Below are 55595 nucleotides of genomic sequence, written 5' to 3' on the forward strand. Positions count from 1 at the left end.
TGCGCGGGTCGGCCTGTTGACAACCGGTGGAATGTCGGTGGATAAGTACATAATTGTAATTCCCCCATGTAGTGGCTGTTCCTATCTGCAATCACTAGATGTAGTATTGAAGTTCAAGCACAGACACAAAGCACCACCCAGAACTTCGCACTTTTCGAGTGCATTTCACACATGTTTCCATCACGTCTTCACCAGGATTTCTGTACAGCTCCGCCGCACAGCTTTGCCCACGGTCATGAACGACGAGAACGACACGAGAGGCCTCATCAGATGGCAATCACCGTTTACACCAAGCCGTCCTGCGTGCAGTGCACCGCGACCTACCGCGCCCTGGACAACAAGGGCATCGAGTACAACATCCTCGACCTGTCGGCCGACGAGAACGCACTCGAGGCCGTCAAGGCGCTCGGCTACCTGCAGGCCCCCGTCGTCATCACCGACGAGGACCACTGGTCGGGCTTCCGTCCCGACAAGATCAACGAGCTCGCCGCCCGTCTGGCGTAACCCCCACAGCGCCTGGGGGGCGCCGACCGCTCGACCGCACAACTCGCACGAAAAGGGGACCCATGCTGCTTCAGGCTGATTCCACTCGCGAGTCGTCCGGAAGTGCGATCGCCACTGCGCCGACCGAGACCGACGCCGGCACGGTCGACATCATCTACTTCTCGAGCATCTCGGGCAACACCAAGAGGTTCGTCGAGAAGCTCGGCCGCCCGGCCGCGCGCATCCCGCTCTACCCCAAGGATGCGCCGCTCGTCGCCCGGCATCCGTTCGTACTCGTCCTGCCCACCTACGGCGGCGGCAACCTGGGGCCGGCCGTGCCGCGCCAGGTCATCCGCTTTCTGAACGACGAGCGCAACCGCTCGCTAATCCGCGGCGTCATCGGCGCCGGCAACACGAATTTCGGTGAGGCATTCTGCCTGGCCGGGGACATCATCGCGCAAAAATGCGGTGTGCCCCATCTGTATCGCTTTGAAGTATTCGGCACACCGGACGACGTAGCCACCGTTCACGAAGGATTGGAAGAATTTTGGAAGCAACAGCCGTGAAGGTCACCCCGATCAGCCCGCCCTCCGGGCTGGACATGGACTATCACTCCCTCAACGCCATGCTCAACCTGTATGGCCCGAGCGGGGAGATCCAGTTCGACAAGGACCGCGAAGCTGCCCGGGAGTTCTTCCTGCAGCACGTGAACCAGAACACGGTGTTCTTCCACTCGCTGCGTGAGCGCCTCGACTACCTGGTGGAGAAGGAGTACTACGAGCAGGCCGTTCTCGACCTGTACAGCTTCGAGTTCATCACCAAGCTGAACGACCTGGCGTACTCGAAGAAGTTCCGCTTCCAGACCTTCCTCGGCGCGTTCAAGTACTACACCTCCTACACGCTGAAGACGTTCGACGGCAAGCGCTACCTCGAGCGCTTCGAAGACCGTGTCGTGATGACCTCCCTCGGCCTCGCCCAGGGTGACGAAGAGCTCGCGATCGCGCTCGTCGAGGAGATCATCGCCGGCCGCTTCCAGCCCGCGACCCCCACCTTCCTCAACTCCGGCAAGGCCCAGCGCGGCGAGCTCGTCTCCTGCTTCCTGCTCCGCATCGAAGACAACATGGAGTCCATCTCCCGCGGCATCAACTCCTCGCTGCAGCTGTCCAAGCGCGGCGGCGGCGTGGCCCTGCTGCTCTCCAACATCCGTGAGTCCGGCGCTCCGATCAAGCAGATCGAGAACCAGTCCAGCGGCATCATCCCCGTGATGAAGCTTCTCGAAGACTCCTTCAGCTACGCCAACCAGCTCGGTGCCCGTCAGGGTGCCGGTGCGGTGTACCTGCAGGCGCACCACCCCGACATCATGCGCTTCCTCGACACCAAGCGTGAGAACGCCGACGAGAAGATCCGCATCAAGACCCTCTCCCTCGGCGTGGTCATCCCGGACATCACCTTCGAGCTGGCCAAGAACAACGAAGACATGTACCTGTTCTCCCCGTACGACGTGGAGCGCGTCTACGGCGTGCCGTTCGCCGACATCTCGGTCTCCGAGAAGTACCACGAGATGGTCGACGACCCGCGCATCAAGAAGTCCAAGATGAAGGCCCGCGACTTCTTCCAGACCCTCGCCGAGATCCAGTTCGAGTCCGGCTACCCGTACATCATGTTCGAAGACACCGTGAACAAGGCGAACCCGATCCAGGGCCGCATCAACATGTCGAACCTGTGCTCGGAGATCCTCCAGGTCAACACCCCGACCACGTACAACGAGGACCTCTCCTACGACACCATCGGCAAGGACATCTCCTGCAACCTCGGTTCGATGAACATCGCGCTGGCGATGGATGCGCCCGACTTCGGCCGGGTCGTCGACACCGCCATCCGCGGCCTCAGCGCCGTCTCCGACCAGAGCCACATCGCGTCGGTGCGTTCGATCGAGAGCGGCAACGACAAGTCGCACGCCATCGGCCTGGGCCAGATGAACCTGCACGGCTACCTCGCTCGTGAGCGGGTGTACTACGGCAGCGAAGAGGGCATCGACTTCACCAACATCTACTTCTACACGGTGCTGTTCCACGCCCTGCGCGCCTCGAACAAGATCGCCATCGAACGCGGCACCACCTTCGAGGGCTTCGAGAACTCCACCTACGCCTCCGGCGCCTTCTTCGACAAGTACACCGACCAGGTCTGGGCACCCAGCACCGTGCGCGGCGCTGAGCTGTTCGCGAACTCCAACGTCGAAATCCCCACGCAGGCCGACTGGGCCGAGCTCAAGGCATCCGTCATGGCGCACGGCATCTACAACCAGAACCTGCAGGCCGTGCCGCCGACCGGGTCGATCTCGTACATCAACAACTCGACCGCGTCGATCCACCCGATCGCCTCGAAGATCGAGATCCGCAAGGAAGGCAAGCTCGGCCGCGTGTACTACCCGGCGCCGTTCATGACGAACGACAACACCGAGTTCTACCAGGATGCCTACGAAATCGGCTACGAGAAGGTCATCGACACCTACGCCGCGGCGACGCAGCACGTGGACCAGGGTCTCTCGCTGACGCTGTTCTTCAAGGACACCGCCACCACCCGCGACATCAACCGCGCGCAGATCTACGCGTGGAAGAAGGGCATCAAGACGATCTACTACATTCGTCTGCGCCAGATGGCCCTCGAGGGCACCGAGGTTGAGGGCTGCGTCAGCTGCGCGCTCTGATGTAACAGCGGCATAATCGGTGGTCGAGCTTGTCGAGACCACGCAAGCAACTCTCGAGATCTCGACAAGCTCGACCAACGGTGCATCACCACAAAGGACTAAGAAATGATTGACAAGCTCAAGCTCGTCTCCCACGTTGACGCGATCAACTGGAACAAGATCGAAGACGAGAAAGACGTTGAGGTCTGGAACCGTCTCGTCAACAACTTCTGGCTGCCGGAGAAGATCCCGCTGTCCAACGACGTGCAGTCGTGGAACCAGCTCACGCCGGTGGAGCAGCAGCTCACCATGCGCGTGTTCACCGGCCTTACCCTGCTCGACACCATCCAGGGCACCGTCGGCGCCGTTTCGCTGATCCCCGACGCGATCACCCCGCACGAGGAAGCCGTCTACACGAACATCGCGTTCATGGAGTCTGTGCACGCGAAGAGCTACTCCTCGATCTTCTCGACCCTCGCGTCGACGAAGGAGATCGACGAGGCGTTCCGCTGGTCGACGGAGAACGAGAACCTGCAGAAGAAGGCGTCCATCGTGATGGACTACTACCAGGGCGACGACCCGCTCAAGCGCAAGGTCGCCTCGGTGCTGCTCGAGTCGTTCCTGTTCTACTCGGGCTTCTACCTGCCGATGTACTTCTCCAGCCGCGCCCGCCTCACCAACACGGCCGACCTCATCCGCCTGATCATCCGGGATGAAGCCGTGCACGGTTACTACATCGGCTACAAGTTCCAGAAGGGTCTCGAGGGCGCCACGCAGGAGCGCAAGGATGAGATCAAGGACTACACCTTCAACCTCATGTTCGAGCTGTACGAGAACGAGGTGCAGTACACGCAGGATCTCTACGACCAGGTCGGCCTGACCGAAGACGTGAAGAAGTTTCTGCACTACAACGCCAACAAGGCGCTGATGAACCTCGGCTACGAGGCCATGTTCCCCAAGGCCGTCACCGACGTGAACCCGGCGATCCTGTCGGCCCTGTCGCCGAACGCCGACGAGAACCACGACTTCTTCTCCGGGTCGGGCTCCTCGTACGTCATCGGCAAGGCCGTCAATACCGAAGACGACGACTGGGACTTCTAACCCTCGAATCACTGGTGACAGGGCGGATGCTTCGGCATCCGCCCTTTTGCAGCCGTCGCCTCGAGAGCGGTTGCGGGCTACCGTGGGGGCGTGTCCGTCGCTCCAGCTGATACCCGGGTCGCTCACGCCGAGGGCGTGCAGCGGCTTCTCGCGAGCTACCGGGCCGTGCCGGCGACGGACTCGGTCCGGCTGGCCAAACCGACATCCAATCTGTTTCGAACGCGCACGAAGGCCCACGTCAGAGGCCTCGATACCTCCGGGTTGACGGGGGTCATCAGCGTCGACGCCGAGGCGCGGACGGCGGAGGTCGCTGGCATGTGCACCTACGACGACCTCGTCGCCGCGACCCTTCCCGCCGGCCTGGCGCCGCTGGTCGTGCCGCAGCTGAAGACCATTACGCTCGGCGGCGCCGTCACCGGTCTCGGTATCGAGTCGACCTCGTTCCGCAACGGACTGCCGCACGAGTCGGTGCTCGAGATGGACATCCTCACCGGCACGGGGGAGGTGCTCACCGTGTCGCCCACCGAGCATGCGGATCTGTACCGGGCCTTCCCCAACTCCTACGGCACGTTGGGGTACGCGGTGCGCCTGCGCATCGACCTGGAGCCGGTCAAGCCATTCGTCGCCCTCCGGCACCTGCGCTTCCACTCCCTCAGCGACCTGGTCACGGTGATGGGCCGCATCGTTCAGACCGGCCGGCTCGACGGGGTGGCGATCGACTACCTGGACGCAGTGGTGTTCAGCGCCGAGGAGAGCTACCTCTGCGTCGGCGTGCAGACCGATTCCCACGGTGCCGTCAGCGACTACACCGGCCAGCAGATCTATTACCGCTCGATCCAGCACGACAACGGCGTGACGGATGACCGCCTCACCATTCACGACTACCTGTGGCGGTGGGACGCCGACTGGTTCTGGTGCTCCAAGCCGTTCGGCGCCCAGGATCCACGCATCCGCCGCATCTGGCCGAAGGCCTATCGGAGCAGCCGCTTCTACTCGACGCTGATGAAGTACGAACAACGGTTTCGGATCGGCGACCGGATCGAAAAGCTGGGCGGCCGGCCGCCGCGCGAACGCGTCGTGCAGGATGTCGAAGTTCCCCTCGCGCGGTGTGCAGAGTACCTTGACTGGTTCCTGGCGACTGTGCCGATCGTGCCGATCTGGCTGTGCCCACTGCGGCTGCGTCGGGTCAGCAGCGACACGGCCGACAGCGCCGGCGACGGCTGGCCTCTGTACCCGATCAAGACGAACCAGACCTACGTCAACGTGGGCTTCTGGGGGACTGTGCCCATCGGGCCACAGGAGGGCGAGACGAACCGGCTGATCGAGCGTCGGGTCACCGAACTCCACGGGCACAAGTCGCTGTACTCCGACTCCTATTACTCCCGGGCGGAGTTCGACGAACTCTACGGCGGCGACAGCTACCGGGCAGTGAAAACACGATACGACCCTGACTCACGTCTCCTCGACCTCTATGCCAAGGCGGTGCAGCGACGATGACCACGTTCAAAGAGCGCTCGACGAAGCCAGCGTCGCCGGCGGATGCGAGGGGGAAACCGGGGACGGCGGCGAAATTCACCCTCGCCGAGGTGCTGGAGATTCTGGCCGGCGGCCGGCTGCCGCTCCGGTTCACCGCCTACGACGGCAGTTCGGCCGGACCGCCCGACGCGCCGTTCGGGCTGGACCTGCGGACCCCGCGTGGCACGAGCTACCTCGCCACCGGCCGCGGCGACCTCGGTTTTGCCCGCGCCTACATCGCCGGTGACCTCGACATCCGCGGTGTGCACCCTGGCGACCCCTACGAACTGCTCAAGGCGCTCGCCGACAGCCTCGTCTTCACGCGCCCACCGGCACGGATGCTGGCCGACATCATCCGCTCCATCGGCATCGAACACCTGCGCCCGATAGCGCCGCCGCCCCAGGAGGCGCAGCCCCGGTGGCGCAGGATCGCCGGGGGAATCCGGCATAGCAAGTCCCGGGACGCCGATGCGATCCACCTCCACTACGACGTCTCGAACACCTTTTACGAGTGGGTGCTCGGTCCGTCGATGACGTACACCTGCGCCTGCTACCCGCGCGACAGCGCCTCGCTCGAGGAGGCGCAGGAGAACAAGTACCGGCTCGTGTTCGACAAGCTGCGGCTGAGACCGGGCGACCGGTTGCTCGACGTCGGCTGTGGCTGGGGCGGCATGGTGCGCTACGCCGCTCGCCGCGGCGTGCGGGCCACCGGTGTGACGCTGTCGACCGAACAGACCAGGTGGGCGCAGCGAGCCATCGCAGACGAGGGCCTGAGCGATCTGGCCGAGGTGCGTCACGCCGACTATCGCGATGTCACGGAAACCGGTTACGACGCGGTGTCGTCGATCGGGCTGCTCGAGCACATCGGCAGGCGCAACTATCCGTCCTACTTCGCCTTTCTGCAGTCCCGGCTGCGCCCCGGCGGGCTGTTGCTCAATCACTGCATCACCCGGCCCGAGAACCACCACCAACCCCAGGCGCGCGGATTCATCGATCGCTACGTCTTCCCCGACGGGGAGCTCACCGGCGCGGGCCGGATCATCAGTGATGCTCAGGACACCGGCCTGGAGGTGCTGCACGAAGAGAACTTGAGGCAGCACTACGCGATGACCCTGCGCGACTGGTGCGCCAACCTCGTCGAACACTGGGACGAGGCCGTCGCCGAGGTGGGGCTCCCCACCGCGAAAGTGTGGGGTCTGTACATGGCGGGATCGCGGCTCGGATTCGAGAGCAACGGTATTCAGTTGCACCAGGTACTGCTGAGTAGGCCCCACCAGGGCGATGTCGGAGAGCTGCCGTTGCGGCCGTGGTGGACGCCCTAGGTCGACGTGCCCTTACGCTGGGGGAATGTCCCGCACAATGCGCCTCAAGCCCAATGAGCTGGTCGCGGCGTGGCCGGATGGGCCCGCGAGCGATGCGATCGGAGAGGTCGCCCGGGTGTTTGCCGCGAACCTGCGCGCAGCCATCGGGGCCAGGAGCATCCGCAGCGCCGCCGAGGCCTGCGGGATGAACCACGCGACGCTGATCGGCATCCTGGAGGGGCGGGCGTGGCCGGACATGGAGACCATCGCCAAGCTCGAACGCGGGCTGGATGCGGCGCTGTGGCCGGGGCACGGAACGGGCCACATCCGCTGATCGGGTTTGTCGAGATCCCGTGGCGGGCCTGCACAGGTCGGGATGCGGGGTCTACTTCGACAGGCTCAGCACGGCGTCGACAGGCTCGACCAGCGGGAGGGGTTAGCGGGCTCCGCCGTCCATGACGACGACGGCGCCGCTCATCATGTCGGCGCCGGGGCCGGCGAGGAAGACCGCGAGCGGGCCGAAGTCCTCAGGCTCCGCCAAGCGGCCTGCCGGGGTGCCGGCGGCGATTGCCGCCGCGGCCTCGTCGTTCATCACGTGGGCGTTGATGTTGGTGCGCACGGCGCCGGGGGCGATCGCGTTCACCGTGAGGGTGGGGCCCCACTCCGAGGCGAGCGACTGGGTGATGCTGATGGCGGCGGCCTTGCTGGCGCAGTAGGCGGTCCACTCCGCGGCGCCGCTGGTGCCGGCCTGCGACGCCGTGATGATGATCTTGCCGTGGCCCTGAGCGAGCATGCGCACGCCGAACTCCCTGGCGGTGGCGAAGGTGCCGAGCACGTTGATGTCGAACACCCGCTGCAGGTCGGCGTTTCGCAGTTCGGCCGAGGGGCGCACAAGCACGATTCCGGCGTTGGCGAACACGGCGTCCACGCCGCCGTGCTCCGTGAACAGGCTCTCCGCGAAGGCGGCCACGGCATCCTCGTCGGTGATGTCGAGCACCTTCGGGTGCAACAGCGCGCGCTCGTTGGGGTGCCGGTCGAGCATCCCGGCCAGGGCGGTGGGGTCGATGTCGGCGACGATGACGAAGGCGCCGGCCTGCGCGAGCGCCACGGCCATGGCCTCGCCGAGGCCCCTCGCGCCGCCGGTCACGACGATTCGTTGTCTTGCGAGTGCGTTCATGACGGGGTGTCCGCACGGCGGGAACCGGGCAGGGCGGCCACGGCGGCGACGCCGGCGAGGGCGATCACCGCACAGATCTGGAAGACCGCCTGCGTGCCGGCGAGGTACCCGTCGGCTCCGGCCTGTCCGGCCAGCGCCGTCGCGATGACGATGCCGAAAACCGACAGGGCGAGCACAGTGGACAGGCTGCGCACGAACAGGATCAGCGAGGAACCCACGCCGAGGTCGGCCGGCCGCAGGAACCGCTGGCCGGTGGCGACGAGCTGCTGCGAGAGCATCCCGACACCGCCGCCGATCACGAGGCCCGCGGCCGCGGCCACGACGGGATTGGCGAGGTCGGGGACGAGTGCGAGCGGGGCGAGCCCGACCGCCACCGTGATGGCGCCGGCCAGGAGCATCGGCTTGTCCCGGCCGGTGCGGGAGATGGTGCGGCCCGCCAGCAGCGAGCCGATCAGGGTCGCGGCCGACATCGGCACGAGCAGCAGACCGGATGCGCCGGCGCTGAGACCGAGCCCGTTCTGGAAGAACATCGCCAGATAGACCGAGGCGGCGAAGGTCGCGACGCCCACGGTGACCGAGGCCACGAGCACGCCGAGCAGGGGCCCTGGCGCGAGCAGCGCCGGCGGCACCAGCGGACGAACGGCCCGGCGTTCCACCCTGAGCCCCACCAGGAGCAGGGCGACGAGCACGCCAACGATGACCAGCGAGGTGGCCGACAGCCAACCGGTTGCGGGCGCGATCACGGTGATCCAGACCATGGCCAGCAGCACGGTGCCGAGGGTGAGCAGCGCGCCGGCCAGGTCGAACGGGGCAGCGGTCTGCGGGGTGGGCGGGGGCAGCCGCACGAGCACCGTGATGAGGGTGAACGCGATCACGGCCAGCGGGAAGGTGGCGAAGAAGATCCAGCGCCATCCGCCCACGTCGACGATGAGCCCGCCGAGCGCGGGCGCGGCGACCGCGGCGGCGGCCATCACCGCGCCGAGGTAGCCGAAGTAGCGCGGCCGTTCCTCTGGCGTGGTGAGGTCGGTGACGATCAGCTGCACCACGGTGACGATGCCGCCGGCGCCGATGCCGATGATCGCGCGGCAGGCGATGATCATCCACGGTGCGACCGATAGCCCGGCGGCGATGGTGCCGACGCAGTAGATCACGATGGCGACCTGCACGAGCCGTTTGCGCGACACCCGGTCGGCCAGGCGGCCCCACACCGGGGTGGTCACGGTCAGCAACAACAGCGAGGTGGTGACGATCCAGGTGTACTCGGTCTGGGTTCCACCGAGATCGCCGATGAGTTGCGGCATGCCCGTGAGCACCATGGTGTTCGAGGCCATGGCGAAGAACAGCGAGAGCACCAGGGCACCGAAGGCGAGGTTGCGCGTGCTGTTGGTCATGGCCCCGGCGGGGCCGGTGGCGGGATCTCTCAGGCGTTCAGACGCGCTCACTGGTCTTGGAAGTTCTCGCGCATAGTGGCGTGCTTGTACTCCTTGCGGAACAGACCACGGTGCTGCAGAACCGGGATGACCTCGTCGACGAAACGGGCGATGCCCGCCGGGGCGCCGGAGCGCGGCGCGATCATGAACCCGCCGACGCCGCCGCCGGCGTGGAAGGCCTCTTCCATGTAGTCGGCGAGGAATTCGGGGGTGCCGACATACTCGGCGCCCTCCACGAGCCACTGCAGCGCATACTCCTTGATGGTGGTCGTGGGGGTGCACGCCTCCATCGCAATGTCGAGGTAGCCCCAGTTGGGCGCGGCTCCCGCGGCGCGCACGGCGTTGATGGTCTCGTGCACGTAGGCGTCGGGCTCGAGCGGCCAGCCGTCCAGACCCCACCACTGGCTGAGGAACACGTGCGGCATCCGGTCGGGGAAAGACTCGCGGTACCGACGGGCGTTCTCGTTCGCCTCGGACGGACCAGACACCACGTCGAACGCGCCGGCCCAGACGATGCCGACGCTCTTGGGGTCGCGACCGGCCGCGATGGCGGCCGTTTCGAGCTTGGCCCGGTGGGCTGCCTTGCCCTTGGCGCTGTTCGCCTGGGCGAACTGCAGGTCGGCGTAAGTGGCGGCCAGCTTCATGCCGCTACCGGACTGCCCGGCCATCACCTGCATCGGCCGGCCCTGGGGGGACGGAGCGGTGGGCAGCGGGCCCATCACCTTGAAATGCTCGCCGACGTGGTCGATGCGGTGCACCTTGGCGGGGTCGGCGACCTGGCCGGTCTCGCGGTTCCAGAGCATCGCATCCGGTTCGACCGAGTTGAACAGTTTGGTCAGCACCTCCTGGAACTCGGTGGCGCGCTCGTAGCGCCACTCGTGGTCAGGTGTGGTGTCGTAGCCGTAGTTCTGCGCCTCCTGGGGGAAGCCGCTCACCACGGCGTTGAACGCGACCCGGCCGCGGGTGACGTGGTCGAGGCTCGCCATCATGCGGGCGGTGTGGAAGGGGTGGTTGTAGGTCATCGACATCGTCGTGACGAAGCCCAGCCGCTGGGTGACCGTGGACATGGCCGCGACCATGGGGATCGGGTCGTGCCGGGGCCACGCCACACCGAGCTCAACGGTCTCGTCCATCGAGCCGTTCACCATCGGGGTGCCGGCCACGTCGGCGAAGAAGGCGCCGTCGAACTTGCCGCGCTCGAGGATGCGGGCGATGTCGAGGTACATCGCCGGGTCGCCGTAGGGGGCGTAGCCGCTCCACGAACCGGGGTAGCGCCACTTGGCGTTGGTGTGGATGAGCGACAGGTCGCAGATGAGCTTGAACTCGGATGAGGGCATGACGGAGGTCCGTTCGTGAAGTGGTGCGAAGGAAAATGCGGGAACGCGCGGGCGTCAGCGGACGGGGCGGTCCCAGCGGAGGTAGTAGCGGGCGGCGAGTTTCACGACCACATCGAGCAGCACCCCGAAGAGCGCGAGCAGGGTGATGATGCCGAACATCCCGGCCACGTCGAGCCGCGCGGTGTACATCTGCAGCATCGTGCCGAGGCCGACGCTCGTGCCGGAGCCGAGCAGTTCGGCGAAGACCGCGCCGGTGAGGCAGAGCACGAAGCTCGCCTCGAAGGCCGCGAAGAGGAACGGCAGCGACTTGTACAGCCGCAGGTGCTTCAGGCGCTGCCAGCGGGTGGCGTGGGACACCCGCATCAGCTCCTCCTCTTCATCGGTGGTGCTGCGGAGGCCCGCGTACATGTTCACCATCACCGGGAAGAACACGAAGGCCGCGATGAGCACGACCTTCGACCAGATGCCGAAGCCGAACCAGACAATGAACAGCGGCGTGAGGGCCACCTTCGGCACGGCCTGGAAGGCCACGATGTAGGGGTTCGCCAGCCGGTACAGGGTGTCGGACTCCGCGAGGGCGATGGCCAGGACGATGCCGGCCGCCGCTCCGACGGCGAAACCGACCATCGCCTCCTGGAAGGTGACCCAGGTGGCCGACCAGATCACGGGCGATTGCACCTGGCTCCAGAGCGCGTCGAGGACGGGAATCGGGCCGGGCAGCACGAGCGGTTCGATCTGGAAGATCGAGACGACGGCCTGCCAGGCCAGGAGGGCCACGAGGACGTAGATGACGAAGACGACGACGCGGCGCACGGCCCAACGGGCGGATCTGGCGGCGCGCGCGCCGCGCGCCACGGTGGGTGCGGCGACGGGGGTTGAGGTGGAAATGGGGCTGGTGAGCACGGTCATGATCGATCCTCGGGGCGTCAGTGGGTGATGTGTTCGCGCAGCTCGGCGGCCAGCCGGGCGAACTCGGGCATCTGGCGGGTCGCCTCGCCGCGGGGGCGCGGCAGGTCGACGGTGAGGTCGGCCACGATGCGCCCCGGCCGGGGCGACATCACGATGACGCGGTCGGAGAGGTAGACCGCCTCGCTGATGTCATGGGTGATGAAGAAGACCGTTGCACCGGATGCCTGCCAGATCGAGAGCAGCTCGTCGTGCATGTGCTCGCGGGTGATGGCGTCGAGCGCCCCGAACGGCTCATCCATGAGGATGACCGCCGGGTCGCTCACCAGGCAGCGGGCGATGGCCACCCGCTGCCGCATGCCGCCGGAGAGTTCCCGGGGGTACTTGCCGCCCAGGCCGCTCAGCTTGACCATGTCGAGCAGCTCCTCGACCCTGGCCTCGACCGCGGCCTTGTTGTTGCGCTTGTCCAGCTTGGCCGGCAGGCCGATGTTCTCGGCCACGGTGTACCACTGCAGCAGCGAGGGCGTCTGGAAGGCGATGCCCACCTGCCGGCTCGGCCCCGTGACGTGCTCGGTGCCGATGTGCACCGCGCCGGCCGTGGGGGTGGCGAGCCCGGCGATGATCCGCAGCAGCGTTGACTTGCCGCAGCCGCTGGGCCCGAGCACCGACACGAACTGGCCGGACGGGATCTGCAGGTTCGACTCGGTCAGCGCGTGGATGGTGCCGCCATCCCGGGTGTTGAACTCCATCGAGACATCCTGCACATCGATGGAGCCGTCACGCCGGAGGACGCTGTTGCTGCTTCGGCTGTCGAGGAGGCTCATCCCTACTGCTCCGTGATCGCGTCGTGGTCGAAGTCGTTGGCGGCCTCGATGTGGTCGGCGGAGAAGAACAGGGTCGGGTCGACCTCGGCCGTGGGGGTGATGGTGCCGGCCTCTTCCATGTAGGCGATCTGGTTGGTCCAGCGCTCGAGGGTCTGGATGCCCCAGGTGTAGTCCGCGTCGTGATCCTTGGCGCCCATGGTGGTGAGGGTGGAGTCGAGCACCGCGAGGTCGCGGGCGAGGGCTTCGTCTTCGTCGGCGCCGGGCAGCGGGGCGCGCTCCGGGTAGGCCGCCCAGAAGATCTTGATGGCGCTCTCCGGGAACTTCTGCAGGTAGACCATCGACTTGGCGATGGCGCGGGAGACGCCCTCGACCAGTTCCGGCTTGTCCGCGATGGTCTCGTCGGTGGCCGAGAGGCCGATGCCGTCGAACCCGCCGCTCCACTCGGTGCCCTCGAGGATGCGCGTGTCGTAACCTGCAGCCTCCCACGAGGTGAACATGCCGGGCCAGTAGAGCACGGCGTCGACATCGCCGGACTTGAGCGCCTCGGCCGGCGTCGCGCCGTAGCCGGTGACGATGGTGCTGATGTCGGCCAGGCCGAGGCCGGCCGGTTCGAGCGACTTGGTGAGGAACGCGTCGTACATGGGGCTGGTGCCCTCGAGACCGATGGTGGCGCCGGCGAGATCTGCGGTGGACTCGATGTCGGAGTCGGCGAGCACGCCGAGGTAGATGTTGAGGTTGGGGATGTAGTTGTAGATCGTCTTGGCGCCGAAGGCCGCGCCGTTGTTCGCGGCGACGAGCTGCTCCGGACCGGTCATGGCGAAGTCGGTCTGCCCGGCGAGCAGCGACTGCGGTCCGCCGGTGGCCGTGACGTCGATGGTCATGTCGATGCACTCGTCGTCGAAGTAGCCGAGTTCGTCGGCGAGGATGCCGTAGGGGATGTACGAGATGTCGAGGTCGGCCGTGGAGAGCAGCAGGCTCGACTCGGTCGTGGTCTCGCACTCGACCGCGGCGGGGTCGCTGGCGGCGGTGGTCTCGGTGGCGCAGCCAGAGAGCAGCAGGGCGCCGGTCGCGAGCGCGGCGGTGCCGGCCCAGCGAGCCTTGGAGGGGTGGAGCCGTCGGAATTCGCGCATGGGGGGGCCTCTCGCAATCATCGGGTCGGTGCTGGAAACTCCAGCAATCGTCTGTGTGCGTGCCACGTTACGGAGCGCAGGTACGCGGTTTGATTGCGCGAGGGTGTCGGCCGAGTTACGCCGTCTCGCCGGGGTGAGAAAACCCCGGATTCCGGGCCTTGTGGCCCGTGCGGACCGGCCCTGGCGGTGGTGGAGCGGGAGTTACGCCGTCTTCCAGGCGAGCTTGAGGTCACCCACGTTGGCCGTGACGGCGGCCTTCCTGCTGTCGAAGTGGGCGATGTGCAGTTCGGCGGGGCGCTGGTCGAGGTCGGAGTACAGGGTCTCCCGCACCAGCAGCGGGTAGCCCGGTGTTACGCCGAGCAGCTCGGCGGTGCGCTCGTCGGCGCTGGTCGCCTCCACGGTGACGCTGATGTCGCCGGGCGGCTCATTGTGGATGCGCCGGTACCAGCTGATGTTGTCGGGCGAGAGCACGGGCTCCGCCGCTTCGAGCACCGGCGCGGGGCCGCGGCCGTAGCGCGAGAAGATGCCCACCGTGATCCCGTTGGTGCGGATCAGGAATTCCGACATCCGCAGGGTGGACCCGCTGTCACCGAACCGGCTGCGCAGGTAGGCGTTGGCGGACACGTCACGGGTCTCCAGCAGGTGCAGGGCCGCGGTGGCGCCGATGACGGCTTCGATGCACTCGAAGATCGGGAACGCGTTGATGCCGGAGACCACGACGGTGCCGACACCGGGCTGGCGTTTGACGAGGCCGTCGAGCGCCAGGTTCTGCAGGGCCAGCCGCACGGCGTTCCGGCTGGTGCTGAGTTCGTGTACGAGCGCGGCTTCGTCCAGCTTGGAGTGGGCGGGCAGTTCACCGGAGCGGATGGCGGCGCGGAGCAGCGCGTAGACCCGGTGCGGCGACTTCTGCATGGTGTGGCCACGGCGCAGGCGCTCGCCGAGCCGTGCGGTGGCGAGCTCGGTCTGGGCCGTCTCCGACCGGGGGAGGGTGCTCATCGGGCGCGGTGCCGGGCGCGGGCTGCAGGGGTCATGCTTCGACGCTAGTGAGCCGGGGGATCGATTTGGTTTCGGCAATGTGACGTTCGCCGACCAGATCGCCGAACCAGGGTGACAGTGATCAGCGGTGGTTCTCGGTCTGCTCGATCTGGTCGGCGAGGTTGTCCGGGCTGAGCTCGGCGTTCTTGAACGCGGCCGTGAGCGGCAGCTCCAGGTGCAGGTCGGTGCCGATGCAGATCTCGATGGTGCCGGAGAGAAGCTTGAAGTCGAGCACGTGGCCGCCGTGCTGCCTGGCGTCGTCGATGAAGTGCACGTGCCCACCAGGCACCCCGATGCCCTGCCCGTACAGCGGGGTGCGGAAACCGGCGACGACGCCGGTGGAGCGGCCGAACTCGAGGGTCTTCTCGCCGCGGATGGCTTCGGACATGGGCTGGTACGGCTTCTCCTGCCGTTGCACCGCCCGCACCCGCACCCACTCGAACTCGCCGGTGAGCCGCACCGCGTAGAGGTAGTTCGCGCTCTCCAGGGTGGCGTTGATGAGAGCAACGGCCTCGTCGCGGGTCATCGGTTCGTCGATGGGGATGCTGACGGTGGGGACGAACTCGGTGACGACGGCGAACGGGCTCAGGTCGTCCGCCGCGGCGGGCGCGACGGTGCCGTCCACGCGCATCCGGTAACAGACACCGTCGAGGATCAGCATCTCGCCGTCGAGGGCGTTGAAAGTGCCCAGGCCGAAGTCGCCGTGCTCGAGCAGGGTGGCCACGGTGGTGTCGCCGTCGTAGATGCCGTCGAGCAGGGCGCTCATCAGGCTGGTCTGATAGACGAGGTGGCGGCCGGTGGGAGGCTGTTCCATGGGTGCTCCTGAACGGGACGAGAGGCTACAGCGAGGGGATCAGTTCCGGCGCCCGGCAGGGCTGGCCGTTGGCGTAGTTGAGGCAGGCATCGAAGACATCCGGGTACGGGTCGGTGTCCGCCGAGCCGAACCAGGCCGTGTAGAACAGCCAGAAGTTGAGATTGCCGTGCGTGGAGCATCCGTCGCCGTCGGTGCCGGACTCGACCAGGGCGGCCTCGTTCGGTTGGTACGGCGTGTAGTTGTACAGGTTGGCGGTGGCCTGGTTCTGGATGTCGACGACGCTGGTGCCGCAGGCGGCGTCGGGGTTGTACCCCACCTCGACGTCACCGATCTGGTAGGTGCGGTCGGGCTCCTGGGTGTACTGCCGGAACTGCCAGGCGGCGTTGTAGACCTGGTTGAAGAAGCCGAAGTAGTCGGCGTCGCAATCGGCGGTGTCGGGGCAGCCGTAGCCGGTGGCGCGCAGGTACCCGGACTCGCTCGGCCGGCTGAGCAGGGACTGCTCCTTCTGCAGCAGCACCAGCAGCACCCGGGGGCTGATGCCGCAGGCGGTGGCGACCTTGCTGATGATGCGGCTAGCGCGTTCGTGCTCCGCGCCGGTGTACGCGGCGCAGTGGCCGGCGCCTGCGTCGGGCTGGCTGACCGTGCTCTCGCGGTACTCCCAGAGGCAGGGGGAGCTGTCGGAGCGGGTGCAGCTGCGCGACTGCAGGAAGGTCTGGATCTCGGCCTCGGTCATGGCGTCGGCGTTGAAGAAGGTGAAGTCGCTGACGATGCGGCCGGGTTGGAAGGCGGCCAGGTCGATCTCGTCGGTGGCGATGGCCGCGACGGGCACCACGATTGCCGGCTCCGCACGCACGGCACCGTTCACGAGGGCGGCACCGCCGAGGGTGACCACGAGAACCGCCGCCGTCGCGAGCGCGGACAGACGGTGGCGCTCGAAGAACCTCATTATTCGAGACTATCGAAGGCACACCGACGCCGGGTGGGAGGGGGCTGCGAAGCGACACCCCCAGCCCGGGTCGGGCGGGCATATTACGGGCATCTAACGATTGTCGGCGGCGGCGGTCGGCGAGCCTCGGCCTGAGGCATCCGGCCGGATATGATTGCTCTTCAGGAAAGGCGGGGAACGTGCCGGAGAACGGTGCAGCGACAGGCCTGCTGCGAGGCCGGTACCGGCTGCTTGAGCTGATCGGCCAGGGCGGCATGGGCGCCGTCTACAAGGCCAGGGACGAGTTCCTCGGCCGCAATGTGGCCATCAAGATCTTCCTGGCCAACGCCACGGCGGTCGCCGACGTGCGCCGCCAGGAGGACGAGGTCAACATCCTCGCCTCACTCAGCCACCACAGCCTGGTGACCCTGCTCGATGCGGCCGTCGACCGCAGCGTGCCCGCCCTGCCGCGCATCTACCTGGTGATGGAACTCGTCGAGGGCGCCGACCTGCAGCGGAAACTCGCTGCAGGCCCCCTGCCGGTGCGGCAGATCGCTCAGCTGGGCTACGACCTGGCCGAGGGACTGGAATACATCCACTCCCGCGGTGTCGTGCACCGTGACGTCAAGCCGGCCAACGTGCTGATGGTGGACTACAACGGCGACAACTCCCGCACGCGGGCCAAGCTCACCGACTTCGGCATCGCCCTGCTCGCCGAGTCCGAACGGTTCACGGCGGCTGGCTCCGCCACCGGCAGCGCCCACTACATGAGCCCTGAACAGGCCAAGGGTGAACCCGTCGGCCCGGCCAGCGACGTGTACGCGCTCGGCCTGGTGCTGCTGGAGTGCTTCACCGGCGAGGTCGCGTTCCCCGGCTCCGCGGTGCCATCGGCACTGGCCCGGCTGATGAACGACCCGGCCATCCCCGACAGCGTGCCGCAGGCCTGGGCCGGCCTGATCGCCGCGATGACCTCCCTCGACCCGCGTGACCGGCCGCTCGTGCACGACCTGGTGCTGGCCATGCGCCAGCTGATCATCGGCGCCTCCGGCCGGCACCGCGCCGAAACGCCGCTGCAGATGGCCGCGGCGACCCGCGCCATCCGCCTCGGCGCCCCGGAGGCCGCCGACGAGGAAGGCCGGATGAATGCCGTGCGGCGCTACGACCTGCTTGACACCCCGCCGGATGGCGCCTTCGACCGGATCACCGGTATGGCCGCGCGGATCTTCCAGGTGCCGATCGCGCTCGTGAGCGTGGTGGACTACGACCGGATCTGGTTCAAGTCGCGCCACGGGCTCGGCGTGGAGCAGATCGACCGTGACGCCGGCCTGTGCGCCTCCGCCATCCTGCACAACGAACCGTGGGTGGTGACGGATGCCCGTAGCGACCCCCGCGCGCTCGCGAACCCGCTGGTGGCCGGCGACATGGGCCTGCAGTTCTACGCCGGTGTGCCGCTCACCACCCGCGACGGCCACAACCTGGGCACCTTCTGCCTGATCGACTACGAACCGCGCGAATTCACGCCCGCCCAGATGGCCACCCTCGAAGACCTGGCCGCGATGGTGATGAGCGAACTGGAGCTGCGCTTGGACAGCCGCGCGGCGCTGCTCGAGCGCCGGGCATTGCTGGGCTGACCGGCTGCCCGACTTCCACTCCGCTCTTCCGGCGGCGGCTGCGCAGCGGTTGAATGGGAGGTGACCGCAGGAATCGGATTCGCCGCCTCCCGCGGCAGGAGGTCATCATGGATGCTGACACGGGCGCCGAACGAACACGGGGCACCACCGGCGATGCCGCGGGGGTGCACGCAGAGGCCGCCGCACAACCGGCCCAGGAACCGGGACCACGCGCCGGCATCGTCGTCGGGCACGACGGTTCGGCTGACGCCGACCACGCGCTGGCGGTGGCCCTCGACCTGGCCGCCGGCCTGGCCGCGCCCGTGACGGTCGTGCGGGCCTGGTCGATCGACACGGCTCCGCGCCCGGCGAACTGGGAGTTCGGCTACGTGTCGTCGTACTCCGACTACGCCGGCGCCGTGAGGGACCGCCTCATGAAGGATTCGGCCGCCGTCGTGGCGGCGCATCCCGGCCTTGCCGTGGAGTACCGGGTGGCGCTCGGCGGCCCGGCGAAGACGCTCATCGAGGTGTCCAAGGGGTCGCGGATGCTCGTGGTCGGCTCCCGCGGGCGCGGGGGACTGGCCGGGATGCTGCTCGGCTCGGTGAGCGAGCAGTGCGTGCGACACGCGGACTGCCCGGTGCTCGTGGTGCGTCCGCAGGCCGCACGCGGCTGACCCGCGGTCAGCCGGTCTGCACGCGGTTGCCCACCGCGAACCAGGCGAGCGCGCCGAACACCGGTGCCAAGACCACAGTGAGCACCCAGCGGGTGCGGGCAGGTTCGCTGAGGTGGATGGCCTGGGTCACCTGTAGGAGCGCGGCCACGATGAGGAGCACGGCGCCCAGCAGGGCCAGGACCAGAAGGGCAAGGCCGATCACGGCACTCAGCTGGGCCCCGTCCACGCCGGCACCGTCCAGCACGTTGCCGTCCGCGGTCTCCCGGCGCAAGGCCAGCTGGAGTGTGATGGTGGTTGTCATTCGTCGGTTTCCCCTCGATCCCGGCAGATGGTGCCCGGCGTCGACGCGGGGCGGATGGTGCGGTGGTGCGGCAGTGCAGTGTTGCGGCGGTGCAGTGTCGTCGGCCGGGAAAACAGGTTCCCCCCGGAATGTTCGCCCGGCCTGCCCAAAGCATACCAAACGGTATGATTCATTGACGAACGATGTCGCCCCGGGTCTCGCCGTGCCGCCGGGTGCCCGTTCCGGTTCGAGGAGCACCATGACCCAACAGGCCCGCGCCGTCGAAACCCGTGCGGCGATCATCCGCGCCGCCGCCGATGTGTTCGGCGCGGCCGGCTACGGGGGCGCGTCGATGGCGGACATCTGTGCCGCCGCCGGGCTCACCAAGGGGGCGGTGTACTTCCACTTCGAGTCGAAGGAGGCGCTCGCGCTCGCGATCATCGCCGCCCAGCACGAGCGGGCGATCGCGCTCGGCGACGAGCTGCTGCACAGCGACCAGCCGGGTCTGCACGTCTTGATGCGCCTCACCTTCGAACTGGGAAAGCAGGTGCGTGACGATGCGGTGTCGCGCGCGGGCATCCGTCTCACGATGGAATCGAGCAGTCTCTCTGCACCCGTTGTGACGCCCTATGAGGACTGGATGGCCGCCTGCGAGCTGCTGCTGCGGCGGGCGATCCTCGACGGAGACGTGCGCCCCGATGTAGACGTGGCGGCCGCCGCGCACTTCATCAGCCCGGCCTTCACCGGCGTGCAAGTGGTGTCAGGGGTGCTCACCGAGCGTGCCGACCTCACGCAGCGAGTGGTGGAGATGTGGTCGTTCGTGCTGCCCGGTCTGGTGCCCCAGGGATGGGACCAGTTGCGGACCCTGCCGCAGGAGATGGCCGACATCTGGGGGTGAGTCCGTTCCCAGACGGGTCTAGCTGGAGCGGTGCCGCAGCAGCCACATCAGGTACAGGCCGCCAAGAGCTGCGGTGACCAGGCCGACCGGGATCTGGAATGGGGACAGCAGTCGTTGGGCGAGGAGATCGCCGACCCCGAGCAGAACGGCTCCCATCAACATCGAGGCCAGGACCGCAGCCCCCGGCGACCGGGCGAGCCGGCGCGCCAGCTGCGGTGCGGCGAGGGCGAGAAAGCCGATCGGTCCCGCAGCCGCCACGGCGGTGGCCGCGAGCGCGACGCCGAGCACCAGTAGCACCAGGCGGGTACGGGTCGTGGTTACCCCGAGCGCCGTGGCCGAGTCGTCGCCCAGTTCGAGCGCCCGGATGCCGTAGGCCGCGGCCAAGGTGAGCGGAACCAGAACGACCACCGCGCCGAGCAGGGGCCAGGCCTGTGCCCAGGAGATGGCGTTCAGGGAACCGAATTGCCACGCGCGCGCAGCCTCGGCCGACGCCAGGTCGGCGCGGGTGAGCAGATAGTCGTTGACCGCGGCGAGCATCGCGCCGATCGAGATGCCCACCAGCACCAGCCGCTCGCCCGCCGCGCCGCCGCGCCCGCTGAGCAGGTACACCACGAGGGCAGTGGCCAACCCGCCGACGATGGTGCCGGCGGCTATCGAAGCTGCGGAGGAGGTGCCGGCGACGAGGATCACGACCAGACCGCCGGAGGCAGCCCCGGAGGTGAACCCGATGATGTCCGGGCTGCCGAGCGGGTTGCGCGACAGGCTCTGGAACACGCAGCCGGACAGGCCCAGCGTGGCACCGGTGGCCAGCGCGGCGAGGGCGCGCGGCACACGCTGTCCCAGGACGATGAAGACATCGGTGGCGTCGCCCCAACCGGTCACGGCCAGGACCAGCCGGTCCGGTGCAATCGGGTAGGCGCCGGTGCCGATGGCCAGCGCCGCGGTGAGAACCATAGCTACGGCGAGCCCGATCGAGACGAGCAGACTGCGGCGGTGCAACCGCAGGCTCAGGCCGCCTGGGAGCCGCAGGATCAGGGGGATGTCGTGCAGTCGCACCGATTCCAGCGCCCGCTGCGGTGCCGCTCCACGCCTCACCGGGTGCCTGCCCCACGGCCTCGCAACACCAGCCACAACAGCACCGGGGCGCCGAGGAAGGCCGTGACGATGCCGGCCTCCACCTCGCCCGGACGGGCCAGCACCCGGCCGAGGATGTCGCTGGCCAGCACGAGCAGCGGCCCGGCCACCAGCGAGGCGGCGAGCACCCGGCGCTGGTCGCTGCCGAGCAGCATCCGCACGGCGTGGGGCACCACCAGGCCCACGAACGCGATCGGGCCGGCCGCGGCGGTGGCGGCGCCGCAGAGCAGGGTGACGCAGACGAAGCCCGCCGCGCGCACCAGTGTGACCCGCAGGCCGAGTGCCCGTCCGGTGTCATCGCCGAGGGCGAACGCGTTCAGCTGCGGACCCAGCACCAGCGCGAGCCCGATACCCACGGCCAACGCAGGCCACAGCATCATGACGGTGCCCGGGTCGCGGCCGGCCAGGGAGCCGACGGTCCAGACCCGGTACGAGTCGAAGGTGGTGCTGTCGAAGAGGGTGATCAACCCGGTGACGGCGCCAAGACTGGCCGACAGGGCCACCCCGGCCAGGAGCAGCTGGGTGTGCGCGACACGGCCGACACCGTTGGCGCCGAGCAGGTACACGGCCACGGCCGCCGCGGCCGAGCCGGCGAACGCGAACCAGACGTACTGGTCGAAGCGGGTGAGGCCGAACACTGAGATCGCGACGACCACGCTGAGGGCCGCACCGGAGTTGACGCCGAGAAGCCCCGGCTCCGCGAGCGGGTTACGGGTGAGCGCCTGCATGACCACGCCGGCCACAGCCAGGGCCGCGCCGACGAGGATGGCGAGGATGGTGCGGGGCACCCGCAGTTGCCACACGATGATCGAGGTGGCATCCGCGGCGCCGGTGCTGGTGCCTGCGGGATGCAGGAGCGCCGTAACGACATCCCTCGGGGCGATGTCACGCGACCCGATGGCCAGGCTGAGCAGGCAGAGCACCCCCAACAGCAGGATCGCCCCGGCCCAGACCAACGGACGAACGGCCCGCGAGCCACGTTCGCGGCGGGCGAGCCGAATTGTCATGTTCACTTAGGTAAGCCTAAGCTAAACAAAATGATCACCGTGCCCCGTCGCCGCGTCCTCCCCGTCCTCCTGGCCAGCGCCGTTCTCCTCAGCGGATGCGCCGCCACCGCCGCGCCGAGTTCCGCGAACGTCGCCGCCGACTCTGCCGACACCACCGACTTCGTCACCCCGCGCACCATGCCGGAAGGCAAGGGCAGCGGGCTGGCCGACGGTGTGTTCCCGCGCACCGTCGTGCACTTCGAGGGGGAGACGACGGTGCCGGCTGCACCGCAGCGGATCGTCGTGATCTCCACCGGTCAGGCCGACGCGCTCCTCACCCTCGGGGTCGTCCCCATCGGATCCACCGCGGGTGAGGGCGCCGCCGCGGTGCCGGACTACCTGTTCGACGCGTTCCCCGACGATGCCGCGGCGCTCGCCGCCGTCACCGAGGTGGGCAACCGCACCGCACCGGACCTGGAGACCATCGCCACGCTCGACCCCGACCTCATCCTGATGAACATCGCGGGCAAGGACGCCGACTTGCTGTACTCCGGCCTGAGCGCCATCGCCCCCACGGTCGCCATGCAGGGCACCGGGCTGTACTGGAAGCAGGACTTCCTGCTCCTCGCCGATGCCGTCGGCCGGGTGGACCAGGCGACGGCCTGGCTCGCGGATTTCCAGGCCGATGCCGCGGAGTTCGGTGCCGGCGTGACCGGCGACCCGACGGTGTCGCTGCTGCGCTCGGCGGGTGACCGCACCCGGGTATTCGGGGTGGCCTCGTTCAGCGGCTCCGTCGCCGAAGACGCCGGTCTGGCCCGGCCGGAGTCGCAGGAGTTCGAGGACACCTCGCTCGACATCAGCGCCGAACAGCTCGACCTCGCCGACGGCGACTGGTTGTTCTACGCGGTGCAGGGCGGCGACGAGTCGGTGCTGACGGATGCGCCGCTGTGGCCGACCCTGACCGCCGTCGCGGGGAAGACCGCTGTGCCGGTTGACGACGACATGTTCTTCCTCAATGTCGGTCCCACCGCCGCGCGCGGCATCCTGGCCACCCTTGAGAGCACGCTGGGCTGAGGACACGGTGACCTCGACGGAACCGGCTGCCGGCGGATACCGCCTGGCCGCCGAGGGCGCCCGCCTGGGCTACCCGCAGCGCGCGCCCGTCTCCGAGCATCTCGACGTGCGGATCCCGGCCGGGTCGTTCACGGTGATCGTGGGACCGAACGCCTGCGGCAAGTCGACCCTGTTGCGCGCCCTGTCGCGCCTGCTGGCGCCGTCGGCCGGCCGGATCGTGCTGGACGGCCGGGCGATCGACCAGTACCCCACCAAGGAGGTCGCGCGGCGGATCGGTCTGCTGCCCCAGACCTCCGTCGCCCCGGACGGCATCACGGTCGCCGAACTCGTCTCCCGCGGCCGGTTTCCGCACCAGGGGCTGCTGCACCAGTGGTCGCCGCGGGACGAGGACGTGGTGCGTGCGGTGATGGAGCGCACCGGCGTGACCGAGCTGGCGCACCGGAGCGTCGACGAACTCTCCGGCGGGCAGCGCCAGCGTGTGAGCCTGGCGATGGCGCTGGCCCAGGAGACGTCGATCCTGCTGTTGGATGAGCCGACGACGTTTCTCGACATTGCCCATCAGATGGAGGTGCTCGAGCTCTGCCGTGACCTCAACGAAGTGGACGGCATCACCATCGTGGCCGTGCTGCACGACCTCAATCAGGCCTGCCGGTTCGCCACGCACATCATCGCCATGGCCGACGGCGTCATCGTGGGCGAGGGAGCGCCGGCCGAGCTGGTGACGGCCGAGCTGGTCAAGCGCGTCTTCGGGCTGGACTGCTTGGTGATGCCCGACCCGGTGACCGGGACCCCCTTGACCCTGCCCCTCGATCGCAGTCGCGTGCCCCTGGCCTGAGGCGCCGCCCGGGTGCCGGGATGATGGTCAGAACCTGAGGAACCCGAGTGCGATCGTGGCCAGGCTGAGCGCCGCGCCGACCAGACCGGATGTGAGGTGCGAGCGCACCGGCGTTCCGGCCGGCCCGGTCCGGCGGGGCTCGGCAAGTGCCGCCCTGGCCTCGTGCAGGGTGCCGCAGCCCGGCCGCCGGGCGCCGAGCCCGTCGGTCACCTCGAAGCGACCGTTTCGCAATTCGACGAACCCGGCGAAGTCACCGGAGCGCGACGCCACCCAGAGCCCGTCTGCCGGTGAGGCCCAGCTCAGTCGGCCGTCGACGGTGTCGGACGGCCGGACGGGTGCCTGGAGTGCGGTGGTCATGACGTAGTCCCTCCTGGGCGGCGTGCCGGGGTGGCGCTGCCGAGGATTACAGACTCGCCGATTTCCGGGGCCGGCGAATCCCACGGACGGACGACATCGGGCTACCGCGCTCGCTGTACGTGCCCGGCCGGGGCCACCCGGAACGCGGCGCCCGGGTGGTCGACGGCCAGGTGCGGGTCGCCGGTGCCGCCGAGCTGCTCGCGCAGGGTGCCGGTGGTCGGCGCGGCGGGCATCCGGCCCCTGCGGCGCAGTTCGGGCACAACGAGGGCCGCGAAGTCCTCGAGGTCGGCCGGGTCGAAGATCGGCTCGAGCAGGAAGCCGTCGAGGTCGGTCTCGTCCATCAACAGTTCGAGCTGGTCGGCAACCTCGGTGGGGCTGCCGACCACCTGGAAACCGCGGGTGCCGCGACCGCGGAGCTGGTCGAGGATCTCGCGCACCGTCGGGGCGGGCCGCCCGCCCTTTCCGAGGAACCTGTCGATGTTGCTCTGGCCCATCTGGCCGGCCGGACCGGCGCCGTCCTGCAGCTGGGTGAGCGGCAGGTCGGGGTTCAGCGCGAGCAGGTCGATGCCGGTGTTGCCGGCGTAGAGCACGGCCACGACCTCGTCGGATTGCAGGGCGTCGAACTCCGCGCGGAGCGCAACCGCCTCGTCGTGGGTCGCGGCGACGGTGATCGTGACGCCCACCATCACCCGGATGCCCTGCGGGTCGCGGCCGTTCTCGGCGGCACGGGCGCGGATATCGGCCACGTTCGCCCGGGTCTGCTCCACCGTGGTGCCCTGCACGAACACGCACTCGGCGTTGCGCGCGGCGTAGGCCCGGCCGCGCGCGGAGGTGCCTGCCTGGAAGAGCACCGGGGTGCGCTGCGGTGACGGGTCGACGGTGAAGTAGCCGGAAGAGCTGAAGTGGTTGCCCTCGTACTCGATGCGGTGCAGCTTGTCGGGGTCGGCGAAGACGCCGCTGGTCTTGTCGCCGACCAGGGCGTCGTCCTCCCAGCAGCCCTCCCAGAGGGTGAGGGCCAGGTCGACGTACTCGTCGGCCTGGTCGTAGCGGGCGTCGTGCTGGGTCATCTCGGCGTGCCCGAACAGCTTCGCGACGGTGTCCTGCGACGCGCCCGTGACGATGTTCCAGCCGATCCGGCCGCCGGTGAGGTGGTCGAGGGTGGCGAACCGGCGGGCGGTCTGCACAGGGTGGTCGAGTCCGGTGGAGGAGGTGACCACGAAACCGAGTCGCTCGGTGAGGTGCGCCAGGGTGGGGATGATCAGCGCCGGGTCGAGCGCCGGGAAGTTGATGCCGCTCCGCGCGGCGAGGTCGGGCAGGTCGCCGTCGATGGCCGGGAAGCCGTAGCCGTCGGCGAAGAACAGGAAGTCGAATCCGGCCGTGTCCAGCAGCTGGGCGATGCGGATCCAGTGGTCGAGCTCGTGGAAACGCAGCGAGTCGCTGCGCGGGTGCGGCCAGCTGAGGGTGCCGCCCACCTGCGGGCCGGCGACTTCGAAGACGCCCAGGCGCATCTGCTTCATGGTGGGGGTCCCGTCTCTCGCCGGATCCGTGTGACCCGCTCCACCGATTGAACCAAACGGTTCACACCGCTGTCCAGCCACGAAACAGACTCTTAACAATCAGGCGGGCCTGAACAATCGGCCGGCTGGGCTCAGTGCGCGGCAGCGAGGCGGATACGCGCCAGCAGCGCCGAGGTGCCGGCCGTGGCTGCACGGTGCACCGCGGCCGTGTCGCCCTGGCCGATCAGGGTGGCCTGCAGCCCGCGCCACAGGGCGACGAGCTCGTGGGCGAGGGTCAGCGCGTCCGGGGCCGGTACGTCGGCGGCGACGATGGCGGCGGAGACGTGGTCGACCCATTCGGTGGCGATGGTGCCCAGGAGGTCGGCGTAACGATCGCGTTCGAAGCCCGCGAGCCCGAACACCTGGAAGAAGAGCCGGTGGAAGGGCAGATTGGCCGGGTCGGCAATAGTGGCCCAGGCGGCGCGGAGCCTCTCGTCGAGCGGTGTGGTCGCGTCGTCGAGGTGCACGAGGAACTGCTGCATGCCGGGGAAGCGCGCCTCCGCGGCGGTGAGCGCCGCGACGATGATCTCCTCGCGGCTGCTGAAGTAATAGAGCAGCATTCGGTTGTTCGAGCCCACGGCGTCGGCCAGCCGGCGCAGAGTGAGATCGGCGATGCCGTGCTCGAGCACATAGTCGACCACCCGGCCCAGCAGCCGCTCCCGGCGGTCGGCGGCACCACCCGCGCTCGCGCTGCCGACCGGAGTCACTGTCATGACTGCGACGCTAGGCCCTCAGCGCCCCCGGCACCAATCCGGGCCGCAACTGTTGCCGCACCGGACATGTGCGCCCGGCGTACCGGGCGCGCATGTCCGCACGGGGAACAGTTGGCGGCGGGTTAGTCCTCGTCGGTGACGACGAGGAGCTTCACGGCGATGTTGCCGCGGGTGGCGCGGGAGTACGGGCAGACCGCGTGCGCGGCCTCCATGGCGGCCTGGGCGGTGGCCGGGTCTGCGCCCGGGATCTGAGCCTCGATGGTGACCTCGAAGTCGAGTCCGGCGGCCATGCTGCCGACCAGGTTCACCGTGAGGGTGACGGCGGACTCGGAGACGTCGATCTTGTTCTGGCGCGCGGTGGCCTTGAGGGCGTTGTGGAAGCAGGCCGCCCAGCCGCTGGCGAAGAGCTGCTCGGGGTTGGTGCCGGGTCCGCCGTCGCCGCCCATGTCCTTGGGGATCGACAGATCGAGATCGAGCTTGTTGTCGCTGGTGACGACCTTGCCGGTACGTCCGCCCCAGGAAGTGGCGGATGCTGTGTAGATGGCGTTGGTCATGATTGTCTTCTTTCGGGTAGAGCGGAGGACACTGGACTCAGTGCTCACGACGAGCACCGAGAAAAGTGCTTCGTATTCGAAACAACTATACGCCCGGCAAACGAAGGACCGACCATGGGAACTCCCGAACCGACCATCTCGGCCGATGAGATGCGTGCCTGGGCGGCCCTGTTCGAGACGTCGAACATCGTGCAGTACGCGGCCGACCGCAATCTGCGCGACACCGTGGGACTCACCCTGGCGCAGTTCGAGATCCTGCTGCGGATCGGCGAGGCCGGCGCCGACGGCCTCCGGATGACCGACATCGCCGATGCCCTCACGGTCTCCCGCAGCGGGCTGACCTACCAGGTGGGCCAGCTCGAGCGGAAGGCCCTCGTGCTGCGCGCGCCCGCCCCCGACGACGACAGGTCGGTGATCGCCCACGTCACGCCGGCCGGCCTCGACGTGCTGCGGGCGGGCATCCCCGGCTACGTCGACCTGGTGCGGGAGATGCTCTTCGACCGGCTCAGCCACGCCGACCTGATGACCGTCACCGAGATCCTCGACGACGTGCGTCGCCAGCTCAAGGAGCAGCCCAAGCGCTCAACGTTCCGGCGCGGCCGGCGCAAGACTGCCGCCGAGTAACGCAAGCAGCAACGCGGCGACGGATGCCGGGGCTTGCGCGCTCCGGCGCGGTGGGCAGACTGGGGGAATGAGCATCCCATCAACCAGCGGCGGCGAGAACGGCGAACAGCGCACCGTGGAACTCGTCGAGGACGAGCACCGCTACGTGCTGCTCCTCGATGGCGCGCGGGTGGGCTACACGACCTATGTCGACCACGGCTCCCGGCGGGTGTTCGTGCACACCGAGATCGACATGAACCAATCGGGCAAGGGGCTGGCGTCGACACTCGTGTCCGCGGCCCTCGACGACGTGCGGGCCCGGCAGCTGCGGGTCGTGGCCATCTGCCCGTTCACGGCCGCGTACCTGCGCGGACACCGCGATTACGACGATCTGGCCGACCCGGTGACGCCGCGGCTGAAGGCGGATCTGCGCGCGGCGCACCTGCTCTGAGCCGACACGGCCCACTTCAGTCGGCCAGTGTGCGCCGGAAAGCCGGAGGGTGACGGCGAAACAATCACTTAATCGAGACGACATTCGATCGTAATTTGCATCGACGAACATATATTTTATTAGATCGCGAGGAGGCTCGGAGACCCTGAGCCTCGATATCCGGCATCCGGATGCGGCTATGCACGACCCGTTCGGTGACAGCGCTGTCACAGCCAACACCGCAACATTTACGACAAAGTCTCCCACTTCTGTAAGGCAACGCTGGCGCGAGGGTGTTCCCGCACGCTCGCAAATCGAAGTGAGGTGACACCGTGCCCGTCCGCATCCGTCCAGGTCTGCCCGGCCCGTCGACCCTGCCGCTTCACGGCGCCCGGCCGAGCCGCAGAACCCCGCAACTTTCCCGGAACGACGGCCCTCTCACCCCCGAGTTCGGCGTACCCGGAAAGCTCCCAGTACGACGGCGCGACCTGCGCACCACTTCAGTACCAAGACACAACGAAAGGATTCACCCATGAATCGACGACTCAGCGCCGCCGGCGCAGTCGGGCTCGCCAGCCTTGTGGTGTTGACGGGATGTGCCACCTCAAGCACAGCCGACACGGACAGCGCCGTGACGGATGTCAACTTCGCGCTCGACTGGACCCCGAACACCAACCACACCGGCCTCTACGTCGCGATCGCAGAAGGCTACTTCGAAGACGCCGGACTGAACGTGACGGTCCTGCCCTACAGCGACAGCTCAACCGACACCCTGATCAACTCCGGCGCGGCCGACTTCGGTGTGTCCTTCCAGGACACCGCCACCTTCGCCGCGGCGACCGGGGTGGAAAACACCTCGGTGTTCGCGATCCTGCAGCACAATCCGGTTTCGATCGGTGTGCTGGAGAGCGCCACCGACATCACCTCGCCGAAGGACCTCGACGGCAAGATCTTCGGCAACGCCGGCAGCTCCGAGACCTACATCAAGGAGGCCACGGATGCCATCGTCAACGACGGCGGCACCGGCGACTTCACCTCGGTGACCCTGGGCACCTCGGCCTATGAGGCGCTCTACGCCGGCCAGGTCGACTTCGTGGGCGCCTTCGAGACCTGGGAAGGCATCGACGCGGAGCTCAAGGGCACCCCGATGAAGTTCTTCCACCTGCAGGACTACGGCGTGCCGGACATCTACAGCGTGATCGTCGACGCCAACAAGGACTGGCTCGCCGCGAACCCCGAGGCGGCGACGGCCTTCGTCGGCGCTCTCCAGAAGGGCTACCAGTACGCCGCGGACAACCCCGACGAGGCGGCGCAGATCCTCATCGACCAGAACCCCGGCGCGTTCGAGGACGAGGAACTCGTCTTCGCCAGCCAGGAGGAGCTCAGCGCGAACTACCTCACCGACGCGGACGGAGTCGTCGGCACCCAGACGGCCGAACAGTGGCAGGCCTTCGCCGACTACCTGTTCGAGTCCGACCTGCTCGTCGACGAGGATGGCGCGGCGCTGACCGAAGCGCCCGACACCTCGACCATGTTCACCAACGAATACCTCTCGACCACCGAGTAACACCGGAAGGGCGGAGCCGGCTCGGCTCCGCCCTTCCCTCGCCGGGTCCCGATCTGCAAGGAGTGAAGAGATGACTGCTGCCGCATCCACGCTGGCACGCGACCGTGAACGCGCGATTTCACCACGAGCCGCCCAATTCGGCGACAGCTCACGGCGTGGCTTCGCCGCCGCGTTGCCGCCCCTCGTGATCGTGCTTCTTCTGCTGACCATCTGGCAGGTCGCCGTGACCGTCGCCGACACCAAACCGACGGTGCTGCCGAGCCCCCTGCGGGTGCTCGAACAGGGCTGGCTCGCGCGTGACGTGATCTGGCTCAACACCGTGCCGACCCTGCAGGAAACCGCCGTCGGCTTCGCGGTGTCCCTCGCGGTGGGCTGGATCCTCGCGATCATCATCGACTTCTCGCCGCTCCTGCGCCGCGCGCTGCTTCCGCTGCTCGTGGCCTCCCAGACCATCCCGGTGATCGCCCTGGCCCCGCTGCTGATCATCTGGTTCGGCTTCGGTCTGCTCCCCAAGGTCCTGGTCATCGCGCTCGTCACCTTCTTCCCCGTTGCTGTCGGCCTCATCGACGGCTTCAACTCCACCGACCGCGAGGCCACCAACCTGCTGCGCAGCATGGGCGCCAGCCGCTGGAAACAGTTCACCTTCGTGCGTCTGCCCTCTGCACTGCCGGCATTCTTCACAGCGCTGCGCATCGGCATCACCTACGCCGTGACCGGGGCGATCTTTGCCGAGTACGTGGGCGCGGTCAACGGTCTGGGCATCTACATGTCGATGATGAAGAACTCGTTCAGGACCGACCTGGTGCTGGCGGCCGTCGTCGTCACCGCCGTCGTGAGCATCAGCCTGTTCCTGCTCACCTTCGCCGTCGAGCGCCTGGTCATCCCTTGGCACTCCAAAGAAAGGAGGAGTCGTCGTGGTTGAGCCCCGCATCGAACTCCGCAACCTGTCCAAGACCTTCACGATCGGGCAGGGCAAGACCCGCCACGTCGTCGACGACATCTCCTTCTCGGCCCAGCCCGGCGAATTCGTCGCGGTGATCGGGCCCAGCGGATGCGGCAAGAGCACCATGTTCAACATCATGGCCGGGCTGGAAAAGCCCTCGGCCGGCGAGGTGCTGGTCGGCGGCGAGGTCGTCACCGGCGAGAGCGAGCACTTCGCCTACATGCCGCAGAAAGACCTGCTCTTCCCGTGGCGCACCATCCTGGAGAACACGGCGCTGGGACTCGAGGTGCGCGGCATGCGCAAGAAGGCGGCCAGGGCCAAGGCGGCCGAACTCTTCGGCACCTTCGGGCTCGCCGGATTCGAGAACTCGCACCCGTTCGAACTCTCCGGCGGGATGCGTCAACGCGCCGCCCTGCTGCGCACCGTGGTGCAGAACCGGGATGTGCTGCTGCTGGACGAACCGTTCGGCGCCCTCGATTCACTCACCCGCCTCGAGATGCAGTCCTGGCTGCAGGGCGTCTGGAGCGAGAACTCCTGGACCGCGGTGATGATCACCCACGACATCCGCGAGGCCGTGTACCTCGCCGACCGCGTGATCGTGCTCAGCGCCCGGCCCACCACGGTGCGCCTGGACGTGAAGATCGAGCTGCCGCGGCCGCGCGAGATGGCCATGATCACCTCGCCGGAATTCGCCGAGTACGAGAAGCTGCTGATCGAGACGCTGCATGAGGAATCCCGCAAGGCCATGGCCCAGCAGATGCCGACCGGCGCCGCCGTATGACCACGGGGCAGGCCGGCGGATGGTGACGGTACGCACCGGGGCACGGGAGTTCCTGCCCTCTGGCGCCCCGATCTTCCGGGGAACCGTGCTCACCTGCCCGATCGTCGGCCCGGACGACGTGGAGACCGCGCTGCTCACCGAGGTGACCTTCACCCCGGGGTCGCACACGGTCTGGCACCGGCACGAGCGCGAACAGATCCTCATCATCACGGCGGGCGCCGGAATCGTCGCGGACCGGTCGGCCGAACACCCGGTGGCCGTGGGCGACGTCGTGATCGTGCCGGCCGGCGAGGAACACTGGCACGGCGCCCCGGACGGTCACTCGCTGTCGCACATCGCGGTGCTGTTGTCGACGACCGTCACGCTGGGCGACGATGTCACCCGGTAGCCCGCCCACACCGGGAACGCTCGACCCCCGGCTCACCGACCCCGACGCCGCCGGCATCATGGCCGCGGTCAACCTGGCCGGGGTCGGTGCCCCGGTGCGGCACCTGGGCACCATCGCCGAGGCCCGGTCGCTGGCCGTGGAGCCGGTCGTGGACATCCACGCCTTCGCTGTCGTCTCCCGGGACCTCGTGCTGCCGGGCTCCGCCACCCTGCGCGTGCGGCTGTACACGCCGACGGCGACGCCGGCGCACGGCACCCTCGTCTACCTGCACGGCGGGGGATGGGCCCTCGGCGGGCTCCAGATCAACGACGGCGTCTGCCGCGAACTCTGCCGGAGCGCCGGCGTGCGGATCGTCAGCGTCGACTACAGGCTGGCCCCCGAGCATCCGTTTCCCGCGGCGCTCGAGGATGCCGCCGAGGTGCTGGACTGGGTCGCCCAGGGTGCCCCCGGCAGCGACGAGGAGTTCTCCGGCGGGATCGGGGTGGCCGGCCTCAGCGCCGGCGCCGCGCTTGCCGCGGCCCTGGCCCGCCGCTCCAGGGACGGCCTGGCACCGGCCGTCGTGCAGCAGCTGCTGATCTGCCCGGTGCTCGACGCCGACTTCAGCCGCGAGTCCTACGCCGCCAACGCCGAGGGCCTGCTCTTGACCGCCGCGGACATGCGCTGGTTCTGGGACCTGTACCTGCCCGACCACTCCGCGCGCCGGGATCCGGATGCCGCGCCGGGCGCCCTGCGCGACCTCGCCGGACTCCCACCGGCCACGCTGATCATCGCCGGCGCGGACCCGCTGCGCGACGAAGCCGTCGACTACGCCGACCGGCTCGCCCTGGCCGGCGTGGACACCGACATGCACCTGGTCGACGGGGTGATGCACGCCTTTCCGGCCTTCCCCGGAATCGAGAGCGGCCAGCACGCGCTCCGGCAGGCCGCCGCGGGGGTGGCTGAGCGCCTTGTCGCCTCTGACCTTGGCGAATCCTATGGACTACGGTAAAAAGATATTTTTTACACAATCGAAAGGTCGAACATGTCGGTCGGTATGCGGGATTCCACGATTCTCGAACAGATTCCCTCGCCGGACGTCATGCTCGGCAAGACCGTGCACGAGCGGGTGCGGGAGGCGCTCCGCACCTCCGTCATCGAGGGGATCCTGCCGCCGAGCTTCCGGCTCCGGCAGTCCGACATCGCCACCTCCCTCGGGGTAAGCGTGACCCCGGTGCGGGAGGCACTTCGCGACCTCGCGGCCGAGGGGTTGATCCGCATGGACGCCCACCGCGGCGCCATCGTGCGTTCGATCGACCTGGCCGAGTTCATCGAGATCCGCCTGCTGCTCGACGCGCTCTGGCCGGTCTGCGTGCGCCTGGCGACCGAGCGGATCTCCGATCAGGAGATCGCCATCATGGAGGCGCTCCAGGCCAAGATGGAGAAGCATCCCAAGGACTACGTCCTGCTGAACGCCGAGTTCCACGAGATCATCAGCCAGGCCGCCCGCGCCCCGCGGGTGCAGGCCATGCTCGACTCACTCCGGGTGGCCACCAACCAGGTGCTCCGCACCGCGCTCGGCACCGCGGCGCCGAACCGGCTGCACGAGGGCATCGAAGAGCACCGCGGCATCCTCGACGCCCTCAGGCGCCGGGACGCCGACGCGATGATCCTGGCCACCATGGCCCACCAGACCCCCACCTGGGACGCGGTCGAAGCCATGATCCGTTCCGCGCAGCAGGAGAACGCCGACGTCTGACCCCGTCGGCCCCGAATAAGGAGAACGCCCCATGAGTATCGCCATCAACCCCACCGCCGTGCGTCAGGTGTCCGGCTACAGCCACGCCCTGGTGAAGAGCGGCACCCCGGTGTTCGTCACCGGACAGGTCGCCTGGGACCTCGACGGATCCGTCGTCGGCAAGGGCGACATCGCCGTGCAGGTGGAGAAGACCTGGTCGAACATCCACGCCGTGCTCGCCGACCTCGGCGCCGCCATCACCGACGTGGTCAAACTCACCACCTACGCCACGGATGCCCGTTTCATGCAGGCCATCGGCGAGGCCAAGGCGCGCCAGTTCGAGCCCGGGCAGTTCCCCGCGAGCACCTTCCTGGTCGTGGCCGGGCTGGCCGATCCCGACCTCCTCGTCGAAATCGAGGTCGTCGTGATGCTCCCCGATCCGGTGAACATCAACGCATAGCCCGCCGAAACATCCCGGTCACATGGACGTTCGCGGATGTTTACACCGGAGTCGCCGACTCACGCTTGCCAACATATATATTCGAATATATTCAATCCGCGTTCGGCAGTGAGGAACTTTGTGAGCGGCACAGCGGTCATCCCCGAGGGGCTCTACACCCACCCGTCCTTCTCGCCCGCGGTGCGGGCGAGCGGTGAGACGATCTACGTCGCCGGCCAGCTCGCGCTGTCCCCGGCCGGGGAGATCGTCGGTCCAGACGACATCGACGTGCAGCTGGAGCGCATCTGGTTCCAGATCGAAAGCATCCTTGCCGCGGCGGGCGCCAGCCTGGCCGATGTGGTCAGGGTGACCGCGTACACCACGGATGTCGCCTTCGTGCAGGCGATCGTCGCGGCCCGCCAGGCCCGGTTCGCCGGCCTCACCCCGCCCGCGAGCGCCCTGGTCGTTGTCGCCGGGCTCGCGCTGCCCGGCTCGGTCGTCGAAATCGACGCCGTCGCCGTGCTCTGACCGTCTTCTCCCCACCCCAGCGATAAGGATTTCCCATGCCCAAACCCATCGAATACGGCGTCTTTCTCCCCGTCGGCAGCGGCGGTTGGATCCCCTCGGCCAACGCCCCGCTGATCGACGCGAGCTACGCGTCGAACCTGGCCGCCACCAAACTCTCCGAGTCCCTGGGCTTCGACTTCACCCTCTCCCAGGCCGTCTGGCGCGGTTACGGCGGAACGAGCAAGCACTTCGATGTGAACCTCGAGTCGATCACGACGGCCGCCGGCCTGGCCGGCGCCACCGACTCGATCGGCGTCTGGTCGACCGTGAACACCTCGCTGCTGCACCCGGCCATAGCGGCCAAGATGATCGCCACGGCCGACCAGATCAGCGGCGGCCGCACGGGACTGAACATCGTCGCCGGTGGCAACCGGGCGTCGGAGTCGCAGATGGGGCTCGGCCTCGAGCTGAACAACATCGAGAAGTACCGCCGCGCCACCGAGTGGGTCGAGATCGTACGAGCGCTCTGGACCGAGACCTCGGTGGACTACCAGGGTGAGTACTTCACCCTCACCGACTGTCAGTCAGACCCCAAGCCGCTGCAGGGCATGCCGCAGATGATCTGCGCCGCGACCTCGGACACCGGCCTGGCCTTCGTGGCGAAGAACCTCGACGGTGTGCTCTTCGAGGGCACCTCGCGGGAGTCGGTCATCGAAATCGGGCAGCGCTCCCGCCGGATCTCGCAGGAGAACGGCGACAAGCTCAAGACCTACTGCGTCTTCATGGTCATCCCCGGCGACACCGACGCGGATGCGCAGCGCCGGATCGACCACTTCAACGCCGGTCGCGACGTGCAGGCACTGGCCAACATGGCCGCGGAGTGGGGCGGCAAGCCCACTGATGCGACGTCCAAGAGCCACGACAACGAGGACTGGGCCAACGCCACGGCGATCAGCACCGGAACCGTCGCCGGCTCGGTCGAATCCATCAGCGAACAGCTCGCCGACATGATCGAGCACGCCGACCTCGACGGAGCCGTGTTCATCATGCCCGACTTCGCCGACGACCTCAGCGTGCTCGGCACCGAGATCCTGCCGCTGCTGGCCAAGAACGGCTTCGCCCAGGCCGCCCCGACCGGAGCATCCCTCTGATGCCCCGCCCCCAGAACGGTGGTGAATTGCGGAGTACGGGAGCACTTCGCGATTCACCACTCACCTCCCCGTCCGCCCCGGAACGCGCCCAGGCGGTGACCCCGTGGCACGCCTGATCATCCGCGGGGGCATGGTCCTCACCCTGGACGACGCGAACAGCTACTACGAGGTGGGCACCGTCGTCGTCGACGGCGCCACCATCGTCTCCGTCACGGCCGGCATCGAGCCGATCGCCCCGCTGGCCGGCGACACCGTGATCGACGCCGCCGGCAAGATCGTGATGCCCGGGCTCATCGACCTGCACTATCACACGGCCCTCGGCAAGGGTTATAACGACCACCTCCCGCTCTGGGAGTACCTCGACGAGTGCTGGTACCCCATCATCCGGGCGCTCGACGACGAGGCCGCGTACTGGGCCGCGATGCTCAGCTACACGGAGTCGCTTAAGAACGGTGTCACCACCGTCAACGACATGTACCGCAAGCTCGACTCCCTGGCCAAGGCCGCCGAGGAGATCGGCATCCGCGCGGTGCTGGCCAACGACGTCGCGCTCGACGAGCACAATCTCGACACGCTCGCCGACAACGCCGCCGCCCATGCGAACAACCACGGCAGGGCCGGCGGACTCATCGAGGTGCGCATCGGCATCGAGTGGCTGCCGCTGGCCTCGCCCGAGCTGCTCCGCGACGCCCGGAGCCTGGCGAACGACCTGGACATCGGCATCCACGTGCACCTCAACGAGTCGCAGACCGAGGTGGACAACAGCATCGCGCGCTTCGGCATGCGCCCCACCGAGCTGGCCTACGAGACCGGGCTGCTCGGACCGGACACCATCGCCGCGCACTGCGTCTGGCTCAACGACCGCGAGATCGCCCTGATGAAGGAGACCGGCACCCACATCTCGCACAACCCCAGCTCGAACGCGAAGCTCGGCAACGGCGTGGCCCGGGTGCCGGAGATGCTCGCGGCCGGCCTCAACATCGGCCTCGGGCACGACGCGGCGGAGTGCAATAACAGCGCCGACATGTTCGAGGTGATGAAGTTCGCGTCGCTGATGCACCGGGCCGTGCGGGCGGATTCCAGCCTGATGCCCGCCCAGCAGGTGGTGCGGATGGCGACCAGGAACGGCGCCGCCGCCCTCGGCCACAACACCGGTCAGCTCACGGTCGGCTACACGGCTGACATCATCCTGATCGACACGAACAACGCCATGTTCACCCCCATGCTCCGCGACGACCCCGAGCACCTCTACAGCCACCTGGTCTTCGCGGCCAACGGCAGCGCCGTGGACACCACCATCGTCAACGGCGAGATCGTGATGCGCGGGCGCGAGCTCACCCGGGTGAACGAGCAGATGGTGCTCGACGAGGCGCAGAAGGCGTTCCGCCGGGTCAAGGACAAGATCGTGGTGGTGCGGCGATGACCACGCCCACGCTGTCGGCGACCCTGATGGCCTACGCCGAGCCGCGCTTCGCCGCGTGGTGCCGGATGCCGTTCCTCACCCAGCTCGAGGCCGGCACGCTGCCCGTCGAGGTCTTCCGGAACTACCTGGAGCAGGACTTCCTCTACCTGCGGCACTACGCCCGCCTCTACGCCCGGCTGGCCTCCCTCGCCTCCGATGCCGACGTCGAGCACTTCATCGCGCTCGCGCACGGGATCGTCGCCGTTGAACTGGAGAACCACCGCGCCCTCGGCGACGGCTTCGACTGCGACTTCGGCGACGTGATCGCCTCCCCGGAGACGCGCGCGTACATGGGCTTCCTGTCGCGGATGTCCGACAACCTGGGCGAGGCCCTCATCGCCATGCTGCCCTGCGTGGCCGGCTACGGCGTGGCCATCGCCCTGCTCGAGCCCACCGGCGTCGGCCGGTACGCCGGCTGGCTCGCCGCGTACACCAGCGGCGAGTACCAGCACGTCATCGACCGACACCTCGCCCTGGTCGACCGGCTCGACGTGAGCCTGGACCGGGCCACCCAGATCATGGACGGCGCCCTCGACCACGAGGACGCCTTCTGGAACCAGCTCCCCCAATCGCAAGGAACACCGCTATGAAGATCTCCACCGAACCCGCGCGATCCGTGGAACTGGGAGTGTTTCTCCCGGTCGGCAGTGGCGGCTGGATCACCTCGACCACGAGCCCGCAGCTTCCCGCGACGTACGACTACAACCGCGACGTCACCGTGCTCGCCGAGGAACTCGGCTTCGACTTCGCCCTGAGCATGGCCAAGTGGCGCGGCTACGGCGGACCGAGCGCGCACTGGGACACCACCCTGGAGTCCATCTCGACGATGGCCGGACTGGCCGAGGCCACCAGCCGCATCAAGGTCTGGGCGACGGTGCACACCATGGTCTTCCACCCGGCCGTTGTGGCCAAGATGGGCGCGGTGATCGACCAGATCTCCAACGGCCGGTTCGGGCTCAACATCGTCGCCGGGTCCAACCCGTCCGACCAGGGCCAGTTCGGGCTCTGGCGCGATCTCGACCACGCCGGACGCTACGCGCTCGCCGAGGAATGGATCACGGTCGCGCGCCGGCTCTGGACCGAGGAGCGGGTCGACTTCGAGGGGGAGTTCTTCACCCTCACCGACTGCGTCTCCAGCCCGAAGCCGGCCGCCCTGCCGCCGGTGATCTGCGCCGGTGGCTCCGACCGCGGCTTCAAGTTCACCATCGACCACTGCGCCGGCAGTCTGCTGCAGGGCGGCGACGACGACCGCCACATCGCCCTGGGCCGGCGGGCGAAGGAGATCGCCCGGGAGTCGAACAAGCCCGACTTCAAGACCTACGGCCTGTTCACCCTGGTGCCCGGTCTGACGGATGCCGACGCCCAGGCCAGGGTGGACGACTACAACGCCGGTGTCGACCTGATCGCCCTGGAGAACCAGGCCAGGGAGTACGGCGCGGACACCGCGAAGGAGAACACCTCGGCGAAGAACTTCGTGCAGGCCAGGACAGACGCCGTGGCGGTGGGCAAATCGGCCCTTGTCGGCTCGCCGGAGACCATCGCCCGCCGGCTGGCCTACGCGGTGCGGGAGGCGCAGCTGGACGGCGTCACCATCATCGTGCCCGAGTTCATCGACGACCTGCGCGTGATCGGCGAGCAGGTGGCGCCGCTGCTCGCGGAGTTCGGCGTGAGCACCCTCGCCGCGAGCGGAGTGCCTGCCTGAGGGTGACCGGGGAATGCCGGCCAGGGTCTCTGACGCGGGGTACTGTGTGCAGCGAAATCGAGGTTCAACCCCGACCCGACTCAAGGAGATGCATGATGGCTGGTGGAGTGGCACGCCGCGACCGATTCGAACTGCCCGACTCGGTGCGACGCTTTTTCGAGGGTGACTGGGAGACCGCCGCCCTGAGGGTGGAGGAGTACCAGGAGGGCAGCACGCTGGTCGTGAAGGCTGAGATCCCCGGCATCGACCCGGAGAAGGACGTGGACATCTCGGTGTCGGACGGGGTGCTGCACATCCAGGCCGAACGCCAGGAGCGCACGGAGCACAAGGAGAAGGGCGGCTATCGCACCGAGTTCCGGTACGGGTCGTTCGCCCGGGACATCACGCTGCCCAGCGGCAGCAAGGACGCCGACGTCTCGGCGAGCTACCGCGATGGCGTGCTCGAGGTGCGGGTGCCCGTCGCAGAACGGGCGGAGACCCGCGCGAAGATCCCGGTCACCCGCGGCTGAGCGGGCACCTCGGCGGCGTCAGCGCCCGCCCCAGGCGGCGGCAGCGGCCATCCGGGCGAGGTACTGGTGCATGACGGTGGCGCTGTCGAGCTTGTTGACGGCTCCCGTGATGAACAGGTCGTGCTGCGGTGAGTGGTACAGAACGGTGCCGGTCGAGCCGGAGTGGCCGACCAGCACCGGAATCGGTGCGAACGGGGACAGCAGCCGCGGGATCTGGAAGCGCATCACGCCCAGGCCGTAGGAGATCGGGCCGAACACCCGGTGCGGCGAGGCGGTGAGGTCGCTCAGGTGGCGCACGTCGAAGAACGCGCCGGCCACGAACGCACGCAGGAAGCGGATCGCATCCGGCGCGCTCGATACGAGCCCGCCCTGCGCCCGAACCGAGGCCATGGCCAGCGGGATCCGCAGGTCGGTCGTGCCGGAGCGGATCGGCAGGATGTCGTCGTACCGTCCGAGGGCCGCCGCGGTGAACGGCCAGGTCTCGCCCAGCGCCGCCCGGTCGAGGATGCGGTCGGTGACGGCCTCCTCGAAGGTCGCGCCGGTGACGGCCTCGATGATCATGCCGAGCAGCTGGAAGTTGGTGTCGGAGTAGTGCGCGCGAGTGGAGCCGGGCGCGAACCGGGCGGGCATGCCGCGGCCGCGGTCGAGCGCGTCGGCGTCGCTCCAGCCGAGGTCGTGCTGCAGCAGGGTGCCGAGCATGCCGCCGGGGCCCTCGAAGTAGTCGGCCAGCCCGCTGGTCTGGGCCAGCAGCATCCGCACCGTGATCGAGCCGCCGTTGTCGGTGCCGCCGACGGTGTTCAGGCCGGTCAGGGTGCCGGCCGGCAGGTATCCGGCGGCGGGGGAGTCCAGGGTGAGCAGGCCCTCGTCGCACAGTTGCAGGATGAGCGCGGTGACGTAGAGCTTGGTGATGCTGGCCAGGAAGAACGGCTGGGCCTGGTCGCCGTGCGACCACGACCAGCCGGCGTCCGGACGCTCCAGCCGCCAGAGGGTGGGTGTGTGTGTGCGGGCTGCCAGGCGCTCCGCGAGAATGGTCAGGCGCTGGTCGGTCGAAGCTGTCACGGCATCCCGTCGAGTTGCGGCTCAGGCTGGCAGCGGCCGAGCCTCAACGCCCACATTAGCGAGCCGGACCGCTCCAGGAGCGCAAATCGCGGTCGACAGGGTCGTCAGTCGGCGGCGGGCAGGATCTCGGCGAGCAGGGCCTGGATACGCGCCTTGATGTCGTCGCGGATCGGGCGCACCGCGTCGATGCCCTGGCCGGCCGGGTCGGCCAGTTCCCAGTCCTCGTAGCGCTTGCCGGGGAAGATCGGGCAGGCGTCGCCGCAGCCCATGGTGATCACGACGTCGGAGTCCTTGACGGCCTCGACCGTGAGGATCTTCGGCACATTGTCGGCGATGTCGATGCCGTCCTCGGCCATAGCCGCGATGGCCACGGGGTTGATCTGGTCCTTGGGCTCCGAGCCAGCGGACAGCACCTCGACCCGGCCACCGGAGAGGGCGGCGAGGTAGCCGGCGGCCATCTGCGACCGGCCGGCGTTGTGCACGCAGACGAACAGGACTGTGGGCTTCACAGCGGGAGTAGTGGCGGTGTCAGGCATGGATGCATCCTTCGGGAGGAGATTGATCGATACCTGTCAATATATACGATGAGTCGGCCCGCGAGTTGCTCCCGTGCGGACGAGATGCCCCGGTGTAACGGGGCAACTCGTCCGGAACGGGGCAACTTGCGCGGAGGCTAGGCGCGGCGGCGGCCGGGGATCGACGCGACAAGTTCGCGCGTGTAGTCCTCAGCCGGAGCGGAGAGCACCGCGGCGGCGTCGCCCTGCTCGATGACGCGGCCGGTGCGCATCACGGCGACCCGGTCGGACACCTGCCGGATGACACCGAGGTCGTGCGAGATGAACAAGTAGCTCAGGCCGAACTCCACCTGCAGGTCAACGAGCAGCTGCAGGATCTGCTCCTGCACCGACACGTCCAGCGCCGACACCGGCTCGTCCAGTACCAGCAGTTCGGGGCCGAGCGCGAGCGCCCTGGCGATGGCGACCCGCTGGCGCTGACCGCCGGAGAGCTGGGCGGGGCGCCGGTCGGACAGGGCCGGGTCGAGGCGCACCGCGGAGAGCAGCTCGCGCACCGCCCCGGCGCGCTGCGGCCGGGTGCCGACCTTGAACGCCCGCAGGGGTTCGTCGATGAGGCGTTCCACCGACATGGTGGGGTCGAGCGAGCCGAACGGGTTCTGGTAGACCACCTGGATGCGCCGGCGCAGCTGGCGCAGCTCCTCACCGGCCACGGTGCTGATGTCCTGGCCGTCGAAGCGGATGCGGCCGGAGTCCGCAGGCGTGCTTCGGGCGGCGATGCGTGCCGTGGTGGTCTTGCCCGAGCCGGACTCGCCGACGATCGCGAAGGTGCTGCCGCGGGGAACCGTGAACGAGACCTTGTCGACGGCCGTGAGGGTCTTCGGCCCGCCGGCGGGCTGGCGCAGCGTGTAGGTCTTGGTCAACTCGTCCACAACGAGGATGTCGGCCGCGCTAGTGGCGGCGGCCGACGCGCGGAACGCCAGGGTGAGCCTGTCGCGCGCTGCGGCGCCGGCGTCGCCCAGTGCGTTCATCGGGCTCGGGGTCAGGCGACCGCTGGTGAGGCCGGGTGCGGCCGCGACCAGTTCCCGCGTGTACGGGTGCGCGGGGGTGCCGAGCACATCGGCCGGGGTGCCCTGCTCGACGATGCGGCCGGCCTGCATGACCAGGATGTGGTCGGCCCGGTCGGCCGCGATCGCGAGGTCGTGGGTGACCAGGATCACCGCAGTGCCCTGCTCCCGCGCCAGCGTTTCGAGGCGGTCGAGCACGTGTCGTTGCACGGTCACGTCGAGGGCGCTGGTGGGCTCGTCGGCGATCACCAGCCGCGGCGAGCACGACCAGGCCACGCCGATCAGCACGCGCTGCCGCATGCCGCCGGAGAGCTCGTGCGGGTACTGGCCGGCGCGGCCGGCGGCATCCGGGATGCCCACCTCGTCGAGGATGCGCACGGCAGCGGTGGCCGCGTCGGCGCGATTGAGGCCCCGGTGCAGGCGCAGGCTCTCGGCGATCTGCTCGCCCACCTTCATGAGCGGGTTGAGCGAGTTGCTCGGGTCCTGCGGCACGAAGCCGATGTCGGCCCCGCGGATGCGGCGCAGGGAGCGTTCGGGCATCGTGACCAGCTCGCGGTTGTCGAACGAGATCGACCCGGCGACGGTGCGGCCGCCGTCGGGCAGCCGGCGCACGAGCGCCTGCGAGATGGTGCTCTTGCCCGAGCCGGACTCACCGACCACGGCGACGATGGCGCCGGGCGCCACAGCGAAGTCGACGCCGCGCACGGCGTGGGTGCGGCCGGAGCGGGTGTCGTAGTCGATCTGCAGGTCGGTGACGCGCAGCAGCGCCTCGCCGGGTGCGGAGTGGTTCATCGGTCTCCTCCGATCAGGCGGGCCAGGCGGTTGACGGCGAGCACCACGGCGAGCACCACGATGCCGGGCAGGATGCTCAGCCACCAGGCGGTGGACACGTAGTCGCGACCGCCGGAGACGAGCGCGCCCCACTCGGGTTCGGGCGGTTGGGCGCCGAAGCCGAGGAAGCTGAGCGCCGAGACGGCCAGGATGGCGGTGCCGAGTTCGAGGGCGGCCAGCGCGATCACCGGGCGGCCGGCGTTCGGCAGGATGTGGCTGAGCAGGATGCCGGGCCAGCGCACTCCCAGCGTGCGGGCGGCTTCGACGTACTCGGCGTTGCGCACCCGCACCACCTGGGAGCGCATGATGCGGGCGAACGACCCGGCCGCGCCGAGGCCGACGCCCAGCGCCACCGACCAGGGGCCGAAGCCGAGGGTGGCGACCACGATCAGGGCCAGCAGGATGCTCGGCACGGCGATGAGCACATCGATGAACCGCATCACGATGAAGTCGAGGGTGCCTCCCACGAAGCCGGAGATCAGCCCGAGCAGGGCGCCGACGAACACGCCGACCAGCACGGCGGTCCCGGCGGAGGCGAGCGAGAGGAAGGCGCCGTGCACGACCCGGGAGAACAGGTCACGGCCCAGGTGGTCGGTGCCGAACAGGTAGGTGGCATTCGGGGCCAGCAGCCGGTCGGCCGCGACGCCGGTGTACGGGTCATGGGTGGCGATGGCGCCGGGCAGCAGCATCATCGCCAGGGCGGCCAGCACGATCAAGCCGGACAGCAGCACGCCGGGGGAGAGGGCCGTGCGCATCATCGGGGGAAGACGCCGCAGCCGGCGGGGTGTGGGGCTGACGGTGGTCGGAGTGGGGGTGCTCATGATTCGACCACAGCTTTCTCGCGGGCGGCGGTGGCTCGGGTGGAGAGGCCCCGGCGGCCGCCCAGAGTGGGCCGGGTGCGCGGGTCGATCAGACCGTAAGAGAGATCGACGAGCAGGTTGACGACGGAGTAGACGAGCGCGACGATGATCACGACGCCCTGGATGACGTTGGTGTCGCGGGCCAGAACAGCGTCGACGGTGATGCGGCCGATGCCGTCGCGGGAGAACACGGTCTCGACCACGGCGGTGCCGCCGGCGAGGTACCCGATCAGCAGGCCCAGGATGGTGACCGACGGCAGCAGGGAGTTGCGCAGCACGTGCCGCAGGAAGATGGTGCGGGTGGACAGGCCCTTGGCCACCGCGGTGAACACGTACGGGCCGGTCATGGCCTCGAGCACGGCGGCGGAGAAGACCTGGAAGAAGATGGCGCCGACCGGCAGGGCCAGGGTGATGGCCGGCAGCACCACGCCGAGCGGGTTGCGGCTGCCGGAGGAGGGGAACCAGCCCAGGCCGAAGGAGAACACGCTGACCAGGACCAGGCCGCTGAGGAATGCGGGCGTGGCCACGCCGAGCGGGGGGATCTGCAGCAGGGTCTGGCGCAGCCAGCGCCACGGGCTGACGAAGGCGAGGAACGTGATGATGACGGCCGTGACGACGCCGAGCAGCAGCGCCAGTACGGCGACGGCCGCAGTGTTGGGCAGGGCCCTGGCGACCATGTCGGTGACGGGTTGGCCGGTGGCGATGGAGACGCCCAGGTCGCCGCGGAGGGCGGAGACGAAGTGGCCGAGGTACTGCTGCCAGAGTGAGCCGTCGAGGCCGTACTGGGCGCGCAGCGCGGCGAGTTCGGCCGGGTCGGTGGTGGTGGCGTCGCCGCCCTTGAGTGAGAGCGCGGCGAGGACCGGGTCGCCGGGCAGGAAGTGGATGAGCAGGAAGGTGACCGTGTATGTCGCCCAGATCACGAAGGCGAACTGCACGAGTTTCGGGGCGAGATAGCGCACGATGGTGGCCAGTCGGTCTCTGGGGGTGGGTGCCACTGGTTCGCTACCTCGGTGTTCGGTGTTCGGTGGTGCTCAGGGGGACAAGCGGGCGGCGTCGCTGGAGCAACGCCGCCCGCTCGGGTGGGGACTACTCCGCGATACGCACGTCGTAGAGCACGATGCGGGACGCGGAGTCGAAGGCGACGCCGTCGACGTTCGCGACCGATGCGTGCAGCTGCGTGGTCTCGAGGGTGGGGATGAGGTAGGCGTTGTCGATGATGAGCTCCTGCGCCTGCTCCACGAGTGCGGAGCGCGCATCCGCGTCGGCCGTGGTGGCCTGCTCGGCGAGCACGCTTTCGAGCTCGGCGTCGTCGACGATGGCCCAGTGCGACGAGGCGGCCTGCGAGAACAGCACGCGCAGGGCGTCGGGGTCGGTGCGGGTGAGGGCGGCGCCGAGGAAGTCGTAGTCGCCGCTGGCGATGGCGCCGAAGAAGTCACCGGCGGTGACCATGTTCAGCGTGAGGTCGATGCCGATCTTCTTCAGCTGCATCTGCACGGTCTCCAGAACGTCCTGGGCGTAGAACGCGGTGACCGAGACGCTCAGCTTCACGCCGTCCTTCTCGCGGATGCCGTCGGCGCCTTCAATCCAGCCGGCGTCGTCGAGCAGCGCCATGGCGGCGTCGGGGTCGTACTCCATCGCATCCGCCTGGCTGTCGAAACCGGTGGTCGAGGAGGTGAGGGCGCTGGTGGGCGGCTCGGAGTTGGTCGCGCCGGTGAGGGTCTTGATCTCCTCGCGGTCGGTGCCCAGCAGCATGGCGTGGCGCACGGCGTCGTCGGAGACGATCGGGCGGCTGGTGTTGGGGATCAGGCTGTTCGGCACACCGGTGTTCGCCTGGGAGTACAGGTTGAAGTCGTCGGTGTCGAAGCGGGCCTCATCGGCGTACGGCAGGTCCTGGATGATGTCGAACTCGCCGGACTCCAGCCCGCCGGTGCGCACGCCGTTCTCGGTGATGATCGGGAACTCGATGGTGCTCACCAGAGCTTCGCCGGAGTGCTCGCGCAGGGTGGACGCCCAGTCGTAGCCGGCGCGCTTGACGATGACGACGGAGTCGTTGGGCACGTAGGAGTCGTAGACGAACGGGCCGGAGCCGATGACGCTCTGGCAGCGTTCCTCGGCGGTCGCGGCGGTGCTCGCCTCGGCGACGAGGCCGAGGGTCATGGTGGAGGTGCCCTGAAGGAACTGGGCGTTGGGGGTGGAGAAGTTGACCGTGAGGGTCGAGTCGTCGGAGACGACGGTGTCCTCGTAACCGGCGAGGTACTGCGAGGCCAGGGAGGCCGCGGAGCCGAGCGCCGCGAGGGCGTCGAAGTTGGCCTTGACGACCTCGGCGGTGAGTGCGGTGTCGTCGCTGAAGGTGACGTCGTCGCGCAGGGTGAAGGTGAAGGCGGTGAGGTCGTCGTTGGTCTCGAAGCTCTCGGCGAGCCAGGGCACGATCTCGCCGGTGTCGGCGTTCTGGTCGGTGAGGGAGTCGACCACCTGGCGGCCGATGTTCAGGGCGGTGGTCATCGACGTCTGCTGCGGGTCGAGGCAGGTGGGGTCTTCCTTGATGGCGAAGATCACGGTGTCTTCGGCCGAGGCGAGGGGGGTGCTGCAGGCGGCGAGCAGGCCGACCGTCGCCAGAGCGGCGACGGGGGCGGCGACCCACCGGGAGAACTGGGGAGTGCTACGGGACATTCGTAAGTGCCTTTCACGTGCGGGGTGCGATGCGGGGCTGGTGCGGTGCGGTGCGGTGCTGGTGCTGCTGTGCTGGTGCTGCGGGGGGAACCGGCGGTGCCGGAGACTGTGGGGCGGGCCTAGCGGGCGGTGGCTGCGCCGGGCAGCTCGCCGAAGACCAGCCGGCCGCGTGAGACAACGGCGACGATGTTGTCGACGTTGAGGTCGTCGATGTTGCGGGCCGGGTGGCCGCGCAGCACCACGAAGTCGGCGCCGAAGCCGGCGGCGAGGGTGCCCACCCGGGCGCCGAGCCCGATGGCGTCGGCGGCGTCGGAGGTGGCGGCGCGCAGGGCGCGTTCAGCGCTCCAGCCGAACATGGCACGCATCAGGCGTACCTCCTCGTGCTGGTCGCCGAACTTGACCATGACGCCGTTGGCGTCGGTGCCGAGCACGAACCGGATGCCGGCGGCCCCGGCGCCGCTGAAGCCGGCGTTCCTCTGGGCCACGACCTCTTTGGCCTTCTCCTGCGCCTCGGCGGGAACGGGCACCCGGCCGTCGGCGATGGCGTCGTTGATCATCAGGGTCGGCGCGATCGGCAGGTTGCGTTCCAGCAACGTGTCGAAATGCGCGGGAGTGATGCCGGTGCCGTGCTCGATGGAGTCGACGCCTTCGGCCAGGGCGATGTCGACGCCGATCGTGCTGTGGGTGTGTGCGGCGACGAGCATGCCCAGCGCGTGTGCCTCGTCGATGGTGGTGGCGATCTCGGCGTTGGTCTGGTTGCGCCAGCCCACCCGGTCGCCCATCGACAGCACCCCGCCGCTGGTGTAGATCTTCACGCCGTGGGCACCGCTGCGGGCCCACTGCCTGACGAGCTTGCGGCACTCGTCCGGGCTGTCGGCCACGGGCGGGCGGTGCGGGTAGTGCGGCGGCACGAACAGGTCGCCGTGCCCGGCTGTCATGCCCACCTGGCCGTGCACGATGAGGCGGGGTCCGTCCTGGATGCCTTCCTCGAAGATCCGGCTGACGGCCAGGTGGGTGGCGTCGCCGCCGAGGTCGCGCAGGGTGGTCACGCCGGCTCTGGCGGCGCGCTGGGCGTTGGCGGCGATGTGGAACACGCGCTCCTCGGCCGGGGTGATCAGCGGCCAGGTGGACCAGTCGACCGACCGGGAGCCCGAATATGCCCCGAGGTGCACATGAGTGTCGACCAGGCCGGGGATGATGCTGTACTCGGCCAGTGCGCCGTCGGCATCCGTGGCCGGTTCGAGGCCGACGATGTTGTCGCCGTCCCAGCTGAGCCGGCTGACGCCGCGGTCGGTGTGGCCGTCCCAGACGGCGATGCCGGTGATCTCGCGCATCACAGCAGGCACCTGGCAGCGCTGTCGGGGGAGGAGAGAGCAGGCATGGCGGCAACTTTCGCGAGGACGAGGAGCGGCCAAGCTGCCGCACAGAAGGGGATCCCAGCCGGTCGGGGTCTGGGGATGCCTCCAGTCAAGCAAGCCGGTGCGGGTTCTGGCAATCGTGGTCCGTACAAGAAAACGGCCGCCGATGTTGTGGGTTGTTGGTCGATCGACCGAACAGGTTTCGGGGTGATTACGCCATGTGCCGAACGCGTTACCCCTCGGAGGAACCACCGAAGACCGCGGTGGGCGGGCCGGGCAACGTTGGCGAATCGTACGAAGGCCCGGCCGGAGCAACTGTGCTTAGCTCGACTGGCCTCGGAGGAACCTCCGCGGATTGACCGGTACGAGCTGCGCGGAGGTAGCGAAGGAATGTTCAGCACCGAGCTCGTGGGCGGCCGCCGCATCGCGGTGGTTCTGCAGCCGGGCGACGACATTTTCGGCGCCCTCGGCGAGGCCTGCCGGGCGCACGGGATCGAACAGGGCTATCTGCCGGTCTTCCTCGGCGCGTTCACCGAGGTGTCCCTGATCGGCACCTGCCTGCCCGTTGACGACGAGGACCTGCCGATGAAGGATTCGGTGCGGCTGACCAATGTGGAGGGCACCGGCTCCGGCACCATCGCCTGGGATGCCGACAGCTCGAGCGTGCAGGTGCACCTACATGTCGCTATCGGCATGAAGTCCAAGTCGGCGGAAGCCCACGCCGGCCACCTGCTCGGCGGAACCGTGCACTATGTGACGGAAGTCGTCGTCGAGGAGGTGCTCGCACCGCGGTTCCTGCGGCGGGCCGACCCGGCCGCGCACAATATCCCAAACCTGGTCTTCGCCCCGGTCTGACCCCCTCGCCCTCGCGCGTCGCGCTGGTTTCGCTGGTCTCGCGGGTCAGGCGTCGGGGTCGCGCGGCTCCGCGCACTCCAGGGCGAGGAAGAAATCCACCCGGTCGCGCATGCTGGCCAGGTCGCGCTGGGTGAGGGTTTCGATGCGGCCCACCCGGTAACGCAGCGTATTGACGTGCACGTGCAGGTCGCTCGCGGCCTGCTGCCAGGCGCAGCCGGAGTCCAGGAACGCCCGCAGGGTGCGCACCAGATCGGAGCCGTGCCTGGCGTCGTAGTCCACCAGCGGCGAGAGCATGGCCTGGGCGAACGTCTGCCGCACCCGGTCGGACAGCAGCGCGAGCAGGGCGTCGTGCGAGGGCAGGTCCGCGCCCGTCGACCAGCGGATGGGCGCGGACCCGGGGATCGCGCGCATCCGCCCCCTGGCGACGAGCAGAGCGGAGTGCAGCTGGCCGACACTGGTGGTGGGGTCGCTGATGCCGATGCGCAACCGGCGTGCGCCGAGCAGCGCCCGCTGGCCGTCGGCCGGCCGGTCGAGCAGTCGCACCAGCGAATCGGCGGTGGGGTCTGCGCCGTTGACGAGCAGCACCACCTCGGCGCCCGGCGCGGCGCCGGCCGGGGTCAGGTCGCCGAGCTCGCTGCCGATGAGCAGGTGGTCGGCGTCCTCGACGCATGCCACGCACGGCTTCGAGCACCGCCCGGGCGGGGTAGCCGGCATCGTCGACGACCGCCGTGACCACGGTGATGGGCAGATTGGGGTCGGCGCCGAGCATCCGCAGTCGCGCGGCGGCCTCACCAGGAACCGCGCCGCCGGCCAGCAGGGTGCCGACCAGCTCGGCGGCCTGTCGTTCGGCGGCCCGGCGGCGGTCGTTCGCGATTTCGAGTTCCACCCGGATGACGAGCACGAGCGAGCCCAGCACGCGCACCATGTCGTCGGAGAAGGTGCGGTGGTCGCCGCGGCAGACGAGAAAACCGGCCGGGCCGTCGCCGACGATCGGGTAGACCGAGCCAGGACGCCCGCTCTCGTCCGGCAGCACGAAGACGTCCCCGGATTCGTCGAGGGCCGCGTTCCAGACCGCGCCGATGCGTTCGGTGCTGGGCGCCTGGCCTACCATGGCGGTCACGGTGCCGTCCGCCTCGAGCAGCCAGCAATCCACGGCGAACTCGGTGTAGAACATGCGCAGGGCACCCTGGGCGCCCTGGCCGGAGGCGAGGCTGTCGAGCAGGTCCCTGGTGAACGCCGCGGCGCGGGAATCCGTGCCGGCGTCGGCGCTGATCGCGGACTCGATGTAGGAACTGATGGACTTGAACGAGACGTCGGCCGAGGTCGTGAGCAGCACGATGTGCCGGCTGCGGCAGGCGGTGACGATGTAGTCGGGGATCTCGCCGATCAGGATCCGGCCGACCACGAGCACGGCGACCTCCTTGGCGGCTAGCTCGGAGACGAAGACCTCGGCGCTGTCCGGCCCGGTGGCCCACTGGGCGCCGGTGAGCACGAGGTCGCCCTCGGAGAGGAACCGGCCGGGGCGGGGCAGGTCGATGATGTACGAGCCCTTGACCTCGCGTTCGAGCATCGCCGGTTCGGCCCAGGCCACCGAGAGGCCGAGCTCTGTGCGATCGAGCAGATCGAGTACTCTCACCGCACGACCCTTCAGGCTCCGAGTTCACCGCAGGTCAGACGTGCGGTGGGAACGGCCGGCCTGGCGTTCCCGTTGCCGCCAGTTTACGTGGCGGCTCGCGGGAGCGGTCTAGCCGAACAGGCGCGGGCGCAGCCACAGTGCCACGTAGACCAGAGCGATCAGCGCCGGCACCTCGATGAGCGGGCCCACGATTCCCGCCAGGGCCTGACCGCTGGTGGCGCCGAAGGTGCCGATGGCCACGGCGATGGCCAGCTCGAAGTTGTTGCCGGCGGCCGTGAACGCCAGCGTGGCCGTGCGGGCGTACGACAGTCCGGCCAGGCGGCCGGTTGCAATGCCCGCGGCGAACATCACCGCGAAGTAGGCCAGCAGCGGCAGCGCGATGCGCACCACGTCGAGCGGCCGGTCGATCACCTGGCGACCCTGCAGGGCGAAGAGCAGCACGATCGTGAAGAGCAGGCCGTAGAGCGCGAACGGGCCCACCCTGGGCAGGAACCGGCCCTCGTACCAGGCTCGGCCGCGGGTGGCCTCGCCGATCCGGCGGGACAGATAGCCGGCCACGAGCGGGATGCCCAGGAACACCAGCACGCTGGCGGTGATCGCCCCGATCGAGAACTCGGCGCTGGTCGTGGCCAGGCCGAGCCAGGCCGGCAGCACCTGCAGGTAGAACCAGCCGAGGGCGGCGAACGCGAGCACCTGGAACACCGAGTTGACCGCGACGAGGAACGCGGCGGCCTCCCGGTCGCCGCAGGCCAGATCGTTCCAGATGAGCACCATGGCGATGCAGCGGGCCAGTCCCACGATGATCAGGCCGGTGCGGTACTCGGGTAGGTCGGGCAGGAAGACCCAGGCCAGCGCGAACATCAGGGCCGGCCCCACGAGCCAGTTGAGCAGCAGGGACGACACCAGCAGGCGGCGATCGCCGGCCACCGCGCGGGCATCCGAGTAGCGCACCTTGGCGAGCACGGGGTACATCATCACCAGCAGGCCCACCGCGATCGGCACGCTCACCGAGCCGATCGAGAAGGCGTGCAACAGGTCTCCGACACCGGGCGCGACCACCGCCAGCAGCAGGCCGAGGCCCATCGCGAGCAGGATCCACACCGGCAGCAGCCGGTCGGTGCGGCCGAGGTGAGCGGGGGCGGCGGTCACGGCTTCGGTGGGTACTGCCGGGGTCTGCGCTGCTGTGGTCATGGAGCTCCGTCGATGGCGGCTGGGAAATAGATGAACGTCGATATTGAGTGTGGCGAGCGCATCGATGGATGTCAATTCACGTGGCAGAATGAGGGGATGGCGAACGTTGAACTCCTGCGGTCCCCCGCGGATGCCGCGGCGGCGGACTGCTGCGCCGCACCCGTGCGCGAGGCGCTCGCCGCCGAGGGCGCGGAGAAGCTCGCGCGCACGCTCAAGGCCATCGCCGACCCGGCCCGGCTTCGGCTGATCTCGATGGTCGCCGCGCACGACGACGCCGAGGCGTGCGTCTGCGATCTCACCGAACCCCTCGGCCTGAGTCAGCCCACGGTCTCCCACCACCTCAAGGTGCTGGTGGATGCGGGAATCCTCTCGCGCGACAAGCGCGGCACCTGGGCCTATTACCGGCTCGTGCCCGGTGCCCTCGACAGCCTGGCCCACTCCGTCCTCACGGTCTGAGCCGCCCTCGGCCCGGGCCTCAGCCCTGCTGCCGCCGGGCTGCCCGGATTCGTGCATATGCATAGATGCACACGGTTTACCCAGAAACGTGACGTATCGTCACTTTCTTGCGCCCGGAGCCGATGATGCCGCCGCGGTGCTGCTGGACTCCACCCGGCGGACCTCACTCAGGGTCCGCCGCTCCTGCCCTACCCCGGCCCCGCCCCGTGCCCGCCGGCGAGTGAACCTCCCTGAGGTCCGTGGATCCGCATCCTGATCCCGCCCCGACCAGAGAGCTTCGCCATGCCCAGATCGACCTCCTCCACCCTTGCCTGCCGCCCGTCCGGGGAGGCGCATGCGGAGGGCTAGGCGCACGGGGTTCGTCGCGCCCCCCAGGCGCCCGCGCCGCCGCCAGGCGACCGCCGTCACGGCCATGTCCCTCGTAGCCATGCTCACCGCCATCGGTGCCCTGCCCGCGCAGGCCGCCGACCTCGACACCGACCTGCGGTCCGCAACGGCCCAACGGTCGGCGCCGGCCCTGAGCGCGGACGGCGGCGTCCGGCCGGCCGCTGAGCCTGCCCAGACCCTCACCGTGACCGCGCAGGTGCCGGTGGCCGTGCAGGCCGACACGTTCACCGCCAAGGAGATTCCGCCGCCTCCCGTGGTCGCCGCGCCGGAGCCGGCCGCCGCTCCCGCCGCCACGGCCGTTGCGCCGGTGGGTGGAGCCGTGCAGTGGCCGTTCCCCGGCGTCACCCGGATCTCCGACGGCTACGGTCCGCGCAGCGCGCCCTGCGACGGATGCTCGACCTTCCACGACGGCCTCGACATGAACCCGGGCGAGGGGACCCCGATCGGCTCGATCGCCGACGGTGTTGTGAGCTCGGTCACCGACTACGACGACGGCGGCCTCGGTGTGCACGTCATGGTCGACCACGTCGTCGACGGCCAGAACGTGACGAGCACCTACGGTCACATGCGCGCCGGCTCCGTCGCCGTGAGCGAAGGGCAGTCGGTGTCGGCCGGGCAGCAGCTCGGCAACGTCGGCAGTACCGGTCAGAGCACCGGGCCGCACATGCACCTGGAGCTGCACCTCGACGGCGTCACCGCCATCGACCCGTACGCCTGGCTGGTGGAGCACGCCGGCCCGATGTAGCGCGGCCCGCGCCTCAGCCCCGCGGCTCAGACTGCGGGTCGGGCACCTGGAAGTACAGGTGCGCGTGCAGCCGGCATCCGTCGTTGAAGGCCGCCCCGCAGTGCGGGCAGGCCGAGACGCCGCGGTACTGATCGATCGCGAGGGTGTGCCAGCAGGCGCCGCAGAGGATCGCCTGCTCGGCCCAGTCCTCGGGCGCCCACTGCTCGGCCGGATGCGACTCGGCCTCGGCGTGACACTGGAAGCACGGGTAGAACCGGCCGCAGCAGCGGAACTTGATCGCGATCACATCCGTCGACCCGTTGTAGTGCACGCAGCGGGTGTGGACGTCGACGACGGCGCCGTACACACGCAGTCGCGCCGTTTCCTCGTTCACTGGCGGTCCCTTCCCGCAGACACAAATGTGGCCGGTGCGGACATCTGCGGCCGGCGTACCGGCAACACGTGTCCGCACCGGCCACAGTAGCCGAGCCGGCGGGTTACTCGCCCGTGTCGGTGCTGGTGTCGTCGGTGGTGCTGGTGGCGGTGGCCTGCTCCATCACGAAGGTCTCGAACGCCGCGGCGTCGGCGAGGTCGCCGGAGTACTGCACACCCTGCACGAGCACCGTCGGGGTGCCGGTGACGGCCGCGAGAGAGGTGTTGGGCAGCGGGCCGGCCAGGGCGCGGTCGGTGGCGGTGCCGACCCACTTGGAGAACTCCTGGTCGGTGATGCAGGTGGCCACGGACTCGTCGGTCACCCCGGCGGTCTCCACCAGGCTCACCAGCTCGGCGTCGGTGAGCCCGCTCGTGCCCTCGGTGGGCTGGTTCGCGAACAGGGCCGCGTTCACGTCGAGGAAGCTGTCCGGCTGGTAGTTGGCCACGCAGGAAGCGGCATTGGCCGCGCGGGTGGAGTACTTGGTGCCGTTCGACGAGTTGTCGAGGATCGAGATGGGGTGCACCTCGAGCGTGATGTTGCCCGCCGTGAGCCAGTTGGTGAGCTGCTCGGCGTTGGCCGTCTCGAACTGGTTGCAGTACGGGCACAGATAATCGAGGTACACGGTGATGTTTACCGTGTCGGTGAGGGCGTCCACGTCGGTGGCGACGGGATCCGCGTCGGCCGCGGTGGCCGCGGTGGGCACGGCGGTGATCGCGGTGCCGTCACCCTGCATCAGGATGCCGTCGCTGGCCATGTTGAGCGGGCCGGGCGCTGCCGGCTTGATGCTGCCGACGATGAGCACGGCCACGATCGCCGCTACGGCCACCAGGGTCAAGCCGATGCCGCCGCGCAGGAACCAGCGGTTGCGCGCCTCGCGCTTCTTCTGTTCCTCCCGCTGGATGCGGGCCGTTTCGCGGGCCACCTCACGGCGATCCTTCTTCGGGGGGAGCGGCTGGCCGGGAGTTTGTGCGTTCATTGACTATCTGTGCCGTTTCGTCGGGACTGGTTCTCGCCTTGACCCTATCGACCGAGACTATGAGGTCGATTGCGGGGGGCTGTGAGCCAGCTGGGAGGATCGCCCTGGCGGGTGCCCAGGACGAGCCTAGGACCGAATCGGGCCCGCCGGGACCGGGAAGCTAGAACCAGGTGCTCAGGTGCGGTGCGTAGGCGGAGTGCAGGGCCGTGTCCAGCCGGATGGCGGCATCCGGTGTGGTCTCGGTGAGGCGCCCGGCGCGGGCCAGGTCGACCGCACTCGTGCCGCCCAGGTAGAGCGAGGCGAGGTCGGCCGCCGAGAGGGCCACCTCGACGGCGCCGGCCGGGGCCGGGGCGGCGCCGAGCGGATGCGCCCGGCCGGAGCCGTCCGCCGCCACCGTGAGCAGAAAACGGCCCTGGGCGAAGCCGAGGTCGTCGGTGACGTCGAGCACGTAGTCGCCGGGCGCCGTGTACCGGCGGGCGCCGAGTGCCACCGGCACATCGAGGATGCGCAGCCAGAGGTGGTCGCGCTCGCCGGTCTTGCGCACCGCGCGGTGGTCGGAGACCTGCCAGGCCACCGGTTCGGAGACGCTGCGCAGCGGCGCGTCGATCTCGTTGACCATGTCCATCTCGATCACGAACCGCCAGAGCGCGGCGTAGGCGTCGTCGGTGGCCGCGACGAGGTCGACGAGCTTGAGCCGGCCGGGGTGGCTCACGTTCTGCAGGGCGATCTCGTAGAGCGCGAATCCGGCGATGGCGCCGTCGGCGTCGTCGTAACGCACCGCACGGATGCCGCGCTTGTGCGCGTCCGGTTCGTTCGGGAGCAGTCCGAGGGTGCGCTTCCACCAGATCTCGCGGCGGTCCACCTCACCGGGGGAGCGTTCACGGGTGCGCTCGAAGACGGTGGGACCGTCGGCCAGCAGCGACTCCGGGCTCACGAACTGCACCCGGCCGGCCGGGCTGGGGCCGGTCCAGTGGGCCCTGGCGGTGTCGACCAAATAGGAGGACTGCCGGGCGGAGGGTCCGAAGCCGTACCGGCCGTAGATGGTGGCC

Annotated in this window: 59 protein-coding genes (1 of these 59 running past the window's edge); 31 read left to right on the plus strand and 28 right to left on the minus strand. The window is 68.9% G+C overall.

Going from position 1 to position 55595, the window contains the following annotated elements; all coding sequences use genetic code 11:
• Positions 1-270 precede the first annotated feature (270 nt).
• From nrdH to BJQ94_RS01920, 7 genes are all read left to right on the plus strand, one after another.
• On the plus strand, positions 271-504 hold the full coding sequence (gene nrdH, locus BJQ94_RS01890; RefSeq protein WP_066592430.1) for a glutaredoxin-like protein NrdH: 234 nt from the start codon (positions 271-273) through the stop codon (positions 502-504).
• A gap of 62 nt (positions 505-566) precedes the next feature.
• A complete protein-coding gene (nrdI, locus tag BJQ94_RS01895; RefSeq protein WP_265400650.1) occupies positions 567-1049 on the plus strand; it encodes a class Ib ribonucleoside-diphosphate reductase assembly flavoprotein NrdI in 483 nt (160 codons plus the stop codon).
• 35 nt (positions 1050-1084) lie between these two features.
• Entirely contained in the window at positions 1085-3190 is a 2106-nt protein-coding gene (gene nrdE, locus BJQ94_RS01900; protein WP_265400735.1) for a class 1b ribonucleoside-diphosphate reductase subunit alpha, read from the plus strand.
• Positions 3191-3295: 105 nt separating this feature from the next.
• The gene (gene nrdF, locus BJQ94_RS01905; protein ID WP_265400651.1) at positions 3296-4270 is read left to right on the plus strand and encodes a class 1b ribonucleoside-diphosphate reductase subunit beta; all 975 of its coding nucleotides are present in this window, start codon (positions 3296-3298) and stop codon (positions 4268-4270) included.
• 90 nt (positions 4271-4360) lie between these two features.
• Positions 4361-5767, plus strand: coding sequence for an FAD-binding oxidoreductase (locus BJQ94_RS01910; RefSeq protein WP_265400652.1), 1407 nt, complete (start codon positions 4361-4363; stop codon positions 5765-5767).
• Positions 5764-7107: a class I SAM-dependent methyltransferase gene (locus BJQ94_RS01915; protein ID WP_265400653.1), complete on the plus strand. Its 1344-nt coding sequence runs from the start codon at positions 5764-5766 to the stop codon at positions 7105-7107. Before BJQ94_RS01910 ends, BJQ94_RS01915 begins: the two co-directional genes overlap by 4 nt.
• 25 nt (positions 7108-7132) lie before the next feature.
• A complete protein-coding gene (locus BJQ94_RS01920) occupies positions 7133-7420 on the plus strand; it encodes a helix-turn-helix transcriptional regulator (protein ID WP_265400654.1) in 288 nt (95 codons plus the stop codon).
• A 102-nt stretch (positions 7421-7522) separates the two neighbouring features.
• Here the strand turns inward: BJQ94_RS01920 and BJQ94_RS01925 are convergent, their stop codons facing one another.
• The 9 genes from BJQ94_RS01925 to BJQ94_RS01965 form a co-directional block, all read right to left on the minus strand.
• Positions 7523-8263 carry an SDR family oxidoreductase gene (locus BJQ94_RS01925; RefSeq protein ID WP_265400655.1) on the minus strand — a complete coding sequence of 247 codons (741 nt, stop codon included), beginning with the start codon at positions 8261-8263 and terminating at the stop codon, positions 7523-7525.
• Positions 8260-9654, minus strand: a complete 1395-nt coding sequence (locus BJQ94_RS01930; RefSeq protein ID WP_345893465.1) for an MFS transporter — start codon at positions 9652-9654, stop codon at positions 8260-8262. The genes BJQ94_RS01925 and BJQ94_RS01930 overlap by 4 nt, the downstream gene beginning before the upstream one ends.
• A gap of 47 nt (positions 9655-9701) precedes the next feature.
• Positions 9702-11030 carry an NtaA/DmoA family FMN-dependent monooxygenase gene (locus BJQ94_RS01935; RefSeq protein ID WP_265400657.1) on the minus strand — a complete coding sequence of 443 codons (1329 nt, stop codon included), beginning with the start codon at positions 11028-11030 and terminating at the stop codon, positions 9702-9704.
• A 54-nt stretch (positions 11031-11084) separates the two neighbouring features.
• Complete coding sequence (locus BJQ94_RS01940) at positions 11085-11939, minus strand: ABC transporter permease (RefSeq protein WP_265400658.1); 855 nt, start codon at positions 11937-11939, stop codon at positions 11085-11087.
• Positions 11940-11956: 17 nt separating this feature from the next.
• A complete protein-coding gene (locus tag BJQ94_RS01945; protein WP_265400659.1) occupies positions 11957-12760 on the minus strand; it encodes an ABC transporter ATP-binding protein in 804 nt (267 codons plus the stop codon).
• Positions 12761-12762: 2 nt separating this feature from the next.
• Positions 12763-13890 carry an ABC transporter substrate-binding protein gene (locus BJQ94_RS01950; RefSeq protein ID WP_265400660.1) on the minus strand — a complete coding sequence of 376 codons (1128 nt, stop codon included), beginning with the start codon at positions 13888-13890 and terminating at the stop codon, positions 12763-12765.
• A gap of 201 nt (positions 13891-14091) precedes the next feature.
• Positions 14092-14886 carry a GntR family transcriptional regulator gene (locus BJQ94_RS01955; protein WP_265400661.1) on the minus strand — a complete coding sequence of 265 codons (795 nt, stop codon included), beginning with the start codon at positions 14884-14886 and terminating at the stop codon, positions 14092-14094.
• Positions 14887-15007: 121 nt separating this feature from the next.
• Entirely contained in the window at positions 15008-15739 is a 732-nt protein-coding gene (budA, locus tag BJQ94_RS01960; RefSeq protein WP_265400662.1) for an acetolactate decarboxylase, read from the minus strand.
• Positions 15740-15764: 25 nt separating this feature from the next.
• The gene (locus BJQ94_RS01965) at positions 15765-16685 is read right to left on the minus strand and encodes a hypothetical protein (RefSeq protein WP_265400663.1); all 921 of its coding nucleotides are present in this window, start codon (positions 16683-16685) and stop codon (positions 15765-15767) included.
• Between the two features lie 179 nt (positions 16686-16864).
• Here BJQ94_RS01965 and BJQ94_RS01970 point away from each other — a divergent pair, with 179 nt between their 5' ends.
• Both BJQ94_RS01970 and BJQ94_RS01975 read left to right on the plus strand, forming a co-directional pair.
• Positions 16865-18295 carry a protein kinase gene (locus tag BJQ94_RS01970; protein ID WP_265400664.1) on the plus strand — a complete coding sequence of 477 codons (1431 nt, stop codon included), beginning with the start codon at positions 16865-16867 and terminating at the stop codon, positions 18293-18295.
• Positions 18296-18402: 107 nt separating this feature from the next.
• Positions 18403-18948, plus strand: coding sequence for a universal stress protein (locus tag BJQ94_RS01975; protein ID WP_265400665.1), 546 nt, complete (start codon positions 18403-18405; stop codon positions 18946-18948).
• A 7-nt stretch (positions 18949-18955) separates the two neighbouring features.
• On the opposite strand, the gene BJQ94_RS01980 is transcribed toward BJQ94_RS01975, so the two are convergent.
• A complete protein-coding gene (locus tag BJQ94_RS01980; protein ID WP_265400666.1) occupies positions 18956-19249 on the minus strand; it encodes a PLDc N-terminal domain-containing protein in 294 nt (97 codons plus the stop codon).
• Positions 19250-19487: 238 nt separating this feature from the next.
• Here BJQ94_RS01980 and BJQ94_RS01985 point away from each other — a divergent pair, with 238 nt between their 5' ends.
• Positions 19488-20126, plus strand: coding sequence for a ScbR family autoregulator-binding transcription factor (locus BJQ94_RS01985; protein ID WP_265400667.1), 639 nt, complete (start codon positions 19488-19490; stop codon positions 20124-20126).
• A gap of 18 nt (positions 20127-20144) precedes the next feature.
• On the opposite strand, the gene BJQ94_RS01990 is transcribed toward BJQ94_RS01985, so the two are convergent.
• Entirely contained in the window at positions 20145-21221 is a 1077-nt protein-coding gene (locus BJQ94_RS01990; protein WP_265400668.1) for an iron chelate uptake ABC transporter family permease subunit, read from the minus strand.
• On the minus strand, positions 21218-22267 hold the full coding sequence (locus BJQ94_RS01995; RefSeq protein ID WP_265400736.1) for an iron ABC transporter permease: 1050 nt from the start codon (positions 22265-22267) through the stop codon (positions 21218-21220). Before BJQ94_RS01995 ends, BJQ94_RS01990 begins: the two co-directional genes overlap by 4 nt.
• Positions 22268-22297: 30 nt before the next feature.
• Between BJQ94_RS01995 and BJQ94_RS02000 the strand changes: the two genes are divergently transcribed.
• Both BJQ94_RS02000 and BJQ94_RS02005 read left to right on the plus strand, forming a co-directional pair.
• Positions 22298-23320, plus strand: a complete 1023-nt coding sequence (locus BJQ94_RS02000; RefSeq protein ID WP_265400669.1) for an ABC transporter substrate-binding protein — start codon at positions 22298-22300, stop codon at positions 23318-23320.
• Positions 23321-23327: 7 nt separating this feature from the next.
• Positions 23328-24155 (plus strand): ABC transporter ATP-binding protein, encoded by an 828-nt coding sequence (locus BJQ94_RS02005; protein ID WP_265400670.1) that lies wholly within the window; start codon positions 23328-23330, stop codon positions 24153-24155.
• A 27-nt stretch (positions 24156-24182) separates the two neighbouring features.
• Here the strand turns inward: BJQ94_RS02005 and BJQ94_RS02010 are convergent, their stop codons facing one another.
• From BJQ94_RS02010 to BJQ94_RS02025, 4 genes are all read right to left on the minus strand, one after another.
• Positions 24183-24512, minus strand: a complete 330-nt coding sequence (locus BJQ94_RS02010; RefSeq protein WP_265400671.1) for a hypothetical protein — start codon at positions 24510-24512, stop codon at positions 24183-24185.
• A gap of 101 nt (positions 24513-24613) precedes the next feature.
• A complete protein-coding gene (locus tag BJQ94_RS02015) occupies positions 24614-26029 on the minus strand; it encodes an NtaA/DmoA family FMN-dependent monooxygenase (RefSeq protein WP_265400672.1) in 1416 nt (471 codons plus the stop codon).
• Positions 26030-26160: 131 nt separating this feature from the next.
• Entirely contained in the window at positions 26161-26781 is a 621-nt protein-coding gene (locus tag BJQ94_RS02020; RefSeq protein WP_265400673.1) for a TetR/AcrR family transcriptional regulator, read from the minus strand.
• A 122-nt stretch (positions 26782-26903) separates the two neighbouring features.
• Positions 26904-27335 (minus strand): organic hydroperoxide resistance protein, encoded by a 432-nt coding sequence (locus BJQ94_RS02025; protein WP_265400674.1) that lies wholly within the window; start codon positions 27333-27335, stop codon positions 26904-26906.
• 114 nt (positions 27336-27449) lie between these two features.
• On the opposite strand from BJQ94_RS02025, the gene BJQ94_RS02030 reads away from it, so the two are divergent.
• From BJQ94_RS02030 to BJQ94_RS02100, 15 genes are all read left to right on the plus strand, one after another.
• Positions 27450-27959, plus strand: coding sequence for a MarR family transcriptional regulator (locus BJQ94_RS02030; protein WP_265400675.1), 510 nt, complete (start codon positions 27450-27452; stop codon positions 27957-27959).
• A gap of 67 nt (positions 27960-28026) precedes the next feature.
• Entirely contained in the window at positions 28027-28389 is a 363-nt protein-coding gene (locus BJQ94_RS02035) for a GNAT family N-acetyltransferase (protein ID WP_265400676.1), read from the plus strand.
• A 511-nt stretch (positions 28390-28900) separates the two neighbouring features.
• Positions 28901-29935, plus strand: a complete 1035-nt coding sequence (locus tag BJQ94_RS02040) for an ABC transporter substrate-binding protein (protein ID WP_265400677.1) — start codon at positions 28901-28903, stop codon at positions 29933-29935.
• A gap of 70 nt (positions 29936-30005) precedes the next feature.
• The gene (locus BJQ94_RS02045) at positions 30006-30857 is read left to right on the plus strand and encodes an ABC transporter permease (RefSeq protein WP_265400678.1); all 852 of its coding nucleotides are present in this window, start codon (positions 30006-30008) and stop codon (positions 30855-30857) included.
• Positions 30850-31659, plus strand: coding sequence for an ABC transporter ATP-binding protein (locus BJQ94_RS02050; RefSeq protein WP_265400679.1), 810 nt, complete (start codon positions 30850-30852; stop codon positions 31657-31659). Before BJQ94_RS02045 ends, BJQ94_RS02050 begins: the two co-directional genes overlap by 8 nt.
• 19 nt (positions 31660-31678) lie before the next feature.
• A complete protein-coding gene (locus tag BJQ94_RS02055) occupies positions 31679-32047 on the plus strand; it encodes a cupin domain-containing protein (RefSeq protein WP_265400680.1) in 369 nt (122 codons plus the stop codon).
• On the plus strand, positions 32034-33035 hold the full coding sequence (locus BJQ94_RS02060; RefSeq protein WP_265400681.1) for an alpha/beta hydrolase: 1002 nt from the start codon (positions 32034-32036) through the stop codon (positions 33033-33035). The genes BJQ94_RS02055 and BJQ94_RS02060 overlap by 14 nt, the downstream gene beginning before the upstream one ends.
• 33 nt (positions 33036-33068) lie before the next feature.
• Positions 33069-33782 (plus strand): GntR family transcriptional regulator, encoded by a 714-nt coding sequence (locus BJQ94_RS02065; RefSeq protein ID WP_265400682.1) that lies wholly within the window; start codon positions 33069-33071, stop codon positions 33780-33782.
• Positions 33783-33813: 31 nt separating this feature from the next.
• Complete coding sequence (locus tag BJQ94_RS02070; protein ID WP_265400683.1) at positions 33814-34221, plus strand: RidA family protein; 408 nt, start codon at positions 33814-33816, stop codon at positions 34219-34221.
• Positions 34222-34341: 120 nt separating this feature from the next.
• Positions 34342-34728, plus strand: a complete 387-nt coding sequence (locus BJQ94_RS02075) for a RidA family protein (RefSeq protein ID WP_265400684.1) — start codon at positions 34342-34344, stop codon at positions 34726-34728.
• 35 nt (positions 34729-34763) lie between these two features.
• Positions 34764-35858 (plus strand): LLM class flavin-dependent oxidoreductase, encoded by a 1095-nt coding sequence (locus tag BJQ94_RS02080; protein ID WP_265400685.1) that lies wholly within the window; start codon positions 34764-34766, stop codon positions 35856-35858.
• 103 nt (positions 35859-35961) lie between these two features.
• A complete protein-coding gene (locus BJQ94_RS02085; protein WP_265400686.1) occupies positions 35962-37281 on the plus strand; it encodes an amidohydrolase in 1320 nt (439 codons plus the stop codon).
• Positions 37278-37910 (plus strand): TenA family protein, encoded by a 633-nt coding sequence (locus BJQ94_RS02090; RefSeq protein WP_265400687.1) that lies wholly within the window; start codon positions 37278-37280, stop codon positions 37908-37910. Before BJQ94_RS02085 ends, BJQ94_RS02090 begins: the two co-directional genes overlap by 4 nt.
• Positions 37907-39022: an LLM class flavin-dependent oxidoreductase gene (locus BJQ94_RS02095; protein ID WP_265400688.1), complete on the plus strand. Its 1116-nt coding sequence runs from the start codon at positions 37907-37909 to the stop codon at positions 39020-39022. Before BJQ94_RS02090 ends, BJQ94_RS02095 begins: the two co-directional genes overlap by 4 nt.
• 92 nt (positions 39023-39114) lie before the next feature.
• Entirely contained in the window at positions 39115-39531 is a 417-nt protein-coding gene (locus tag BJQ94_RS02100; protein WP_345893467.1) for an Hsp20/alpha crystallin family protein, read from the plus strand.
• Between the two features lie 18 nt (positions 39532-39549).
• On the opposite strand, the gene BJQ94_RS02105 is transcribed toward BJQ94_RS02100, so the two are convergent.
• The 7 genes from BJQ94_RS02105 to BJQ94_RS02135 form a co-directional block, all read right to left on the minus strand.
• Positions 39550-40590: a serine hydrolase domain-containing protein gene (locus BJQ94_RS02105; RefSeq protein ID WP_265400689.1), complete on the minus strand. Its 1041-nt coding sequence runs from the start codon at positions 40588-40590 to the stop codon at positions 39550-39552.
• Between the two features lie 104 nt (positions 40591-40694).
• The gene (locus BJQ94_RS02110; protein ID WP_265400690.1) at positions 40695-41126 is read right to left on the minus strand and encodes an arsenate reductase ArsC; all 432 of its coding nucleotides are present in this window, start codon (positions 41124-41126) and stop codon (positions 40695-40697) included.
• A gap of 137 nt (positions 41127-41263) precedes the next feature.
• Positions 41264-42961 carry an ABC transporter ATP-binding protein gene (locus BJQ94_RS02115; RefSeq protein ID WP_265400691.1) on the minus strand — a complete coding sequence of 566 codons (1698 nt, stop codon included), beginning with the start codon at positions 42959-42961 and terminating at the stop codon, positions 41264-41266.
• A complete protein-coding gene (locus BJQ94_RS02120; RefSeq protein WP_265400692.1) occupies positions 42958-43821 on the minus strand; it encodes an ABC transporter permease in 864 nt (287 codons plus the stop codon). Before BJQ94_RS02120 ends, BJQ94_RS02115 begins: the two co-directional genes overlap by 4 nt.
• Positions 43818-44855: an ABC transporter permease gene (locus BJQ94_RS02125; protein WP_265400693.1), complete on the minus strand. Its 1038-nt coding sequence runs from the start codon at positions 44853-44855 to the stop codon at positions 43818-43820. Before BJQ94_RS02125 ends, BJQ94_RS02120 begins: the two co-directional genes overlap by 4 nt.
• Positions 44856-44946: 91 nt before the next feature.
• Positions 44947-46530, minus strand: a complete 1584-nt coding sequence (locus BJQ94_RS02130; protein ID WP_265400694.1) for an ABC transporter substrate-binding protein — start codon at positions 46528-46530, stop codon at positions 44947-44949.
• A gap of 119 nt (positions 46531-46649) precedes the next feature.
• Complete coding sequence (locus BJQ94_RS02135; protein ID WP_265400695.1) at positions 46650-47864, minus strand: amidohydrolase family protein; 1215 nt, start codon at positions 47862-47864, stop codon at positions 46650-46652.
• Between the two features lie 414 nt (positions 47865-48278).
• Between BJQ94_RS02135 and BJQ94_RS02140 the strand changes: the two genes are divergently transcribed.
• On the plus strand, positions 48279-48743 hold the full coding sequence (locus tag BJQ94_RS02140; protein ID WP_265400696.1) for a DUF296 domain-containing protein: 465 nt from the start codon (positions 48279-48281) through the stop codon (positions 48741-48743).
• 45 nt (positions 48744-48788) lie between these two features.
• On the opposite strand, the gene BJQ94_RS02145 is transcribed toward BJQ94_RS02140, so the two are convergent.
• A complete protein-coding gene (locus tag BJQ94_RS02145) occupies positions 48789-49418 on the minus strand; it encodes a PucR family transcriptional regulator (protein WP_265400697.1) in 630 nt (209 codons plus the stop codon).
• On the opposite strand from BJQ94_RS02145, the gene BJQ94_RS02150 reads away from it, so the two are divergent.
• A complete protein-coding gene (locus BJQ94_RS02150; RefSeq protein WP_265400698.1) occupies positions 49384-50175 on the plus strand; it encodes a hypothetical protein in 792 nt (263 codons plus the stop codon). The genes BJQ94_RS02145 and BJQ94_RS02150 overlap by 35 nt on opposite strands.
• A 312-nt stretch (positions 50176-50487) precedes the next feature.
• On the opposite strand, the gene arsB is transcribed toward BJQ94_RS02150, so the two are convergent.
• Positions 50488-51570, minus strand: a complete 1083-nt coding sequence (gene arsB / locus BJQ94_RS02155; protein WP_265400699.1) for an ACR3 family arsenite efflux transporter — start codon at positions 51568-51570, stop codon at positions 50488-50490.
• A gap of 96 nt (positions 51571-51666) precedes the next feature.
• Here arsB and BJQ94_RS02160 point away from each other — a divergent pair, with 96 nt between their 5' ends.
• Together BJQ94_RS02160 and BJQ94_RS02165 are read left to right on the plus strand one after the other, a co-directional pair.
• A complete protein-coding gene (locus tag BJQ94_RS02160) occupies positions 51667-52026 on the plus strand; it encodes a metalloregulator ArsR/SmtB family transcription factor (RefSeq protein ID WP_265400700.1) in 360 nt (119 codons plus the stop codon).
• 412 nt (positions 52027-52438) lie between these two features.
• A complete protein-coding gene (locus tag BJQ94_RS02165; RefSeq protein WP_265400701.1) occupies positions 52439-53158 on the plus strand; it encodes a M23 family metallopeptidase in 720 nt (239 codons plus the stop codon).
• Positions 53159-53171: 13 nt separating this feature from the next.
• On the opposite strand, the gene BJQ94_RS02170 is transcribed toward BJQ94_RS02165, so the two are convergent.
• The 3 genes from BJQ94_RS02170 to BJQ94_RS02180 form a co-directional block, all read right to left on the minus strand.
• Positions 53172-53531 carry a CHY zinc finger protein gene (locus BJQ94_RS02170; protein ID WP_265400702.1) on the minus strand — a complete coding sequence of 120 codons (360 nt, stop codon included), beginning with the start codon at positions 53529-53531 and terminating at the stop codon, positions 53172-53174.
• A 103-nt stretch (positions 53532-53634) separates the two neighbouring features.
• Complete coding sequence (locus BJQ94_RS02175) at positions 53635-54546, minus strand: thioredoxin domain-containing protein (protein WP_265400703.1); 912 nt, start codon at positions 54544-54546, stop codon at positions 53635-53637.
• A gap of 160 nt (positions 54547-54706) precedes the next feature.
• Positions 54707-55595, minus strand: the 3' portion of a protein-coding gene (locus BJQ94_RS02180; RefSeq protein ID WP_265400704.1) for a GNAT family N-acetyltransferase. 437 nt of this gene lie beyond the right edge of the window; only the last 889 of its 1326 coding nucleotides appear in the window; its start codon lies off the right edge, out of view; its stop codon occupies positions 54707-54709.

This window comes from Cryobacterium sp. SO2 (assembly GCF_026151165.2).
Classification (GTDB): domain Bacteria; phylum Actinomycetota; class Actinomycetes; order Actinomycetales; family Microbacteriaceae; genus Cryobacterium.

Coding starts and splice junctions, on each gene's coding strand:
- BJQ94_RS01925 (WP_265400655.1), bottom strand. CDS start 8,263: ATGAACGCACTCGCAAGACAACGAATCGTCGTGACCGGCGGCGCGAGG.
- BJQ94_RS02045 (WP_265400678.1), top strand. CDS start 30,006: ATGACTGCTGCCGCATCCACGCTGGCACGCGACCGTGAACGCGCGATT.
- BJQ94_RS02095 (WP_265400688.1), top strand. CDS start 37,907: ATGAAGATCTCCACCGAACCCGCGCGATCCGTGGAACTGGGAGTGTTT.
- BJQ94_RS02080 (WP_265400685.1), top strand. CDS start 34,764: ATGCCCAAACCCATCGAATACGGCGTCTTTCTCCCCGTCGGCAGCGGC.
- BJQ94_RS01985 (WP_265400667.1), top strand. CDS start 19,488: ATGACCCAACAGGCCCGCGCCGTCGAAACCCGTGCGGCGATCATCCGC.
- BJQ94_RS02020 (WP_265400673.1), bottom strand. CDS start 26,781: ATGACAGTGACTCCGGTCGGCAGCGCGAGCGCGGGTGGTGCCGCCGAC.
- BJQ94_RS01950 (WP_265400660.1), bottom strand. CDS start 13,890: ATGCGCGAATTCCGACGGCTCCACCCCTCCAAGGCTCGCTGGGCCGGC.
- BJQ94_RS02150 (WP_265400698.1), top strand. CDS start 49,384: ATGAGCAGGTGGTCGGCGTCCTCGACGCATGCCACGCACGGCTTCGAG.
- BJQ94_RS02120 (WP_265400692.1), bottom strand. CDS start 43,821: ATGAGCACCCCCACTCCGACCACCGTCAGCCCCACACCCCGCCGGCTG.
- BJQ94_RS01930 (WP_345893465.1), bottom strand. CDS start 9,654: ATGACCAACAGCACGCGCAACCTCGCCTTCGGTGCCCTGGTGCTCTCG.
- nrdF (WP_265400651.1), top strand. CDS start 3,296: ATGATTGACAAGCTCAAGCTCGTCTCCCACGTTGACGCGATCAACTGG.
- BJQ94_RS01980 (WP_265400666.1), bottom strand. CDS start 19,249: ATGACAACCACCATCACACTCCAGCTGGCCTTGCGCCGGGAGACCGCG.
- BJQ94_RS01965 (WP_265400663.1), bottom strand. CDS start 16,685: ATGAGGTTCTTCGAGCGCCACCGTCTGTCCGCGCTCGCGACGGCGGCG.
- BJQ94_RS02060 (WP_265400681.1), top strand. CDS start 32,034: ATGTCACCCGGTAGCCCGCCCACACCGGGAACGCTCGACCCCCGGCTC.
- nrdI (WP_265400650.1), top strand. CDS start 567: ATGCTGCTTCAGGCTGATTCCACTCGCGAGTCGTCCGGAAGTGCGATC.
- BJQ94_RS02015 (WP_265400672.1), bottom strand. CDS start 26,029: ATGAAGCAGATGCGCCTGGGCGTCTTCGAAGTCGCCGGCCCGCAGGTG.
- BJQ94_RS01915 (WP_265400653.1), top strand. CDS start 5,764: ATGACCACGTTCAAAGAGCGCTCGACGAAGCCAGCGTCGCCGGCGGAT.
- BJQ94_RS01945 (WP_265400659.1), bottom strand. CDS start 12,760: ATGAGCCTCCTCGACAGCCGAAGCAGCAACAGCGTCCTCCGGCGTGAC.
- BJQ94_RS02135 (WP_265400695.1), bottom strand. CDS start 47,864: ATGCGCGAGATCACCGGCATCGCCGTCTGGGACGGCCACACCGACCGC.
- BJQ94_RS02130 (WP_265400694.1), bottom strand. CDS start 46,530: ATGTCCCGTAGCACTCCCCAGTTCTCCCGGTGGGTCGCCGCCCCCGTC.
- BJQ94_RS02065 (WP_265400682.1), top strand. CDS start 33,069: ATGTCGGTCGGTATGCGGGATTCCACGATTCTCGAACAGATTCCCTCG.
- BJQ94_RS01940 (WP_265400658.1), bottom strand. CDS start 11,939: ATGACCGTGCTCACCAGCCCCATTTCCACCTCAACCCCCGTCGCCGCA.
- nrdH (WP_066592430.1), top strand. CDS start 271: ATGGCAATCACCGTTTACACCAAGCCGTCCTGCGTGCAGTGCACCGCG.
- nrdE (WP_265400735.1), top strand. CDS start 1,085: ATGGACTATCACTCCCTCAACGCCATGCTCAACCTGTATGGCCCGAGC.
- BJQ94_RS02025 (WP_265400674.1), bottom strand. CDS start 27,335: ATGACCAACGCCATCTACACAGCATCCGCCACTTCCTGGGGCGGACGT.
- BJQ94_RS02035 (WP_265400676.1), top strand. CDS start 28,027: ATGAGCATCCCATCAACCAGCGGCGGCGAGAACGGCGAACAGCGCACC.
- BJQ94_RS02055 (WP_265400680.1), top strand. CDS start 31,679: ATGGTGACGGTACGCACCGGGGCACGGGAGTTCCTGCCCTCTGGCGCC.
- BJQ94_RS02160 (WP_265400700.1), top strand. CDS start 51,667: ATGGCGAACGTTGAACTCCTGCGGTCCCCCGCGGATGCCGCGGCGGCG.
- BJQ94_RS02115 (WP_265400691.1), bottom strand. CDS start 42,961: ATGAACCACTCCGCACCCGGCGAGGCGCTGCTGCGCGTCACCGACCTG.
- BJQ94_RS01955 (WP_265400661.1), bottom strand. CDS start 14,886: ATGAGCACCCTCCCCCGGTCGGAGACGGCCCAGACCGAGCTCGCCACC.
- BJQ94_RS02140 (WP_265400696.1), top strand. CDS start 48,279: ATGTTCAGCACCGAGCTCGTGGGCGGCCGCCGCATCGCGGTGGTTCTG.
- BJQ94_RS02070 (WP_265400683.1), top strand. CDS start 33,814: ATGAGTATCGCCATCAACCCCACCGCCGTGCGTCAGGTGTCCGGCTAC.
- BJQ94_RS01935 (WP_265400657.1), bottom strand. CDS start 11,030: ATGCCCTCATCCGAGTTCAAGCTCATCTGCGACCTGTCGCTCATCCAC.
- BJQ94_RS02175 (WP_265400703.1), bottom strand. CDS start 54,546: ATGAACGCACAAACTCCCGGCCAGCCGCTCCCCCCGAAGAAGGATCGC.
- BJQ94_RS02000 (WP_265400669.1), top strand. CDS start 22,298: ATGATCACCGTGCCCCGTCGCCGCGTCCTCCCCGTCCTCCTGGCCAGC.
- BJQ94_RS02165 (WP_265400701.1), top strand. CDS start 52,439: ATGTCCCTCGTAGCCATGCTCACCGCCATCGGTGCCCTGCCCGCGCAG.
- BJQ94_RS02010 (WP_265400671.1), bottom strand. CDS start 24,512: ATGACCACCGCACTCCAGGCACCCGTCCGGCCGTCCGACACCGTCGAC.
- BJQ94_RS02100 (WP_345893467.1), top strand. CDS start 39,115: ATGATGGCTGGTGGAGTGGCACGCCGCGACCGATTCGAACTGCCCGAC.
- arsB (WP_265400699.1), bottom strand. CDS start 51,570: ATGACCACAGCAGCGCAGACCCCGGCAGTACCCACCGAAGCCGTGACC.
- BJQ94_RS02090 (WP_265400687.1), top strand. CDS start 37,278: ATGACCACGCCCACGCTGTCGGCGACCCTGATGGCCTACGCCGAGCCG.
- BJQ94_RS01920 (WP_265400654.1), top strand. CDS start 7,133: ATGTCCCGCACAATGCGCCTCAAGCCCAATGAGCTGGTCGCGGCGTGG.
- BJQ94_RS01975 (WP_265400665.1), top strand. CDS start 18,403: ATGGATGCTGACACGGGCGCCGAACGAACACGGGGCACCACCGGCGAT.
- BJQ94_RS02030 (WP_265400675.1), top strand. CDS start 27,450: ATGGGAACTCCCGAACCGACCATCTCGGCCGATGAGATGCGTGCCTGG.
- budA (WP_265400662.1), bottom strand. CDS start 15,739: ATGGAACAGCCTCCCACCGGCCGCCACCTCGTCTATCAGACCAGCCTG.
- BJQ94_RS01995 (WP_265400736.1), bottom strand. CDS start 22,267: ATGACAATTCGGCTCGCCCGCCGCGAACGTGGCTCGCGGGCCGTTCGT.
- BJQ94_RS02110 (WP_265400690.1), bottom strand. CDS start 41,126: ATGCCTGACACCGCCACTACTCCCGCTGTGAAGCCCACAGTCCTGTTC.
- BJQ94_RS02040 (WP_265400677.1), top strand. CDS start 28,901: ATGAATCGACGACTCAGCGCCGCCGGCGCAGTCGGGCTCGCCAGCCTT.